Source organism: Hominimerdicola alba (assembly GCF_900112155.1).
Classification (GTDB): Bacteria; Bacillota; Clostridia; order Oscillospirales; family Ruminococcaceae; genus Hominimerdicola; species Hominimerdicola alba_D.
Map to the genome: position 1 here is coordinate 1 of NZ_FOKQ01000023.1, position 57671 is coordinate 57671.

The window sequence follows — 57671 nt, forward strand, 5'->3', positions numbered from 1 at the left end:
ATCCATAACTTGGTTCATTTCTTGAACATAACTTTATGAAATACTGAGATTTCGCGAGTATTTACGAGATTTTACAAGATATTTTGAGGAGGAAATAAAAATGACTTGTTTTGAAGAACTGAAAAGAAGAGGACTCATCGCACAGATGACCGATGAAAAGGAGCTGGAGGAGCTTATCAACAATGGTAAGGCTACTTTCTATATCGGATTCGACCCCACCGCTGACAGCCTTCATGTTGGTCACTTCATGGCACTTTGCCTGATGAAGAGACTTCAGATGGCAGGCAACAAGCCCATCGCACTGGTAGGCGGCGGCACCGGTATGATAGGTGACCCCTCCGGCAAGACCGATATGCGTAAGATGCTTACTCCCGAGACCATCCAGCACAACTGCGAGTGCTTCAAGAAGCAGATGAGCAGATTCATTGACTTCTCCGACGGCAAAGCACTGATGGTAAACAACGGTGACTGGCTTCTGAACCTCAACTATGTTGACGTTCTCCGTGAGGTAGGCGCTTGCTTCTCGGTAAACAAGATGCTGACTTTTGAGTGCTACAAGCAGAGAATGGAGAGAGGTCTGACCTTCCTGGAATTCAACTACATGATAATGCAGTCCTACGACTTCTATAGACTGTTCCAGGATTACGGCTGTAATATGCAGTTCGGCGGTGATGACCAGTGGGCTAATATGCTGGGCGGCACCGAGCTTATCAGAAAGAAGCTGGGTAAGGACGCTTACGCTATGACCATCACTCTGCTGCTCAACTCTGAGGGCAAGAAGATGGGTAAAACCGAAAAGGGTGCTGTTTGGCTGGATGCTGAAAAGACTTCTCCTTACGATTTCTACCAGTACTGGAGAAATGTTGATGACGCTGACGTTATCAAGTGCCTCAAGCTGCTGACTTTCGTTCCTATCGAGGAGATCGAAGAGATGGAGCAGCACATGGAGGGTGCAGAGTACAACAAGGCTAAGACTCTGCTTGCTTATGAGCTGACAAAGATGATCCACGGCGAAGAGGAAGCTAACAAGGCTGATGCTGCAGCTAAGGCAATCTTCGGCGGCGGTTCTGACAGTGCTGATATGCCTACCACAACTCTTACTAATGATGATCTTGACGAGAACGGTCAGATCGGTATTCTCAATCTGCTGGTAAAAGCAGGTCTCTGCCCTTCCAACGGTGAGGCAAGAAGACTTGTTCAGCAGAACGGTATTGCTGTTAACGGAGAGAAGTTCACCGACCCCAAGGGCATGGTTGATCTCTCCGAGCAGGTTATCATCAAGAAGGGCAAGAAGGTATTCCACAAGGTGGTAAAGGGCTGATGGACGGAAAGGCTGTTCTGAAAAAGATCGCATTCAATTCCGTTCTTTTGGCTGTTGTGGGTGTAATTCTGGTGCCTGTCGGAATTCTTATGTTTACGACTTCGGTTCTGGCAGCGATAGCACTTGTTATAGGCGGTGGACTTATGGCGTTTTTCGGGATACGAAATAAAATGGATCCCTTTAAATCCAGTCCGCTGAAAGAAAACCCTGATCTGCTCACAATGGCTGATGAGCTTGCGGCTACTACTGTTTACCAGGATAAGTTCATTTGTATGTCGGAAAAGATGATGCGCTCAAAGAAAGATCCTTTGCATATCACCTATTTCGAAGAGATATACTGTATGTATATCCGCAAGGAGACAACAAATTTTATCCCCACAGGTAAGGATATCATGCTGCTTACTCCAAGGGGTGATCTGCGTATCAGTATCTACGCTCAGAAAAAAGACGTAGCAGATAAGATCGCAAACACAATCTTACAGCGTGCGCCCTATTGCAGGGTCGGCTATACTAATGAGAACCTTAATTATGCTCGAAGCATGAAAGAAAACTGGAAAGCCGGCCGCAGTTCAGGCGGAAATAACACTAATATGTGAGGGTAAGTCTTTATCGGCTTATCACGATGATGCTCCCATGCACATATTTGATATGATCAATAATCACTTTCTGCCCGAGGGTCATGCTCTCGGGCAGTATGATTAGGAATAAATTGTAAACTCTTGAAAATTCTATTGCATTGAATGTATACTTATGCTATAATGACCCAAAGGTGATGAATATGTACATCTGTCCTGTATGTAAAAATAAACTAAATAAGACTGGAAATTCGTGGAAATGCGCTAAAGGTCACAGTTTTGATATAGCCCGCAAGGGTCATGTTAATCTGCTGACTACCGCGAAGCACAACCCGAAGACCGCAGGCGATAATGCTGAAATGGTCAAAGCGAGAACCGAATTTCTCGATAAGGGCTATTACAGACCTCTCGCTGAGAAAATAAGGGAGATAGCATCGGCTGAACTTCAGGATATAAAAAATCCGACCATTATTGACAGCGGATGCGGTGAGGGATTTTATACAACAGAGCTTTCCAATATCAAAAATGCCGGAATCTTTGGCATAGATATCTCAAAACACGCGGTGGCACACTGCATGACGAGGGTAAATCTAGCAGGGATAAAAAACTGCGAGTTTGCGGTGGCATCCTCCTTTGATCTGCCTTTTGCTGATAAAAGTGCTGATGCCGTGATAAGTGTTTTCGCTCCTGTTTGCAACGACGAATATCACCGTGTTCTGAAAAAAAGCGGAAAACTCATAGTTGTTTCGCCGTCGCCAAGGCATTTGTTCGAGCTGAAAGCGGCAGTCTATGATAAGCCCTATGAGAACAAACCCAACGACTACCATCTCGACAGATTTGTTAAGGAGAATGAGACAGTTTTTGAATACACAGCTGAGCTTTCTTCGCAGAAAGACATCTTCGATCTGTTCATGATGACACCATATTTTTATAAGACTTCCGAAGAGGGTATATCAAGGTTGAAAGCGCTTGAAAGCATAGAGGTCAACTGCGGATTTGTTATTCAGGTCTATCGTAGAAAATAGTTAAAATAAGCATATATGAAAAGAGGGGGATATATGGATAGAGAATTATTCTGCAAAGGCTATACATGGGGCTTTTTCAGCAGAGAAGGAGAGCTGTTTACCGATAACGCAGAACAGTCCATGAGACGGCTTGCATCAAATGGACTTGACTGGATATGTATAACTGTCAACGGCTGGCAGGAGACATTTTTCAGCACCACTGTATTCTCCTTTTATGGTATGACTCAGACCGATGCTGAAATTGAGCACGCAGTAAAGCTTGCAAAATCTCTCGGTTTGAAAGTTTGCCTGAAACCAATGGTCAACTGCCTTGACCGCTCGTGGCGGGCGAGGATAGATTTCCCCACTGAAGATGGCTGTGACTACTGGAAAAAGTGGTTCAGTTCCTATAACAGATTTATGCTGTACTACGCAAAAATGGCTGAAAATCTTGGCTGCGAGATGCTTTGCACAGGCTGTGAGATGGCTGGTATGGACAAGCAAAGCAGTTACTGCCGCGACATGATAAGCCGTGTGAGAAATGTCTACCACGGGATAATCATGCACAACATAAATCACGGCGATGAGTTCAGGTTTGATTGGCTTAGTGAGGTGGATGTTATCGGTATAAGCGGTTACTATCCCGTTACCGACGGTGAAAATACGGGTATAGAATTCATGCGAAATCGCTGGGCAGATGTAGTTTTGCGGCTGGAAAAATGTCATGAAAAGTACAGTAAGCCAATTATGTTTGCAGAAATTGGTGTCCGCAGTGAGCAAGGCTGTTCGGCTTATCCATGGGATTTCCATGACCGTCCCGAAAAGCCGACTGACGAACAGGAACAATCCGATTTTTATGAGAGCGCCATGGAAGCCACATGGGATAAACCTTGGTTCTGCGGATATTTCTGGTGGGACTGGAAAGCTGTCATTCCTCCCGAGGATAAAGCAAAGGAAAACCGCGATTTTACAGTATACGGAAAGCTTGCCGAGAAAACTCTCAAAAAATGGTATACATCTAAATAAAGTATGCTGTCCTGCTCTTTTTGACAGGACAGCTTTTTTTATAGGAATTAGAAAAAAAGAGCCGACCGCATTTAACGGTCAGCCCTTGAGAGACATTCTTATTTGCTCAGCTTGCTCTCTCTCATGATGATATCCTCTCTCTTAGGACCATTGGATACCATTGTGATGGGGAAGCCGATCTTTTCTTCAACGAACTCGATGTACTTGCGGCAGTTTTCAGGAAGATCTTCATACTTGCGTATACCGCCGATATCACTCTTCCAGCCGTCCAGTACTTCCAGAACCGGCTTAGCCTTTTCAAGCTTGCCCGTGGTGGGGAAGTCAGTTGTAACCTTGCCGTCTATCTCGTAACCAACGCATACAGGGATCTTATCAAGATAGCCCAGTGCATCGACAACGGTGAAAGCTACATCGGTTGTGCCCTGGATACGGCAGCCGTACTTGGAAGCTACGCAGTCAAACCAGCCCATTCTTCTGGGTCTGCCTGTTGTTGCGCCGTACTCGCCCTTGTCACCGCCGCGCTTTCTCAGCTCTTCAGCCTCGTCGCCGAATATCTCGGAAACAAATGCGCCTGCGCCAACTGCGGAGGAATAAGCCTTACATACTGTAACGATCTTCTTGATCTCATAAGGAGGGATACCTGCGCCAATCGCGCCGTAAGCCGCAAGAGTGGAAGAAGAAGTTACCATAGGATAGATGCCGTGGTCAGGGTCTTTCAGTGAACCAAGCTGACCTTCCAGCAGAATGTTCTTGCCTTCCTTGATAGCGTTCCACAGGTAAGCGGAAACATCGCATACATAAGGCTCTACCATCTTCTTGTATTCCATCAGTGTATTGAACAGCTCGTTCTCATCGATGGCGGGCTTGTTGTACATATATTTCAGCAGGATATTCTTCTGCTCCAGAACTCTATGGATCTTTTCCTTGAGAGCTTCCTCGTCGAACAGCTCCTGAACCTGGAAACCGATCTTTGCGTACTTATCGGAATAGAAAGGTGCAATACCTGATTTTGTAGAACCGAAGCTTGCCTTGCCCAGTCTTTCTTCCTCAAATTTATCGAAATCAACGTGGTAAGGCATGATCATCTGAACTCTGTCGGAGATCAGCAGCTTGGGCATAGGTACGCCCTGAGATGTAACCTCGTTCAGTTCCTTAAAGAACTTAGGTATATCGAATGCTACACCGTTGCCGATGATATTTGTGGTGTGATCGTAGAATATGCCTGACGGGAGAGTGTGAAGTGCAAACCTGCCATAGTGATTATGTATGGTATGACCTGCGTTTGCGCCGCCCTGAAATCTTATAACGATATCAGATTCCTGCGCCATCATGTCCGTGAGCTTGCCCTTGCCCTCGTCGCCCCAGTTTGCGCCAACAATTGCTCTTACCATTTGTAAATTTCCTCCTTGCTGTTAAGCGGGATCATGTAAATTAATGATTTAGCGTGCTGCTATGTGAAAATATCCCATACCAACACCAATATATTATAGCACATAATTCCTGCCTTGTAAACACTTGAAACGATTTTTAACATTTTCATAATAATTTTCGTGTGAGAGCCTGTTTTAGATAAAAAAATTTCAAAAAACCCTTGCAAAAATCCCGCTGTTATATTATAATAGTATTTAGCTAAAAAATGAACGGCAGATAAAGATATAGGCCGCACCATGCGATTCATGCAGTTAAGGCTGTGTGAAGCTGCATTTTTCATAAGGAGAGTATGAATGAGACCATACAGAATTTCAGCGCTTTTGATAGCAGGAGCGCTTTTGCTGCCGCTTGCCGGCTGTTCTAACAAAACAGGTGACAGCAGCGGCTCGGATAATGCCTCCTCCGCTAAAGAAACCAAGGCAGTGGCGGACAAGGTTGAACTTAAAGATTATAAATTTCCCGAGTTTCTTAAAGGTATAAAACAGCCCGATTCTCTCAGCAGTCCCGTTTATGTGAGCTTTGCTTTATCCGAATATTTAAGCGAAGTCACTGAACAGCCTTTTGAGGGATATGAATGTACCGGTAAGATAGGGAACATCTTTTATATTTTCTCCGAGGGCAAGTATAAAGGAATTATTGATAAAAACGGAAAAGTAGTTCTGAAAGCTGATAAATATACAACTATAAATCTGTGTACACCGAGTATGCTTATGCTTTCGATGGACAAAGAGCTGAATGCACCCGAGGAGTATATGTCATTCAATGTACTTGGCTATATCAACCCAGCAGAAGCTCCCGATTTTAAATCGGATCATATCAGCATTGAAGAAGAGACCAGAAACAGACCCTCATCAGATGATGAAGATGACGGAAATTATAAGGTCTATAATCTTGTACTTGATGATGGTCAAAAAGTCGGCGAGGGTTCTTCCTATGTTGACTGGGATAAGATCGAGAGCGTTTCAGCCCAGTCGATAAATACTTCCCGTCCCTATAATGCATATTACAGGGTACAAAAAGGGGAGGAGATATATTACATCTGCTTCGACCGTTTCTATAACTATACTATATATAACGGCGCTTACGGCTTTGTCAGAATGAAAGTCGGCGATGGATACGGCGGATGTTATATCCTTGACCACGAGGATTATTCCGAACTCAATAAGCTGATCGAAAGTTTCGGCGAATCGGGACCTGTTAAATCCCCAAGCAAGGATACTGGTCTTGATTATGTTCAGATAGAGACCGGATACGGCACTGATGATATTGTCACCATGACTATTTCAGCCGATGGCTACTGCTTCACAGACCATCTGGGCAGCGGTGATCAGCAGCCACAGAAGTATTTCACAATTCTCGATAAGGAAAGCTTTGTCAGCCTTGTAAAATGGGTAGATCAAGTGCTTTCGGAAGAATATGAAAAATGAGGACTGATTTTGCAGGAAAATGCAGTTTTTCCTGCAAAATTTTCTGTTTTGGGCGTGATAAGCATTGACAAGTACGTTTTGTTGTGCTATTATATTATGTGCAGGTTTTTTTGATGAAGGATAGATTCGGAAATTTCAGCATATGATAATATATGGTTTAATGCCTGCAAACAATCCAGCACATATCTGCGGCTGTTTGTATTAATTTAGAAAAAATCCGTGGAGACGGTATATATGGAGGACAAAATGAGTTTATTTGACGCGATAGTACAGGGTATAATTCAGGGTTTGACAGAATTTCTGCCGGTGTCCAGTTCGGGACATCTTTCGCTGTATCAGCATTTTACAGGCAATAGCGGCGAGGGTGCGCTTTTGTTTTCGGCAATACTCCATCTTGGTACCCTGGTCGCTGTGTTCATAGCTTTCAGAAAAGATATTCTGGAACTCATAAAAGAGTTGGGCAATATCTGTTCTGATATCTTTAATGGCAGTTTCACCCTTAAAGATATGAACCCTCAGCGTCGTATGATTTTTATGATAATAGTATCCTGTCTTTGCCTTGCGCCTTTTGCAATTTTCAAAGACTGGTTTGAATCTATCGGTGAGGACAGTTCTATATTTGCTGAGGGACTTTGCTTCCTTTATACAGCTGCTATACTGTTTATGTCTGACAGATGCACAAAAGGCAATAAAAAAGCAGGAGATATCACTGTAAAGGATTCTGTCACAGTCGGACTTTTTCAGGGCGTGGCACTTCTGCCCGGTGTATCAAGATCCGGTTCTACTATCTCTGCAGGACTATTTTCTGGATTCTCACGTGAAACTTCCGTAAAGTATTCCTTCATTCTCGGAATACCCGTTATACTTCTCAGTTGTCTTCTTGAAGTATTTAAGTATATCAAAAAGGTTATGGACACGAACGTTGAGGTTGAAAAAGTAGGCTTTGCTAACTGTGCTGTCGGATTTGTTGTTGCAGCTATAGTGGGTGTGCTTGCTATCAAGCTTGTCAGCTGGCTGGTGAAAAGCGATAAGTTCAAGGTGTTCTCCTACTACACCTTTATTCTCGGAACAGTGGTGCTCGTTGTCGCGTTCATCGAATTCTGCATGGGTCATCCCATCAGTTTCTGATAATTACATATTTGCGAAGAAGCTTGATATCGGGGGCTGATATTTCAGCACTTGTGATGATTCAGGCTTTTTGCAGTTTTTTGAAGTATAAGAAAAATCACTATATTTAATGAAAGGAAAGTGTTTAAATGGCAGCAAATGCCCCGGGTTCTAAAACAACCGGAAGACCGGCTCAGAAAAAACAGACGGCCCAGAGCTCACCGAAAGTAAGCAAGGCAGCACAGGATGCACTCAATGCTGCCAGAGAAAGAGAGTTCAGACGCTTCTGGTCATACATACTGTTCTTCACAGGCGTGCTGGAACTTTTCATTACGTTCATAAAGGGCGATGGCCTGTGGCGTGCACTGCATGACCTCAACCGCGGACTTTTCGGCGTGGCTGTGTTCCTGTTTGCCCCTATGATGATATATGTTGCGCTGATGATAGCGTCAAATACAAAGAAAAATACTGTTGTTGCCAAGTGTGTGGAGGGCGGTGTGCTCATGTTGCTTTCAAGCGGCATGGTGCAGATATTGCAGGTAGGTTCAGTTCAGGGCGGTAACTTTTTCAAGAAGCTGAAAGGTCTCTACGATGACGGCGTTGAACTTCGCGGTGGCGGACTTGCCAGCGCTGTGCTTGGCTGGCCTCTTCTTGCGGCATTCAAAAGGCTTGGAGCTTCCATTATTATCCTGCTGATAGCATTTACTTTTATACTTCTGCTCACCGACCTTACTCTGCCTCAGCTGTTCAAGCTTCTTTCAAGACCTTTTGTAGCCTCGGTAGAAGCAGTTCGTACTGACAGGGTGGAACGTGTAGTCGCAAGGCAGGAGAGGGAAGGTCAGTTAGGTAACGGCGATAATGAAATGAGACGCAGACCGGGACTTCCTGCACCTGCTGCTATGGACGAGCCTGTTCAGCGCGGCAAACAGCGTGTTGATTTTGCAAAATTCGTTACTGATGATGATACGGTTGCAGAACATGAAGTTGAAGAGATAATCGATAATGGCGAAACTATTGTCGACGATATCAAGCCTTCAAGAAAGAAGCGCGATCTTTCCAAGGCTGAGGAAGTTTCCGTTGAGATAATCGAGGAAGAAACTCCCGATGACAGCGAAGACCGAGAAGAACTCAAAAAGATCATTGAAGCGGCTGTAAACCGTAAGAATTCTCCTGCTTCGGATAACGAGGACAAGCCCGATCTTCCCAAGGTTGTAAATATAAACAGCAAGGGTCAGACTACGATGTTTGAAGAGGACGAAAAGATCCCTGTTTATGTGAACCCGCCTGTTGATGTGCTTAAATATCCAAAAAAGAAGATCGATAAGGCGATAATAGAAGCCGAGATACAGGAGAAATCCCGCAAACTGGTGGAAACTCTGGAAGTATACGGAGTAAAGACACGAATCACAGGCATTTTCAGAGGCCCTTCGGTAACACGTTATGAACTTCAGCCTGCAGCAGGTGTCAAAGTTGCGAAGATACTCAGCCTTGCTGACGATATCGCACTTAATCTTGCGGCGCTGAGCATACGTATCGAAGCTCCTGTTCCCGGAAAGCCATGTGTTGGTATCGAAGTTCCGAATGATGTGAGAGATCCTGTTTCTCTACGTGAGCTTATCGACAGTGATGAATACCGTAATGCCAAGGGTAAGCTAACTTTTGCCGTCGGCAAAGATATTGAGGGCAAGATAGTTGTGGGCAATATCGCGAAAATGCCCCACCTTCTTGTTGCCGGTACTACAGGTTCCGGTAAGTCGGTGTTCACCAACTCTATTATCATGAGTGTGCTGTATCATGCTTCACCCGAAGAAGTAAAGCTTATCCTTATCGACCCCAAAATGGTCGAATTCAAGCTTTATGACAGGATACCTCATCTGCTTATCCCTGTTGTGACCGACCCGCTTAAAGCCGCAGGTGCTCTCGGTTGGGCAGTTAACGAGATGAACAAGCGCTACAAGATGTTCGAGGCTAACAACGTCAAGAATCTTGAAGAATTTAACGAGATGCTTACAGCTGAACATTCTAAGCCTGTTGATGAGATTGATCCCATGTTTGCCAAAATGAAGCTCATGCCCCAGATTCTTATCGTTATCGATGAGTTTGCCGATCTTATGATGGCAGCAGGCAGTGAGGTCGAGGATTCTGTTATCAGGCTGGGACAGCTTGCCCGTGCTGCGGGTATACACATGGTAATCGCTACGCAGTCCCCGAGAAAGGACGTTATTACAGGTCTTATCAAGTCGAATATTCCCTCCCGAGTTTCCCTTAGCGTATCCAGTAACGTGGATTCACGAGTTATCATGGATCAGGGTGGTGCTGAGAAGCTTCTGGGTAACGGAGACCTGCTGTACAAGCCTGTTGGTGTCAAGACACCTATACGTATACAGTCGGGCTTTGCTGATACTCCCGAGATAAAATCTGTCGTAGAGTTCCTTAAAAGTGAACATTCAGCGGAATACAGCGCTGATATCATGGCAGAGGTCGAGGAGAATATGCCAAAGCCCAAGGAAGACAAGAAGAGCGGCGGAAACAGTGATTCCGAAGACGTTATTATCAATCCTGATGATGATCTGATCGATCAGGCCATAACCGTTATTGTTTCCACCGGTAATGCTTCAACATCATATTTACAACGTAAGCTGAAACTGGGCTTTTCTAGAGCTTCCAGAATTATGGATCAGATAGAGGAAATGGGCATAATCGGACCTCAGGAAGGCGCAAAGCCCCGAAAGATCAACCTTACCGAGGAAGAATGGCTTGAAATGCGTGCCAGAAGATAAGGTGCTTTACAATGGCTGATAAAAAAGGTAAAAAGAGCAGTCCGCCCCCGAAAAAGGTAAGTGGGCTTTCCATAAAGCAAAGAGTGCGGCTCATACTGCTGATACTAGTATTATTTGCCGCAGGAGTAGTCTGGATCTTACATTATTTTCAAATAATATCCGTTCAGGATATTATGGTGAAGCTTGGTCTTGCTGACCGACCAGCCACCCGCTCAGATCTTGAAGTCCACATCATTGATGTGGGTCAGGGCGACTGCATACTTGTGGCATCGCAGGGACAGATAATGCTGATTGACAGCGGCGAGCGAGATGAAAGCAATGCCGTCGAGGCTTATCTTCTGAGACACGGCATCCACCACATTGATAGACTTATAGCCACACACCCGCATTCAGACCATATAGGCGAAATGGCTGAGATAATATATACTTTCGATGTTGACAGCTTCATGATGCCACGTATCCCCGATGATTACGTACCTACTACCAAGTGCTACGAGAATATGCTGAAAGCTGTTGATGTAAGGAACGTCTCGGTGATGTCACCTGAGGATACGAGTTTTAAACTTGGGTGCTGTGATGTGCAGATATTTACCTCAGGCGTTGAGGATTCAGAAAATCTCAATAATTATTCCTTGATAGTCAAAGTCGTACACGACAAAAACAGTTTCCTGTTTACTGGTGACTGCGAGAATGAGGAAGAGAAAACTCTGCTGGATAAGGGCGTTGATCTTAAAGCGAAAGTCCTCAAAGCCGCTCATCATGGCAGCTCGACTTCTTCCTCAGCTGATTTTCTCGATGTTGTTGATCCCGAATACGCTGTTATTTCCTGTGGAAAAGCCAATGATTACGGGCACCCCCATAAAGAGACAGTAAGGCGGATTTCAAAATACGCTCGAAATACCTATATCACATCACGTGATGGCAGTGTAGTTTTCATTTCGGACGGCGAGGGACTTACCGTTGAATGTGAGAGGGATAAAAATTGAGATTTACGGTGGATAGAATAGAAGGTGCATTAGCAGTCTGTGAGGACAGCGAGGGCACTATGATAAATATTGATCTGAAAAAACTTCCCCCCGATGTGAAAAGCGGAGATGTGATGGCTTTCAGGGACGGACGTTTTACTAAGGATATAGCAGCAACATCCGAAAGACGTGCTGAGATCTCAGCATTGCAGAAAAAATTGTTGGGAAAGTCTACCGATTGAAATTGCATACGCTTATCTTAATTGATAACGCGGTATGCATTGAAATGGAGTGATATTTATGAACAGAGATCTGTTTTCGGTCATAAAGAATAAGCTTCCGAGCCTTTCAAAGGGTCACAAGCTCATCGCAAACTACATACTTTCGCAGTATGATAAGGCTGCGTTTATGACCGCGCAGAAACTGGGCAAAACAGTAGGTGTCAGCGAATCAACTGTGGTCAGATTTGCTTCCGAACTGGGTTATGACGGTTATCCCGAACTGCAAAGGCAGCTCCAGGATCTTATGCGCAACAAGCTGACTGCGGTTCAGCGTATCGAAGTTAGCTCTGAGCAAATGAACGGCGAGGACGTTCTCCAGCGAGTGCTTAACCAGGATATCGACCGTATCCGCGCAACGCTGAATGAGACCAACAAGAACGATTTCAATCATGCCGTTGATCTTATCACATCGGCTAATACAATATATATCATCGGCACAAGGAGCTCTGCGGCGCTGGCTTATTTTCTGAACTATTATCTGAACTTGCTTTTCCCCCACGTAAAGCTCGTTCCAAGCACCACAACATCTGAGCTTTTTGAGCGTATCATGCGCATCGACAAAGATGATGTCATGATAGGTATCTCATTTCCAAGATATTCTAATCAGACGGTGAAAGCGCTGAAATACTCAAAGACCAATGGTGCGAAAGTTATCGCCATAACAGATTCGACCAGCTCCCCGCTTACAGATTATGCGGACGCACTTCTGCTTGCCAAGAGTGATATGGCTTCCTTTGCCGATTCATTAGTTGCGCCGCTTAGTCTTGTAAATGCACTTATTGCCGCAATTTCTATCAGGAATGTGGACCTTGTGACACAGACTTTCGGCAAGCTGGAAAAGGTCTGGGAAGATTTTGACGTATACGCAAAAAACACTGAGAATACGGAGAATAACGATGCCAACGAAGAAGTATGATGCAGTTATAGTCGGCGGCGGTGCGGCAGGACTTTTCTGCGGTGCTCAGCTTGCAACACTTGGCAAAAGCACTGTTATTATCGAGAAAAACGAGCGTTTCGGAAGAAAGCTCCGTATCACTGGAAAAGGCAGATGTAATGTAACCAATAATTGTGATGTTGAAACCGTGATGAAGAATATCCCGCGCAATAATCGCTTTATGTATTCTTCACTCAGCAGATTCACCCCAGAGGAGGCTATGGCATTTTTCGAAGGAATTGGCGTTCCGCTGAAGACCGAGCGCGGCAACAGGGTATTTCCTGTAAGTGACAGCGCCCATGATATCGCCGATGCATTGGTCAAATTCTGTCTGGACTGCGGCGCTGAACTTGTCAGCGGGGAAGTGACTTCACTTATCATCGAGGACGGATGTGCTGTTGGTGTAAGGTGCGGCGATAAGGAATACCGCGGCGGCAGCGTGATAATCGCTACAGGCGGACGTTCCTACCCGAAAACTGGTTCGGATGGCTTTGGCTATAAGCTTGCAAAATCAGCAGGACATCATGTAACGCCGATAACGCCCTCACTATGTCCGATAGTCACCGAGGAAGCCGAAGAATGTGCGGAAATGATGGGTCTCAGCCTTAAAAACTGCACTCTTTCGCTTCGTGAAGATAACAGTACCAAACCTCTGTACGAGGAACTTGGCGAGATGCTTTTCACTCATTTCGGGCTTTCGGGACCACTTGTTCTTTCGGCAAGCGCACATATCCGCGATATCGAAAAACACAGCTATCATATCGATATCGACCTTAAACCCGCACTTTCTAACGAACAGCTAGACGCACGTATCCTCAGGGATTTTTCTGATTTTCCGAATCGCGAGTTTGGCAATTCTCTCGGGAAACTACTACCTGCAAAGATGATACCGATCATCGTTGCAAGAAGCGGAATACCCTCTGAAAAGCGCGTTAATCAGATAACCCGCGAGGAAAGGCGTTCTCTTGTGGAAGTCATCAAAAAGCTGACTTTTAAGGTCAAGCGGCTTCGTCCGATAGATGAAGCGATAATCACCCGCGGCGGTGTTGAGCTATCCGAGATCGATCCGAAAACTATGCAGTCAAAGCTGTGTAATAGCCTATACTTCATCGGTGAGATACTCGATCTTGATGCCTACACAGGCGGCTTCAATTTGCAGATAGCTTGGTCTACCGCTTATGCCTGTGCGCAGGCTGTTGAGTATACAGAGTAATAAATGAATTCATGTTTCGGCTTTATTGACAGCTGAATACTATATAAGGAGTTGTAAATATGGGAATTAATATCGCACTTGACGGACCCTCCGGCGCAGGAAAATCAACTATTGCAAAGGCAGTTGCCGCTAAAATGCAGTATGTCTATGTTGATACAGGCGCTATGTACCGTGCTGTTGCCTGCTATATGGTGACTAGCGGGATCGACCTCGATGACACTTCCGCTATCATTGCAAAGCTGAACGAAATATCCATCAAGCTTGAATACAGAGACGGTGCTCAGCACGTTATTCTTAACGGTGATGATGTTTCCGATAAGATAAGAACACCTGAGATATCCATGGCTGCTTCAAAGACTTCTGCTATTCCCGAAGTCAGGACATTTCTTTTCGACTTACAGCAGACCATGGCCAAGGAGAATGATATCATCATGGACGGCAGAGATATCGGCACGGTAGTTCTGCCTAATGCTGATGTTAAAGTATTCCTGACTGCTTCTGCCGAGGAAAGGGCGAAACGCCGTTTCAAGGAGCTTCAGGAGAAGGGTGATCCCTCTACTTATGAGGAGGTTCTTCGTGATATCGAACAGCGCGATTACAACGATACACACCGTGAGACCGCGCCTCTCAAAAAGGCTGATGATGCTATCGAGATTGATACAACAAAGCTTGATCTTCAGCAGTCAATAGACGAGATTTGCCGAGTTATCACTGAGAAGCTCGGTGAAAAAAAAAATGATACTTCCGTGACCGAGAAAAAGGAAAGGGCTCCCAAGGCGATAATGGAAGTCCGCCCCATAACCAAGACCAATAAGGTCAACCCACTTAGAGTCTTGGTTTACGGTCTGCTGCGATGGATAACCATTGGTATCTATCATCTTTATTATGATATTAAGTGGGAGGGCGTTGAGAACGTTCCGAAAGACGGAGGAAATATTTTCGCTTCCAACCACCGCAGTTATCAGGACCCTGTTTTTATTGCACTTCACGCCCGCGTACCTTTGTCATATATGGCTAAGGAGGAGCTTTTTCAGGGAAACAAGGCTTTTAAACATCTGATAACAGCTTTGGGTGCATTCCCTGTAAGTCGTGGTAAGGGCGATACAGGCGCCATCGATACTTCTATCGAAAAGCTCCAGATCGGCAGAAATCTTGCCATTTTCCCCGAGGGTACCCGCTCTCTTGACGGTAAGGTAGGCAAGGGAAAAACAGGTGTGGCGCTTATCGCTGCTGTTGCCCAGACAAAGATAATACCTGTTGGCATTACCTTTGAGGGTAAACTGAAATTCCGCAAAAAAGTCAGAGTACGTTACGGTAAGCCCATCATACCTGCCGAAATCGGTGCGGATAATACCGACAGCAAGTCGTTGAGGGTTCTGAAAAATAAAGTCATGGAAGATATTACTAGTCTGGTGCATGAATAATGTTAACTGAGTGTAAAATTTTTGTTGCTAAAAGCGCAGGATTCTGTTTTGGTGTAGACAGAGCGATAAAAATGGTGTATAATGAATTAGATAACCGAAATAATATTGTAACGTTAGGTCCGATCATTCACAATCAGAACGTCGTTGATGACCTTAAAGCAAGAGGGGTGTATCCCGTAGAACTTGATGAGGTCAGAAATGGTCAGACAGTCGTGATACGTTCCCACGGCGTAGGCAGTGAAGTCTATGATAAGCTCAAAGAGCTTGGCGCTGAGATCGTTGATGCGACTTGTCCCTTTGTTGCAAAGATACATAATATAGCCAGTGAGAAATCTGCCGAAGGTCATGTGATACTGATAGCAGGTGATGCCAGTCATCCTGAGGTGAAAGGGATCATGGGACACTGTCAGGGCGAATGTTATGTGTTTGAAAATTGTGGCGAATTTGAAAATTTGGTGAAAAATGAAGATTTTTTGTCAAAAAAGGTTGCAATTTTAGCTCAAACGACGTATAATAAGAATATGTGGAAAGAATGTGTACCGCTTTTCAAAAAATATCTTCCCCATGCGGAGATATGTGAAACGATATGCAATGCCACCAATATCCGCCAGAACGAAGCTGAAGAGCTTGCAAAGAAAGCGGATATAATGGTGATAGCGGGCGGCAGACACAGTTCTAATACCCACAAGCTTAAGGCTATCTGCGAACAGCACTGCAAATGTGTACTCGTGGAGAATGCCGATGATCTGCGAAAATGCGGTCTTGACCTGACCGGTGCAAAATTTATCGGGATCTCTGCCGGTGCTTCGACACCCGGCTATATTATAAAGGAGGTACAGGACACTATGAGTGAACTGCTGAACAATGTTGACAATACTGTTGACGAAGAATTTAATCTGGAGGCGATCGATAAGACCCTCAAAAAAATATATCCGGGAGCGAAGGTAGAAGGCACTGTCGAATCTGTGAACGAAACCGAAGTCATCGTTGACATCGGAACCAAGCACACAGGCTATGTAGCACTTAGCGAGCTTACAGATGACCCCGGCAAGAAGCCTGCAGATATCGTAAGCGTTGGCGATACCATCGAGCTGATCGTTATCAAGACCAGCGATACCGACGGTACAGTAATGCTCTCCAAGAAGAGAGTTGACGCTGACAAGAGCTTCCAGAAGATCAAGGATGCTGCTGAGAGCGGCGAGATCCTTGAGGGTATCGTTACCAACGTAGTTAAGGGCGGCGTACTTGTTTCCGCTGACGGCGTTAAGGTATTCGTTCCTGCTTCTCAGGCTGCTCCCAGAAGAGATTTCGATCTCAACGATCTGCTCAAGCAGACTGTTAAGTTCAAGATCCTTGAGGTAAATGATGTTAAGCAGAGAGCTGTTGGCTCTGTAAGAGCTGTAGCAAGAGAAGAGAAGGCTGCTGCACAGTCCAAGTTCTTCGATACTGCTTCTGTAGGCGCTGAGATGGAAGGCGTTGTTAAGTCTATTACAGATTACGGTGTATTCGTTGATCTGGGCGGCGTTGATGGTCTGGTTAGAAGAGCTGACCTCAGCTGGAACAGAATCAAGCATCCTTCCGATGTTGTTTCTATAGGCGACACTGTTACCGTTAAGATCAAGGACATCGATCCCGAGACCAAGAAGGTATCTCTTACATACAAGAAGGATTCCGAGAATCCTTGGGAGATCTTTGTTAACAACTACGAGGTAGGTCAGGACGTTAAGGCAACTATTGTTTCTATCACCTCTTTCGGTGCATTTGCACAGATCATTGATGGCATCGATGGTCTTATCCACATCTCTCAGATCGCTAATCAGAGAGTAAATAACGTTGCTGATATACTTGCTGTAGGCGATGTTGTTGACTGCCGCATCACTGAGATAGATGCTGATAAGAAGAGAATCAGCCTCTCCAGAAGAGCTCTGCTCGATGATGAGGAAACTGAGGAGACCGACGCTGAATAATCAGCATTAATTTAATGGGGACGGTCAACGTCCCCATTTTTTTGTGAAAAATATAGAGCTGAACCGTTTGTTAATGTGTTTTTGGCGTATGTAAACTAAGTATAATGTACGGTTTTTGTTAGTTTACCGCTCCATATTTTGTGAGCAAGAGTCTTGCATTATTCAATAAAATATGGTATAATATATATTGATATATAATGTTTGCGGTTAAACGCAGTCAGTATTGGAAGGTCTTATTTTATGGAACAAAAAAGAAGAAATAAAACAAAACATAGAAGACGAGGAACACATCCTGTAGTTCATGTACTGAAAGCTATGGGTACGCTTCTTCTGTCGATTTTTCTGATAATAATAATCACTCTGTCCATCTTCGGTACAGTGCTTACTATCTACGTTCTTAATTTTGCAGATACTACTACAGATATCATGCTCGAAAAGAGTGTTGAAAGTAATATCACCAGATTCCTTTATGATAATCCCGATTATGATGAGGAAACAGATGACCCGAAGGATAAGTATGTGCTGTATTATACCATGAGGAATGAGTATAGACATCAGCTTTGGGTCGATCTTGATCAGATACCTCAGGTAGTACAGGATGCTTTTGTTTATACCGAGGACGAGCGTTTTTACGCCCATGACGGTGTTGACTTCAAGAGTACTTTTGCCGCTTTTGTAAATGTTTTCCTGCCTAACCGTGCTTCACGAGGCGGTTCAACTATTACTCAGCAGACTATTAAGAACCTGACAGGTGATGATGCCAGATCAGGCGTTCAGGGTATCGAAAGAAAGATCCGTGAGGTTTTCCGTTCAATAAACGTTGAGAAGACCTATACTAAGGAAGATATCCTCGAGATATACCTGAACGTTGTTCCGCAGAATACTCAACACGATGATATAGTTGGTGTACAGTCTGCTGCAAATTTTTATTTCGGCAAAGATGTTTCTGAACTTGATCTTGCTGAGGCAGCTTGTCTTGCGGGAATGAATAACGCACCTGGATTAAATAACCCTATTGATAATATTGAGAATAATAATATAAGACGTCAGCACTGTCTTGAGCGTATGCTGATAAATGGTGCTATCTCATCTGAAGAGTATAATGAGGCTCTTAATGAACCTCTGGAACTTGCAGGAAATTTTGACTATTCCAGCGAAACTATTTATGATGGTGAGCTTGAAGATCAGGGAATTACCGACTGGTATCTCGATGCTGCTATCGAAGAAGCTGAAGAAAGAATAGCTGACGATAAAGGTATTGAAATAAAGGAAGCAAGAGAGCTTCTTTATAACGGTGGTTATACTGTATATACTAATGTAGATATCGATATGCAGCACAAAGTCGAAAAGAAAATGCAGGATGCCAGCAATTTCACTACATGGTATATGGATCCCGAGGACGATACGTTATGGTCTGGCTTTGTTTGCATGGACTATAACGGCAATGTTCAGTGTGTAGTCGGCGGGCGTAACGAAAAAACTGAGTCACGTAACCTTTATCTGGTAACACACGCTAAGCGTCAGCCCGGTTCATGTATGAAGCCTATTGGTTCTTATGCTCCTGCGTTAGATCAGGATCTTATGACTATGACTTCTTACTTTAACGATTCACCTATAGAGATCGAAGTTGAGGGAGGAAAGAAAGAGAAGTGGCCTGTAAACTACTCCGAATTTGATGCAAGTCAGGGTAACTGGTCATATAAGGATCTTTTCACTTATCAGATGCTTCTTAAATCTCTTAATACTATGCCTGCACAGCTTGTTAAGCAGATGACTCCTGCTTATTCTTATAATTTTATGAAGTCAAAGCTTGATGTTACATCTCTAAATGAGAACGACTGCGACTGGTCGGCAGTAACTGTTGGTGGTATGGACGAAGGTATCACCCTTGAAGAACTTGTCGGAGCTTATATGATATTCGGCAATGGCGGCAAAAAGTACGATGTAAGCTATATTTATAAGATCGAGGATGCCGCTGGTAAAGTTCTGTATGAGAAAACCGATGGTTATAAGCAGGCTATCGCTGACAGTACAGCTTATATCATGAACCGTATGATGCAGTACGTTATCAATGATAAGGAAGGTACAGGTAGATACGCTAAGCTTAAAAAGACGGATCTTGTCGGTAAGACTGGTACTTCGTCATCCTGGAACGACCTTAACTTTGTAGGTTGTACTCCCGATTACGTTTCGGGTATATGGATAGGCTATGAAAATCCTGAGACTATTCCTACAAACGATTATCAGAATATTGGTGAGATTTGGAAGAATATCTTCGGTGATATCGCTGATTCGGAAGAACACAAGAGTTTCGATGATACATTCCCAATGCCCGATACTGTTGTAAAGCTTAACTTCTGTACAACATCCGGTCTCATAGCAACCGATCGCTGCGGAAGTCAGCAGGTAGGTTACTTTAAGGCATCAAACGTTCCCGGTTATTGTTACCACTAAAGCTATTTACCGTTAAGTTGATGGTATTGACCTCCGTACCATAAAGTACGGAGGTCTTATTTTGAAAGGTCAAATATGAATAATTTAAGACTATGTATCCCATGTCACTTCGGTCTTGAAAAGACATTAAAATTTGAGATCGAAAGGATAGGAGGGGAGAACCTTACCGTCACTGACGGAAAGGTCACATTCAGCGGCGATTTTAATACCGTCGCAAAAGCAAATCTGTGGGTCTCCACAGGAGAGAGAGTTCTTATTGAGCTAGCTTCTTTTACTGCACGCAGTTTTGAAGAGCTCTTTCAGGGGGTCATGAATATCCCGTTGGAAGACTTTATCGGAAAGTATGACGCTTTTCCTGTAAAAGGTCATTCACTGGATTCACAGCTCCATTCCGTGCCCGATTGTCAGAAGATAATAAAAAAAGCTTGCGTAAAGCGGCTTGAAAAGGTCTATGGCATCTCCTATTTTGAGGAAACAGGTGCTAAACATCAGCTGCAATTTTCGCTGATGAAAGATAATTTCACCCTTTATCTTGATACCACAGGTGAGGGTCTGCATAAGCGCGGATACCGCAGAAATTCCAATGCCGCACCTATCAAGGAAACTCTTGCCGCAGGTATTATCGACTTAGGAAGAGTGCGAGCTGATTCCATCGTATGCGACCCCATGTGCGGTTCAGGAACTTTTCTTATCGAAGCGGCTTACAAGGCGTTGAAAGTCGCTCCCGGTATACGCAGAAATTTTGCTGCACAGAAATGGGATCAGATTCCCGAAAAGGTCTGGCAGAATGCCCGTTCTGAGGCTATGGATATGATCGACAAGCAGGGAAGTTTCAAGGCTTTCGGTTTTGATATCGATGATATCGCGGTAGAGCTTACAAGAGATAATGCCAAAAAGGCTGGTGTAGGTTCTAAGCTTACAGTTAAGCAACAGGATATCAGCAAATTTGTTCAGCCTGAACAGTGCATCACTTTCTGCAATCCCCCCTACGGCGAAAGATTGCTGGAGATTCGCGATGCAGAAGAGCTTTACAAGCGTCTCGGTGAAAGATTGCAGCCGTCAAGGGAAAGACCTTGCTATATAATCTCGCCCCATGAGGAGTTTGAAAAATTCTTTGGCAAAAAGGCTGATAAAAAGCGCAAGCTGTATAACGGCATGATCAAGTGCGATCTGTATATGTATTTTAAATGATGGATATAGAAACTGCAAAGCAGATACTTTCTGATAACTTTAATGCCAAGGAGAATACCTTTACATTTATCATGTATGAGAGATCACGTTTTCCGAAAGAGGAATTCTGGATGGTCTATGATAGTATTGAATGTCTTGTTAAGAACAAGGTGTTCAGCCGTGAACTCGCAGAACAGGTAAGCTATTGTTATGAGCGTTTCTTGAAAGAACTGATTTATCATTGTGATGGTGGTGATTCTCACGGGTTAGCTTATCTTCCCGAAAATTCTGATGTTTATATAGATCGGTTGGATTATATAGTAACAGCTTTTTACCGCGTTTATGATAAATTGTTGGATGACAGTTTCTTTGAACTTGAAAGATATGGGTAAGGAGAAAAATGTATACATTAAAAAATATTGACGGTATCGTATTCGATATGGACGGTGTCATTTTCGATACCGAAGCAGTTTGTATGAAGTGCTGGCTGAAAGTCGGTGAAAGACACGGACTAGAAAACGTTGAGTACTATGTGCGTCTTTGCACAGGCAGAAATGACAAAGATACCGAACGTATCGTCAATGAGGCTTACGGCGACAAGCATGATATTAAAAAGCTTCGTGCAGAAGTAAATGAGGAAGTTCAGGCGACTTTGAGAAAGGGCGTACCACTCAAAAATGGTGCTAAAGAAGTTCTTGAATGGCTTCACGAAAGCGGAGTCAAGATCGGTCTTGCATCTTCTACACGTTACGATGTAATAGTTAGAGAAATGACCGAAGTTGGTCTACTGCACTGCTTTGATGCGATAATCGGCGGTGATATGGTTGAGAGATCAAAGCCTGAACCTGATATCTACCTTATCGCTTGCGAGAAACTTGGTTTTGATCCCAAGAATACTTTTGCTGTTGAGGATTCCAGAAACGGAATAATCTCTGCAAGCGCCGCAGGTATGATGCCTATACTTATCCCCGATCTTATCGAACCGGATGAGGTCATGCTTGAAAAGGCATACGTCAAGCTGGACAGCTTGATGGAATTTAAAGATAAAATGTTGAGTACAGGTTTATAAACCTGACAAATAAAGGAGGTACAAAAAAATGCGTTACGAAATCCAAGGTGAGCCGATGCCCGTTGTCATCTGTTATCTGAACAACGGCGAGGCGATCAAATGTCAGCAGGGAGCTATGAGCTGGATGAGCCCCAACATGAATATGTCCACCAATGCAGGCGGTGGAATAGGAAAGGCACTTTCACGTGCTTTTTCGGGTGAGTCCATGTTCCAGAATGTTTACACCGCTACAAATGGTGACGGCATGATCGCTATGGCATCAAATTTCCCCGGTACTATCAAGCCCATGGACGTTTCTCAGATGCCTATAGTTGCTCAGAAGTCAGCTTTCCTGGCAAGCGAGATGGGAGTTAATATGGAGATATTCTTCCAGAAGAGATTTGGTGCAGGCTTCTTCGGTGGTGAGGGCTTCATCATGCAGAAGTTCTCGGGTCAGGGTACTGTTTTCCTTGAGCTTGACGGTTCTATCGTTGAGTATCAGCTGGCTCAGGGTCAGTCCATGCTGGTTGACACCGGTTGTCTTGCAGCTATGGAAGCTTCCTGTTCCATCGATATCGAACAGGTTGCAGGCTTAAAGAACAAGCTGTTCGGCGGCGAGGGCTTCTTCAATACCAGAATTACCGGTCCCGGTCATGTTTGGCTCCAGACAATGCCTGTCAGCAATCTTGCAGGCGCTATCAGACCTTACATTCCTACCGGTGCCTGATAACTACATATTTGTATACAAAAAAGGGCGGAAAGATCAAGTCTTTCCGCCTTGTTTTTTACTGTCTTTCGCTCATCGCCATTAGTCCCGCGATCATCAGGTCATGATCGGTTGTTATCTTGAAATTCATGGGTTCTCCCTTTACGATATGTATGGGGTAGCCGCACTCCGTAAGTATGCCACAGGTATCCGTCAGTGTGCCAAGCTTTTCGTCCCCAAGCTTTCGTATGCAGTCGCATAAAGTGGATATCTCAAATGTCTGAGGAGTCTGCGCTCGCATAAGCTGCTTGCGGGGGAGATTTTCCGTCACTGTCTCACCGTCCGTTGTCCTTATGATAGTGTCATCGGAGGGTATATAAGTCCCGCAGGCGGCCGAATTAATTGCTGTTTCAATATTCTCACGAATTATTTCCTCGCTGACAAAGGGGCGAACAGCGTCATGAGTTATGAGAACATCTCCCTTATTTACACCGAACAAAGCTGTGACTTCACGCAGTATATTCATAACAGTTCCATTTCTGTCCTTGCCCCCCGTGACAAGCCTGACACGCTTTGTGCTGATACCAAATTCCTCCAGAAGCTTGTCGGCATAGTCGTACCAATCGGGATTGATACCAACGTAGATACGTTCAATTTCGCCGATCTCTTCAAATGCTCTTATTGTTCTGATGAGTATAGGCACGCCGCCTATTTCGATGAACTGCTTGGGCTTGTCGGCATTTTTGATGCGTGTGCCGCTTCCGCCTGCCACTATTCCTGCAAAGATCATACTATCCCTCCTTCGGTATATAATAGGTATCGTCACCGCAGAAGACCATTTTGCTGCCTGCGGGTATTTTTCTTATCATGTAATAAACATTGTACGCATCGGGATAAGGGCTTATCATTCCGATCATGGAAAGTATGAACAGAATGCTGTTCAGTGCTGCGTTATCGGCAGGCACCAGCTGAAACAATATCAGCGGAACAAGACCCAGCAGAAACGGCAGAAGTGACATAAGCGCGAATCTGCCTCTTTTCAGCGGATAAAAAGCAAGTGCTACCGCTGCGAACTGCTTTAGTATGCCAATGCTTACGGTCGCTTTCTTTGGGTATACTATGGCATGAAGAAATTCGTGTAGTATCAGATAAACGGGTGCGATAAGAAGTCCTGCAAACGTCCATGGCATACTGATGACATTCATTTTCGCCGCCGAACATTTCATGACCATGGATATCATGCATATCATAAATGAACCTATCGCAAAGGGAGCTGCTTTAAGCATCATTTCACCCATAGAGTTCGGTAGATCTGTTTTAACAGCATTATCAGGCAGCGGTGCGGTCTGATATTTTTTTATGTCTTTCTGATCTATAACTCCGATCCACTTTATCTTCGGCATGATTCTGCTCCCTTCTTAATGATTTGTCAAATTTGATATGCAGTATAGCTTCTTGCATATACAACAAACGGGCGAGTTACCGCCCGTTCAATTAAACTAGATTAGTTGCCCTTCTTGATATCGTACTTGTCCAGCAGAGCAGTTATCTTCTTGTGAGGGTCAATTACCTCAGAGATAGAAGCATCGTGATTGAGGGCAGCGATATAGTAAGCGATATACTTAGCAACATCAACTTCGTGGAACCACTTTCTTTCCAGCAGTTCGGGAGTTCTGTAAGTCAGGTTTGTGCCGAATACGCCGTCGATAACGCCTTCATCATAAGCCTTGTCAAAGCTTGCAAGACCGTTTGTGAATATAGCGTAGGTAGCATAGCAGTAGATCTTGCTTGCGTTGCGCTTCTTCAGTTCAGCAGCAACTTCCAGCATGGATTCGCCGGATGAAATGATATCGTCGGCAATGAATACGTCCTTGCCCTTAACATCGTTGCCCATGTACTCGTGCGCTACGATGGGGTTTCTGCCGTTTACAACAGTGGAGTAGTCACGTCTCTTGTAGAACATACCCATGTCAACGCCCAGTACGGAAGCATAGTACATATTTCTGTTGATAGCGCCCTCATCGGGAGATACGATCATGAAATGAGCCTTGTCGGGCTTGAAATCGTCCAGACTTCTGAACATGGATTTCAGAACCTGATAGGAGGGGATAATGTTGTCAAAGCCCATCAGAGGAACTGCGTTCTGAACTCTTGGGTCGTGTGCATCAAAAGTCAGCACGTTTGATACGCCCATAGCCTGGAGTTCCTGCAGTGCAACAGCACAGTCAAGAGATTCACGATAGTTTCTGCGATGCTGTCTGCCGCCGTAAAGGGAAGGCATGATTACATTTATACGATGAGCCTTGCCGCTTGCAGCCTGAATGATACGCTTGAGATCCTGATAGTGGTCGTCAGGCGACATATAATTCTCGTGGCCGAAGTAATTGTACTTTACGCTGTAATTACCCATATCACAGAGAATGAAAAGGTCATTACCTCTTACGGTCTGTTTGATAAGACCCTTGCCGTCACCGGATGAAAATCTGGGACACTCAGCATCAACGAGGAATGTCTCCTTAAAGAAATTGTCCTCATTAGCCCACTTTACCAGATAAGCGTTGACTTTTTCTCCCAGTTCCTTTGCGCCCTCCATAGGGATAAGTCCCAGAGGAGCCACTCTGGAATCGTTGTCAAATAAGATCTTGTCAGCACTGCCCATTATCTTACATACCTCCATATTATATAGCGAAATTTGTCCGCCTTATTCCAATTAACATTATAACTTATAATCTGTTCTTTTACAAGGGGTTTTTCAGAAATTTAACAGTTTTTCATCTTTTGACCAAAATTATACTTTTTTACAAAAACAATTTTTGCAGTTAGTTATAACAAAAATCTAATACCCGCTAAAATACTATGTGTATTTGGAGATAGAGTATATTTTTGCATGATTGGTAATCAAAAAATGCAAAAATCCTCTTTACATTTTAATAAATATGTTGTATAATTAGATTCGGAAATTTAAGATATTATGGAGGAATTTAAAATGATAGTTACTTGTCTTGACCTTGAGGGTGTTCTGGTTCCCGAAATTTGGATAGCTTTTGCAGAAGCAAGCGGTATCCCCGAGCTGAAGAAGACCACCAGAGATGAACCCGATTACGATAAGCTGATGCAGTATCGTCTTGCAATACTGAAAGAGCACGGACTTGGTCTGAAGGAGATCCAGGATACTATTGCAAAGATCGATCCTATGCCCGGCGCTAAGGAGTTCCTTGATGAACTGAGAGACTGCTGCCAGGTACTTATCCTCAGCGATACTTTTACACAGTTCGCAAAGCCCCTTATGAAGAAGCTTGGTATGCCTACCATTTTCTGTAATGAACTGGTAGTTGCTGACAACGGCGAGATCACAGGCTACAAGATGCGTTGTGAGAAGTCCAAGCTCACTACTGTTAAAGCACTTCAGTCCTGTGGTTTTGAGACTATAGCAAGTGGTGACAGCTACAACGATCTCGGTATGATACTGAACAGCCGTGCAGGCTACCTGTTCAGAAGTACCGATCAGATCAAGGCTGATTATCCTCAGCTTCCTGCATTCGAGACTTATGATGAACTTCTCTCTGCAATCAAGGCTGAGATAGCTAAATAAGATAAATCGACATCACGGACATCGACATTTTTCATGTCGGTGTCCTTTTATGCCGTTATGACCAATTCTTGGAAGTTATATGAACTTTTATTTTATATACAAATACTTGACATATATTGGTTTAATATGTTATAATATGTTAAAATGGAGAAAATAGGGGGGAGCTTTATTATGGCAGACGAGTCCGAAATAGTAAAAAAGGTAAAGCTCAGATCAAAAAAGAGGTTTGAGCATTGGCAGATTATTTCAATATACCTGTTTTTGTACGATATCATCGTAAGTACAGGCAGTTATTTTGCCGGTCTTTGGCTGAGATATGACCTGAGTTTTACGAAGATACCGCGGGATTATCTTAATGCGTATATGTATTTTATGCCCATATATGTGGTTGCAGTTTTCCTGGTTCATGGTTATAATAAGCTTTATAGAAGTATATGGAGATTCGCCAGTTATTCCGAATTAAAGCGTGTGACCTTTGCTTCTGCTGAACTTGCGCTGATCCATACGGTACTGATAACTGTTATATTCAGACGTATGCCCATATCTTACTATATCGTCGGTCCCATGCTGCAGTTCTGTTTCATCATCGGTATAAGGTTCTGCTACAGGTTTATTCTTCTTGAACGTGAACGTGTCTCAGATCATGGAAAGGACAACGACAGAAGATGCAAGCGTGTCATGCTGATCGGTGCGGGTAACGCAGGTCAGATGATAATGAGAGATATCGAGCAGTCCACTACACTGCGTGAAAAAGTCGTTTGTATCATCGACGATAACCCAAATAAATGGGATAGATACATAGACGGTGTTAAGATAGTCGGCGGACGTGATGACATACTTCTATCGGTGCAGAAGTATAATGTAAATGCCATCTACGTTGCTATTCCAAGTGCTTCACCCGAAGACAGACGTGAGGTGCTGAATATCTGCAAGGAAACAGGCTGTGAGCTGAAAAACCTTCCCGGTATATATCAGCTTGTTACAGGCGATGTTTCCGTTGCTAAGATGAAAGACGTTGCTATAGAAGATCTGCTGGGCAGAAAACCCATTGAGATGGATATGTCCGAGGTCTATGACAGTATTCAGGGCAAGGTCGTTCTGGTTACAGGCGGCGGCGGATCCATAGGCAGTGAGCTTTGCCGTCAGGTAGCAAAGCACAATCCTAAACAGCTTATAATCTTCGATGTTTATGAGAATAACGCCTATGAGATACAGATGGAACTTCGACGCAATATGCCCGATCTCAACCTTGTTGTACTTATAGGTTCTGTCCGCGATAATAAGCGTATAAATGAAGTTTTTGAAAAGTATCACGTTGATATAGTTTACCACGCAGCTGCACACAAGCACGTTCCCCTTATGGAGGACAGCCCCTGTGAGGCTATAAAGAACAACGCTATCGGCACCTATAAGACCGCCTATGCAGCAATGCGCAGCGGATGTCAGAGATTTGTTCTCATATCCACCGATAAGGCTGTTAACCCTACAAATATCATGAGAGCCAGCAAGCGTCTGTGTGAAATGATTATCCAGACCTTTGACTATATGGTCAAAAACGGCAGATGCAGCGAACTGCCAAGACTTCACGCACATATGACAGGGGAGGACTGGGAGGCTGATGAAGCTCTTGAAAATTTTACACCACATACTCAGTTCTGCGCTGTACGTTTCGGAAACGTGCTGGGAAGCAACGGCTCAGTAATCCCGCTGTTCAAAAAGCAGATAGCAGAAGGTGGTCCTGTTACTGTAGTTGACAAGAACATCAACCGTTTCTTTATGAGTATTCCCGAGGCTGTATCGCTGGTACTGCAGGCAAGTATCCTGGGCAACGGCTCAGAGATATATGTGCTCGATATGGGCGAGCCTATAAAAATCGATACTCTGGCACGTAACCTTATCAAACTCTCAGGTCATAAGCCTGATGTTGATATCAAGATCGTCTATACAGGTCTTCGTCCCGGTGAGAAGCTTTATGAAGAAAAGCTGATGTCAGAGGAAGGTCTTAAACGTACCAAGAACCAGAAGATCCATATTGGACAACCAATACCCTTTAAGTATGATAAGTTCATAAGAGATATCAAGGAACTTATGGACGTTGCCTACACCGAGGACGAGTATGGTGTTTACGAAAAGGTCTGTGAAGTTGTTACGACTTTCCATCCGACCTCTGCACCTGTAAAACCCAAGCTGTCTTCTTCAAATGTAAAACAGGCGGTCAATGTCTGATTCTGTCAGATTGAGGAAATTCACGAAAATACTTCCGGTACTTCTGCATCATCAATGCAGAAGTACCATTTTGTCTTAGTTTATTAAAATTTTAATGAAAAAAAGTATTGACAAAAGGGGATATATCTGATAAAATATCCTATGCTGATATCGATATGGTGTTTGATATCATGTCATGTGGTTTGGAGGAAGTAAGATGAAAAATGAAGTTATCATGCTTCGTGAGGGCTTTTCTGCCTGCCCTGTTCCCGATGATGTAAAGGAACGCATCAAGGGCGTGACCTACAAGGAAAACAGTGAGATACATATGGATGATCTTTCGTACCTGAATATCAGGTATCTTGATTTTTCTCACAATATAGCCGACGGTGAGATGATAGTGCATAAGTCTCTGGCTAAAGAGGTCCTTGAGATATTTGAGATGCTGTTTGAAGCCGAATACGAGATCGAGAAGATTCGTCTTTGTGATGAATATGACGGCGATGACGAGCGTTCTATGGCTGATAATAATTCATCTGCTTTCAATTTCAGGAACGTTGCAGGCACTCAGGAGCTTTCGCTTCATGCCCTTGGCAGAGCGATTGATATAAACCCCCTGTACAATCCCTATATCGTAGGTGAAAAGATCAGCCCTGCAAATTCAGCTAAGTTCGTTGACAGGGGAGCCGATTTCCCCCATAAGATAAACCATCATGATCTTGCTTTTAAAGTCTTTGCGAGCAAAGGCTGGCAATGGGGCGGTGACTGGACGAATTCCAAGGATTACCAGCATTTCTACAAGAACAAGGAAAATCTGGTAAAATCCGCAGTTGATAAGATCAAGAAACTTGTAACAGAATAAAATAAAACGTACCAATGAAGCGGTCCACTCATTGGTACGTTTTTCATTATTTCAGCTTTTCCCAATCGGCTTCTTTAAAACCCACAAACACGGTGTTATCGCTGACGAGGATAGGTCTTTTGACAAGCATACCGTCCGTTGCCAGCAGTTTGAGCTGTTCGTCCTCACTCATTGTTGGGAGCTTGTCTTTGAGCTCCATGGATTTGTACAGCAGTCCACTGGTATTGAAAAACTTTTTCAGTGGCAGACCGCTTTTAGAATGCCAGTTTTTCAGTTCATCATAAGTCGGGTTGTTCTCCTTGATATCGCGAAGCTCGTACTTCAAGCCGTTATCATCAAGCCACTTCTGCGCCTTTTTGCAGGTGGTACATCTGGGGTAGCATATGAATATCATTCGTGTTCCTCCTTATATGTATTTTTTTCCTTAACTTTTGAAATCATCAAATCTGAATCTGCCTTTGAATTCATGTACTTTGCAAGTCCTGAACCGATATTTCCTGACAATATCATTTTCGTAACATTCGGTATAAATGATACTTCCGTCACCGAGTTTTACACCGTAGATATATTTATAGCCCATAATACTTTTTCCTCTAATACTTTTGAATGGTACCTCCGAAGTGCTGACGATCTCGCCATCTTTAATCTCGCCTTTTGAAAGCACAATATTCTTTTTGATACAGCGGATAATATATTTGACAGTATCAAAGATGATATAAAGTACTATAAGCGCTAACAAGTATAATGACGGGTTAAGCACCTTGATACTGAAAAGATCAGAGACCGGACTTCCGTGTTGTATGCACAATATTACTCCTACAATAATAATTATCGCAAGAAGTATCAGCGTGGATATTATTCCAAAGGGGAATTTGTCTTTTTCAGGCAGAAGTTCATGTTTGTCAGTCATACCGTCACATCCTTTATATGCTTCTACTTATCGGTATTGCGTATGTCAGCTTCTATCTGAGGTATACATGGCGACAGCTTATTATCACTTACTTTGGAGCAAGTACCATGCTTGAATACAAATACCTGAAATTCATTACAATTATTTTTGTCCTCGTCGTCGCGGAGATAGATCACGCCATAGCTTCCGTCTGCAGCTTTTGATATCTCAGTGAATACACTTATGATCTCATCAGCTTCGGGCGTACGGTGATTGCTGCAATGAAGCACATCAAGAAAACTCCCGCCATTTACGTAACGATGCGTAATACCACAGTCATGGTTGTTGAGGATCTTTGGGATATTATCGTTCACTGCATTAAGTATGCTTTCGGACATGTCGTCTTCATTTCCGTAGCATTCATGTATCGTGAGCCAACCATGTAATTCAAGAATATCTGTCACCCTCTTTATACAATTAAAGCTCCGCAGGATATGCGGAGCTTTAAATTATAGTCTAAATAGATATTAGAGCTTAGGACCAGCAGCAACCAGAGCCTTACCAGCCTCGTTGCCCTCGTACTTGGAGAAGTTCTTGATGAATCTGTTAGCCAGATCCTTTGCCTTCTCTTCCCACTCAGAAGCATTTGCGTATGTATCTCTGGGATCCAGGATACCAGAGTCAACGCCGGGCAGCTCGGTAGGAACTTCAAAATCAAAGAAGGGGATCTTCTTGGTAGGAGCCTTCAGAACATCGCCGTTCAGAATAGCGTCGATGATACCACGGGTATCCTTGATGGAGATTCTCTTGCCTGTGCCGTTCCAGCCTGTGTTAACCAGGTATGCCTTAGCACCGCTCTTTTCCATCTTCTTAACGAGCTCTTCAGCATACTTTGTAGGATGCAGCTCGAGGAATGCCTGACCGAAGCAAGCGGAGAATGTAGGAGTAGGCTCAGTGATGCCACGCTCAGTACCAGCCAGCTTTGCAGTGAATCCGGACAGGAAGTAGTACTTGGTCTGCTCAGCAGTCAGGATAGAAACAGGAGGCAGTACGCCGAAAGCATCAGCGGAGAGGAAGATCACGTTTTCAGCAGCAGGACCTGCAGAAACGCCGTTAACCTTAGAAGCGATGTTGTTGATGTGATCGATAGGATAAGAAACACGAGTGTTCTCAGTTACAGACTTGTCGTCGAAGTCGATCTTGCCGTTAGCATCAACAGTTACGTTCTCTAGCAGAGCATCTCTCTTGATAGCGTTGTAGATGTCAGGCTCAGACTCCTTATCAAGGCCGATAACCTTAGCATAGCAGCCGCCCTCAAAGTTGAATACGCCGTTGTCGTCCCAACCGTGCTCGTCGTCGCCGATGAGTCTTCTCTTAGGATCGGTAGACAGAGTTGTCTTACCAGTACCGGAAAGACCGAAGAATATAGCAGTGTGCTTGCCGTCCATATCGCAGTTAGCGGAGCAGTGCATGGAAGCGATGCCCTTGAGAGGCAGATAGTAGTTCATCATGGAGAACATACCCTTCTTCATCTCTCCGCCGTACCATGTGTTGATGATAACCTGCTCACGGCTTGTGATGTTGAATACAACAGCTGTCTCAGAGTTCAGACCCAGCTCCTTGTAGTTCTCAACCTTAGCCTTGGAAGCGTTGTATACAACGAAATCAGGCTCAAAGTTCTCAAGCTCTTCAGCTGTGGGCTTGATGAACATATTCTCGATAAAGTGTGCCTGCCATGCCACCTCAACGATGAAACGAACAGCCATTCTTGTGTCCTTGTTAGCACCGCAGAAAGCATCAACTACGAACAGCTTCTTGTTGCAGAGCTCTTCAACAGCGATCTTCTTAACAGCGTCCCAAGTCTCCTGAGAAGCAGCGTGGTTGTCGTTCTTGTACTCGTCAGTTGTCCACCAAACGGTGTCCTTGGAGTTCTCGTCCATAACGATGAACTTATCCTTAGGTGAACGACCGGTGTAGATACCTGTCATAACGTTTACAGCGCCCAGTTCGGTCTCCTGTCCAACCTCGAAACCTTCAAGACCTTCCTTGGTCTCCTCCTTGAAGAGCTCTTCATAGGAAGGGTTGCGGATGATCTCAACTGAACCGGTGATGCCATACTTTGTAAGATCAAGATTTGCCATTTTATTTTCCTCCTTAAAATAATTAACTGGATAATTGAGCACGAAAACTGTTGTACTAACAACAATATATTGTGGCACTCATTATTTCTATTATACCATATTTTCAGCCTTTGTCAAGCATTTTGAAAACATAAGACAAAAATTTAACATTATGACAATTTACCATATAAAATCAAGACCATGTTATTTGCATTTTGCAAGTATATTCAGATTTATATGCAAAATTTAAGACTGTTAAACATATGCTTATTATGCAGTAAATAGTCGCTAAAACTCAGTTTTTAAGATAAAAAGTTTATTTTGTGAAACTTTTGAAACAGTACATCTTTGAATTTGTATTATATCAATCCTGCAATACCGTTATACGTTATAAGCATACCGTATCGCAAAAAATGGTATAACAATCCTTAGGTTCGGGTTCTTCATTTTTTAGATATGCGAAAAATCCGTCAATCTTTTCTGCTTGAATTGATTCTATATCTTCGGGGAGATATTTTTGTCCTTCGTCCCGATATTTCGCACGTATTATACACATGGATACCGAAAGAAAAGCCTGCCGGAAATCTTCTTCATCTTTATTGGTTGCACTTTCCGCTAATGTGTAAATACCATCTTCCTCAGTGACAAAGCTGTAAAGGTCATTAGCTGTGTATTTTTTACTGACGATCTTTTCGATCAACGACAGGCAATAGTCTGCACATTGCGACCCCATCATATCACTGTTTCTTTTGGTGATTTTCAGCAGATATTCTGCCGCATATTCAATCATAATGTCCTTTTCTCTCCGTCCTTGGATATCAGCACATTCGGGAACAGCTTTTTCAGCTCTTTTTCAAAGTTCTCCGGGTGCTTTTCGGCAGGACTGTAATGCGTCAACCATAATTCCTTGACATTTGCTTCTGCCGCAAGACGGCAGGCGTCTTGCATAAGCATATGACCTTTTTCGTTCATGCTCTGCTTTTTATCTGCATCACCATACATACCCTCACAGATGAATAAATCGGAGCCCTCGGCAAATGGGATTATCTCCTTTATAGGAAGAGTATCTGTCACGTAAGTTACCTTTACAGGTTGTCGTTTTTCTCCGGTAACGTCTTCAGGCTGGATAATTCTTCCGTCATCGAGTGTCACAGTCTCGCCCGAGTGGAGAACTCTCCACATTTTTACAGGTATTCCCAGCTCCTGTGCTTTCTCGGGCTGGAAAACAGGTTTCTTTTCCAGCAGCAGGCTGTATCCCAGACATTTTACGCTGTGCCTGAGGGGCAAAACGGATATAGTCAGCATTTGGTCTATTTTGTCTGCGATAAAGCTTGATGGTGATTTTTCGGAAAGAAAATGAAGTCTCAGATCAAAGGGAAGTCTGCCGCATACAGATATCAGATTTCGTATAACACGCTCGGCACTCTCGGGTAAATATATGTCCAGAGGTTCTTCCCTGGAACAGTTTCCCATGGAAAGCAGCAGTCCAGGAAGACCTGTCACATGGTCTGCGTGATTGTGGGTAATAAGTATCATCTCAATACGGCTTATCTTTATATCAGCTGCTGCAAGCGCCACCTGCATACCCTCGCCGCAGTCAATAAGTATGGCTTTGCCGCTGTATTCAATAAAACACCCTGTCAGAAACCTGTTTTTCAGCGGAAGCATTCCGCCTGTTCCTGCAAGACAAATATCGGGCATTTTCATCTCCTCCTGTTCTTAAAATTATCTCATACTCTGTTATTATACCATAGCCTGCTTCAGAAATCAATACTGCTAAAAACTTTTTAGTATAAAAAAATCCCCGCAAAGTCGGGGTACTTTGCGGGTGAAAGGGGAGGAAATTTATGATTTATCAGAGGTAATTTATAAGTTCGTCGATAACGCCTGACATTCTTTCATCAGAAAGACCGAAGTCCTTTTCTTTGTAGTTCCATGCGGCTCTGCCGATGCCGTACTTTTTGAATGCTGCGTTGATCTCTTTGTACCATTTAAGTATTTCCTTTGGATCAGCTCTGTCAATAACACCGTATTCGCCGCAGTACATTGCAACGTCTCTTTCTTTGCAGACACTTATACCGTATGCGAAACGTTTTTCAAAGTAGCTGGGGTCGAAACCGCTGTCGGGAACGTCCAGATAATCCTGTATCCTTGTGAGACCTGTAGCTTTTGCGGATTCACGATAATCCTTGATATCACCGGGGTAGCCGATGCGGAAATCCTGAGGCATCTCATCTACCCAGTAAGCACCCTGATGGGTGAACATGAACGGATCATAGCAGTGGAAATTATATATGATATTATCGTCATAAGGCTTATCCAGATCTGCCAGCGCATCGATGGAATTGTTCCAGTAGCTGCCCAGAACTATCTTTACATCGGGCGAATCCTTGCGGATGACCTTGATAGCTTTTTCTGCTATCTTGTTCCATTTGGGGCTCAGCTCTTTGTCATTTACTTCGTTCAGAAGTTCAAAAGCAACTCTGTCAGAAAGCTTGCCGTAGCGCTTGGAAAGTCTTTCCCACCACTTGTAGAATCTCTCCTGCAGGTCTTCGTTATCGAAAAAGCCCTCCTGACCATCGCCGGAATAGAAAGAATAACCGTAAACCTTGTGAACGTCTATCAGTACATTCAGTTTGTATTCCTTGCACCATTCCAGAGCCTTGTCAAGGTACTCAAAACCGTCATTCTTGAGTTCGCCTTCATCGGTCTCAAATATATTGTAATCTATCGGAAGTCTCACATGGTCGCAGCCCCAGCTTGCTATCTTTTCAATATCTTTTTTTGTGATGAATGTATCAAGATGTTCTCTGTCATAGCTGCCCTGTGAGAGCCAGCCTCCCAGGTCTACGCCCTTCTGGTATCCTTCAAATATTTTCATATAAGCCCTCCGTCCTAATGTTATTTAGTTTTACCCTAATCATTTTGTTAATGTTAGGATAACATATTTTCCTTTTTTATCATACCACATTTATAACATTTATGTCAATACTTTAATTGTATTGGTTATATTATTTTGATAAGATTTTTATCTATCTTTACATATCGATTTGATTCCAAAGCTTGATTTTGATTTGGTTTATTATAACAATTGACCTTGACAAATGAGTCTGAATTTAGTATAATGTCAATAATGATAATTTTCATATACTATATTAGAAGGAGCTGTATATTATGAAAGTTGATGTTGAAAAGAGTTTTGTTACTCCGCTGCCTGTTTTTATTATCGCTACCTATAGTCCCGAGGGCATTCCAAATGCCATGAATGCGGCTTGGGTCGGTCAGGTGGGCAGAGATATGATATCTATTAGTCTCGGCAATCACCCAAGCACTGAAAATATCAAGCGCAACCGTGCTTTCACGGTAAGCTATGCCACCAAGAAATACACTGCTGAATGTGATTATGTGGGTATAGTATCTTTCAATAAAGAGCCCGAAAAGCTGAAAAAGGCTGGATTTACCGTTACACCTTCAAAAAAGGTCAATGCACCCATCATCGACCAGCTTCCTGTAGCTATCGAATGTGAAGTCGTTGACATTATGCAGGAGTATGGTGAGACCAGAGTTACCGCGAAGATAGTCGGCATGGTGGCAGATGATTCCGTGCTGACGGTAGGTAAAGTTGATCTTACCAAGCTTCAGCCGATAATGTATGATTCCTCTGCCAAAACATACAGACTCATCGGCGATAATGTCGGCGGCGCATGGAACGCAGGTAAGAAATTCATGTAATGATCTTTACTGCGGCAGATTATTTTCTGCCGCAGTTTTATTGTATAAAGAACTCTTTTTTCTTCTGCTAAAATAAGCTGGTCAACGGTTGAATTTATTCCTTGACGGTGGTATAATTATAGGGAGGTCGATACTATGAAAGAACGCATAAGAAGCTATACAGATATCGTCAGTTTCGATGACGACGGTATAACTTTTTCTTCTGGTGAAAGGATCGTTTACTCTGAGTGCGGGGAGGACAGCTGTGTAGCTGAGCGAGATATCTGCGCAAAACCGCCATATTTTGAGTTTTATACCTCGGACAGGCACACAAAGGTCGTCTTTGACAGAACGGGTCTGCTGAGCAAAACAGTCAATGAGCGTGAGTTTGTAAAACTTCAGTCTATCATCAGCGATGCAGGTTATAAGAGCTATGATCTCAGCTGATATCCCATAAAAAATGCATAAGAAAGTGTGACATAAATGGACAAAAAATACTTACAGCTCCTGTCCAAGGAGTTTCCGAATATAGACAGTGCCGCAAGTGAGATAGTTAATCTTTCGGCGATACGAAGTCTGCCCAAGGGCACTGAATACTTTTTCAGCGATATGCACGGTGAGTACGAAGCTTTTTTGCATATGCTGAAAAGTGCCTCGGGTATGATTAAGATAAAAATTGATCTTACTCTCGGAAAGACAGTTTCTTCAGCCGAAAGGGAAGCACTTGCCGCCCTTATCTACTATCCCGACAAAGAGCAGAAGCGTCTCAGAAAAGCAGGGCTTCTCACCGATGAATGGCGCAGTCTTACTATCTATCGCCTTATAATCGTTCTTGAAGCTGTTTCCGCAAAGTATACACGTTCCCGCGTAAGGAACAGTATCCCCCAGGACATGGTCTATATTCTTGATGAACTTCTCAATGTTACCGACGATATCGTAAAGGATTATTATTACGATGAGATAATCACCACAATTCTCGATACAGGCATAGCTGACCATTTTATCAAGGAACTCTGCAAGGTGATACAGTCCCTTGCGATAGACAGTCTGCACATTATCGGCGATATCTTCGACAGAGGACCACGCGCAGATATCATCGTTGATGAACTGATGAAGATGCACGATGTTGATATACAGTGGGGCAATCACGATATTTCATGGATGGGTGCGGCTTCGGGCAACAGAGCGCTGATAGCCAATGTTATCCGTATTTCCATGAGGTATAACAACTTTGATATCCTTGAAGATGGCTACGGTCTGAATCTCCGTGCCCTTGCGGTTTTTGCAGGCGAAGTCTACAAGGACGACCCCTGCACCATCTTTATGCCGCATACTCTCGATGATAATATCTATGACCCTGTTGATACAAATCTTGTTGCAAAAATGCATAAGGCAATAACTGTTATACAGCTGAAGCTTGAAAGTCAGCTGATTAAGCGTCATCCCGAATGGGAAATGGATGACCGTGAATTATTCAGCAATATTGACCCGGAAAATGGCACTTTCAAGCTTAACGGAAAGACCTATGAGCTTCTCGATAAGAATTTTCCCACAGTGGATAAGGCTGATCCTCTTGCGTTGACTGACGAAGAAAACGAGCTTATGACCGTGCTCGCGAATTCCTTTATGCACAGCGAAAAGCTTGCCGACCATATGCGTTTTCTCTATAACAATGGTTCAATGTACAAGACCATAAATGGCAATCTGCTTTTCCATGGCTGTATACCTCTTGATGAAAATGGCGAACTTCTCTCTGTAAAGATAGAGGGCGAAGATCATTCGGGAAAGGCACTTCTGGATAAGCTGGACGAAGTTGCTAATAAAGCATATTTTCTCCGTAGCGGTGAAGAAAAGGAAAACTCCGCCGACTTGTTATGGTATCTGTGGTGCGGACCTCGTTCTCCCCTTTACGGAAAGGACAAGATGGCATTCTTTGAAAGATATTTTATAGATGACAAGTCACTTCATACCGAAAATTATAACCCTTATTATCAGTTCTCCGAGAACGCGGAAGTATGCATGAGGATACTTGAAATGTTCGGTCTTGACCCCGAAAGGGGACATATCATCAACGGTCATGTGCCTGTTAAGATCAAGAACGGTGAAAGTCCAGTTAAGGCTGGCGGAAAGCTTTTTGTAATTGATGGCGGTATCTCAAAGGCTTATCAGAAAGCCACAGGCATCGCGGGCTACACACTTATATGTGACAGCCACAGCCTCAACCTCGCCGAGCACAAACCCTTTATAGCAGGGGAGAGTGAACACACTCCTACTCTTCATCTTGTAGAGCGTTTTGATCATCGCGCGAACATATGCGATACCGACAGGGGCGAGGAACTCCTTGCCAAGATAAATGATCTCCGCGAACTGTTGAAAGCGTACCGTTCGGGTATCATCAAGCAGAAAAAGGATATCGACAGAAGAACATTGTGAAGTATACTATTATAATAGTATAGAGTTATAAGCACAAAATTAATACATCAAACCGACTTCGTAACTTGCGGGGTCGGTTTGATGTTATGTGTTGAATTTTGTAAAAAAATGTGTTATAATATGTTTCGGCGGTATTGTCTAAAAATGGCATGACCGCATATTTTCATAATAAGGCGGGGAGGTCTTAAAATGGAAGAGCTGATAAAGCAGTTTCTTGAAGACGAGGTCACCGATCTGACCTATAACGAATTGTGGCATTTTGTCAAGTCTAATTCCATACTTCGCGGCACATTTGAGGGTCAGAACCATATCGTGATGAAGATAGCCTCGGGTCAGTTTATTATATACCACGTGAATATCGGCGTGGAAAATACCAAGTATCAGCCTGCGGTAATGGTGGCGAGGAATTATCTGCTGAAAAAGATAAACAGCCGCGCCTATGAGCTGAAACTGCCTGATATACAGAACGTTTTTGATTAGGAGAATGAATAATGAGTATACCACTGGCGGAAAGAATAAGACCCAAAACGCTTGATGAAATAGTTGGTCAGTCCCATCTTATGGGGGAGGGCAAGCCGCTGAGACGAATAATCGAGAGCGGTACTATACCCAATCTGATATTCTACGGACCTTCGGGTGTAGGCAAGACAACGATAGCTCGGTTTATCGCTGAAAATGCCAACATGACCATGTATAAGCTCAACGGTACATCTGCATCTGTGGCTGATATCAAGCAGATAATCGCTGAGACCGAGATGATCGGCGGTATTAACGGAATCCTGCTGTATCTCGACGAGATACAGTATCTGAATAAAAAGCAGCAACAGTCACTGCTTGAATACATTGAGAACGGCAAGATAACGCTGATATCTTCGACTACGGAAAATCCATATTTTTATGTATATAACGCTATAATCAGCCGATCGACAGTATTCGAGTTCAAACCTGTTACTCCTGAGCAGATAAGTCCTGCCATAAAACGGGCTTTTGATCTTATGGCGCAGGATATGGGCACTGAAGTCGTTCTTGAAGATGGTGTTATAGAGCATATCGCCAGGGGTTGCGGCGGTGATGTGAGAAAGTCCATCAACACAGTGGAGCTTTGCGTGCTTTCAGCTGAAAACGGCTCAAAGGGCGAACTTCATGTGAAGATGGATACTGTCCGCGAACTTACCCAGCGCAGCAATATGCGTTACGACAGGGAAGGCGACGAGCATTACGATATCCTTTCGGCACTGCAAAAATCTATACGCGGTTCTGACGAGAATGCCGCAATACATTATGCTGCAAGACTCATCGAAGCAGGAGATATCATATCTCTCTGCCGTAGACTTCTTGTTATTGCCAGTGAGGACGTTGGTCTTGCATACCCCATGGCAGCGGTGATTACCAAATCATGCGTTGATTCAGCACTTCAGCTTGGTTTGCCAGAGGCGCGTATACCTCTTGCAGAGGCAGTAATAATGCTTGCGACCGCGCCAAAATCAAACAGCGCTTACATGGCTATCAATACAGCGCTTGAAGATGTCAAAAACAGCGGTCCGCTGGATTTCCCACGTCATTTGCAAAACAAGCATTTTGACGGCGCAGAAGCAAAGGTGAAAGGACAGCATTATCTCTACCCACACAATTACCCCGAGCACTGGGTGAAACAGCAGTATCTCCCCGATGCACTTAAAGACCGTGTGTACTATAATTATGGTGAAAACAAGGCAGAACAGGCTGCAAAGCTTTACTGGCAGAAGATCAAGGAGAAATAATGAAATCGAAAAAGAATAAAAAGAATAATCTGCTCATGATGGTAATAGGCGCGCTGATTGGTGCGGCTGCGGGTTTTATCATGTCATCGGGCGGCGGCAAAAAGCTTGGTGGACGCTATATGCTGTTATTTGTAGCGGCTCTCATCGTATGGTATTTTATCAGTATAATTATCCATGAGAGCGGTCATCTTGTGATGGGTCTGCTGACAGGCTACAAATTTGTATCTTTCAGGATCGGGAGTTTTACCATTTTAAGGCAGAACGGAAAGTTTGTTGTAAGAAAATATTCAATCCCGGGAACAGCAGGACAATGTCTGCTTACACACGATGTGGTAGAAAAAGATGAGGACATACCATACTTTTGGTATCACGCAGGTGGAGGACTATTTAATTTATTCACTGCAGGACTTTACAGTTTAATATTTCTGAACACGACAAGTATAATACTTTATACAATTTTTAAAGCGGCAACAGCGATCTCGTTTTTTGTGGGAGTTTTAAATCTTATCCCTCTGAAAGCGGTAGGGCTTCCAAACGATGGTTCTCATATCATGGAACAGATTCGTTCTCTCACGGTTCGCCGATTGACCCTGAATACCCTTATAATTAACGGCAGGCAATATCAAGGCGAAACACTTGACTCAATGCCCGACAGCCTGTTCGAGGGCGGCGACCCCAATGGATCTATCATCGCTTCCGGTATCGAAGCTGTTAACGCTACAAGAGATATGGAACGAAGAGACTTTGAATCGGCAAAATCCCGATTTAAGGCTATTTTAGATAATGAAAAGACGGTAAATCTCATAAGGCTTGAGAGTTCCTGTGACCTGCTTTGCTGTCTGATACTGACCGGTGCTTCTCCCAAGGAGATAGATGAACTGTATGCCGATGATCTGAAAAAATACATCGACGTTACCTGTAATACAATGATAGGCAGACACCGTCTTATGTACGTATACTATTATATATATAAGAAGGATAAGATCAACGCTGACAAGGAATACAACTTGGCAGATGTTATGAGCAAGGATTATCTCAATCCCGGTGAAGCTAAAGCCGAAATGGCTCTTATCGAGTATATCAAGGAAAATTACTGACATTACTAATGCGGAGAAAAAATTATTTCTCCGCATTTCTTTTGGTGTTCAGAAAACCGAAACTAATTTTCTGCCACTTTCCTTAGTTGAATATTCCCATTTTTTAAGATGTCCAGAATTGATAAAATAATTGATTTTGCTTGGAAAACATAGGTTTTCAAAAACATCTACTATTATCAGTTTGACTTTCATTTTTTCGGGTATCAAGGCTTTTATATATACACTCGCTGCCTGTCCTGCGGTGACACCATCCTTGGGTTCTGCAAGCCCTGCAAGGTTTGGCGCAAGCTCGATGAAAATGCCGTAATCCTCTACCGAGCGTATAACTCCCCCTACTGTCTCACCCGCTGAAAACATCTGAGCGTTCTGCTGCCACGTACCAAGGAGTTCCTTGTGGGTCAGGCATATCCTGTCTCCTGAGATATTCTTTACTGCCGCATAGATATCCTGTCCGTTGAAAAATCTGTCATTAGGGTGAGATATACGTGATACGGATATAGCGTCTATGGGTATCAGCGATGGTATCCCACAGCCTATGTCCACAAAAGCCCCAAAGGGTTCAAGATGTGTGATCTTTGCAGGGATAACGTCGCCGCATTGAAGTTTTGATATGTAATTTTCCAGACATTCTTCCTGCGCTGCACGTCGGGATAGGACAGCGGTTACGCCGTTTTCATCTGTCACAATGTCGATCACTTTAAAGCAAACGGTCTTGTTTACCCTTGAAAGCAAGGCGATATCTCTCGTAGTTCCATCGGCAATTCCGAGAGCGCCTTCTGTACGGGGAATAATGCCTTTTCCGAATGGAAGTTCCACCACAAGATCGTGTTCTGTTGTACACATTACAGCGTGTCCCTCCAGTATCAGTCCACGTGTCATTGCCTCAGCCATGTTTTCAGCACTTTGAAGATAAAACTTGTTTTCCGGTGAGTTGAACATCCTGCCCTCGGGGAAGTATTTAGTCATTTATTTGCACCTCTTTCTCTTGTGACTTTTTTTCGGTCACTATCTGTTGATGTCTTTATCAGTCTGTTATACAAAATCTTGATTTGCTGTAATATACTATGCAAATTCTCCTAAATCAATCACAATTCTTTTTGAGATGTTTGTGCAAAATCATGGTATTTTTTGTCGAGCGCTTGACAAATTTCAGACGATGTGTTACACTAGGTGCATTGTTTGTAATCGAATCGTAATCTTTGGTGTAAAATGCGGTGTTTGCGATTACAAATCGTTACAGAAAATCAGATATTTCAGACAGCTTTATTTTATGGGTTTTCTTTGGGACAACAAACGATCGATTTACTCGCGTAAGCTGGACTAAAATAACGAAAGGGTGTGAAACGGCAGGTTTTCCGACGGGATAAAGATAATACCGCGGTAAGCCGTGTCAGATTTGGAAATGAGTATTATTAACAGAAATAAGTTCATGGTGAATTTGAAGAAAATAGCAGTTATTGTGATGACGCTTGCTATCGTGTTCGTTATGACGGATATGTCAGGTTTCAAGGCTTCGGCTTTGACATCATCTAAGGCGGCAGTTCCGAAGTTTGCAGCTGAAAAGACTTACGAGTCTTCCTATACTCATCCATACAACAAGCAGATAGATACCATAACTCTCCATTGGGGCAAGACCAAGGGTGCAAACAGATATCAGGTATATATCAAGGGTGGAAACTACAAGAGCTGGACAAGATACTGCACTACCACCAATAACGTTGTATCTGTTAAAAAACTCTCCCGCGCCACTGAGTATAAATTCAAAGTAAGGGCGATATATTCCGGCAACACTTATTCCTCTTTCTCGCCTGTACAGACCATCCGCACAGCTCGTATGAATTACGACAAGGCAGGCTGGGAGGCTATGTGCCGTATAGTTTACCACGAGGTAGGCAGAATAAACGACAGTATGTGGGATAAGCCCATCGTTTATGTTTCCGACTGCGTCGTTAACCGTTTCGTTTCGGCTAAGTACTGTAATGACCCCCTGTGGACTCCTTTCTACAAGAATTACAGCAATATCCAGTCCATCATCTACCAGAGCGGCGGATTTATGTCCGACTATGGTCTTACAAGAGATGGATGCAAGTACAGCAACGTAGCTGACAAGTGCAAGGTAGCTGTCTGGGGCGCTGTTTATGGAACCACTTCCTACAAGGGAATAAAGAACGATTACAGTGTTTACTACTGGTGCAATAGAAGCTATTACACCAACAGCAGCAAGATAGCTTACTCTTTCAAGATCCCGTGGGGTTATTTCTCCATCTGGAGAACCTACTGGGGCTAATATGAATACCCGCGTTCCCGTTTATCGGGAACGTTTTTTGTTACATAAAAAATCCCGCGGATAAGCTGTATCCGCGGGATTAGTGTTTATTCAAGTAAAATAAATTCTTTGATCTCCGAGAGCATATCCTTGCTGATGCCATTTACATACAAAAGCTGGAGAGCGTTTTCGTATTTTCCGCCCAGCTGTTGGCGTATTTCAATTATGCCATCTGCAAGATCTTCATTTATCAGCAGACATTCCATCAGTTCTTCTTTATCTGCTTCGTTGATGTTTACCGGCTTGAGCTCATCGTCAGGTGCTGATTCGACGGAAGATGTGGTATCTACCGTAGATTCGCTATCATTCGTCTCAGGTGGGTGAGTTTCAGGTGGGACTGTTGTGTGTACTTCGGTAACTGTTTCGGGCGGCGGTGAATTGTCTGCATCGTCAACATAAAGATACTCAGAAAGCATCGACAGCTTGTTGCCGCCGATACCCGAGATCTCAAGCAGCTGTTCCATGTAGGTTATCAAACCGAGCCTGTCTCTCAGATCAAGTATCGCATAAGCTGTGCTTTCGCCTATGCCGTTTATCGCCATCAGTTCATCGAATGTCACAAGGTTGATATCGATAGGGAAGTTTATATCTGCTCTTTTTTCAGTGGTTTCTTTTCTTGTTTTTGAAGTGCTGACCTTGGTCGTTTTTGAAGTCTTGGAAGTAGTCTGCTTTGCGGTTTTTGCTTCCGTCACTTTGGAAGTCTTTTTCGTGGTGACTTTTTTTGCTCTTCTCGGATTTTGCCTTGCTGCTGTCATTTTCTGCGATAATGTTTTCGGTTTCCGAGGTGCTGTAAATGATAACTCTCTTGCTGTCTTTTTTATCGATAACTGCGGAAACAGCAGCAAATATCAGCAGTGCTGCCGCCAGCACTGCATAGATACCGTATTTCTTTGCCTTTTCCCGCAGATCGTTATTCATTGTTTACTCCTCCAGCATTGCATTCAGCTTGTCAAGCATATCCTTAAGCCAAACTCTATTTATCTCGGGTCTGCTGTCGTTTGTGATTATTTCTCTCAGAGGTGCTTCTCTTATCATCGCCATAGCCATGTCCATTCCGATACCGCTTACAGCAGTATCGAACATACTGCGGCAGATCTTTTCTATAAATCCGCCGAATACCTCGCGTCCTTCGCTGCAGGAAAGAACATCGCCCACCGTGCTGTTGAATGTGAACTGAACAGGCAGCTTGGCTTCGCTGTTGACGTATACCGAGCCCGAAAGCCTGATATCCCTTGATGAAGAACCTATCATTATCTCGAATTCTCCGTACTCAACGAACCAGTCATTGATCGCGGTCTCATAATAAGCGAAAGCTCTCTTGTCAAGGCTGAAAAATACTTTCTTTGTCTCGCCTGGTCTCAGGCTGACTTTTTCAAAGCCTTTGAGTTCTTTTACAGGTCTTGCTACCGAAGATTCCTTGTCGCCCACATAAAGCTGAACAACTTCCATGCCCGCTCTGGTGCCTGTGTTAGTGACATTACAGCTGACAGTCAGGGTCTGATCATCACTGATCTCGTTTTCTGAGATAACAAGATCGCTGTACTCGAATTGTGTGTATGAAAGTCCGTAACCAAAGGGGAAGCGAACGGACATATTCTTCTTGTCATAGTATCTGTATCCAACGAATATTCCCTCGCGGTAATTTATCTCATCACCCACACCGGGGAAATTCAGGTATGAGGGATTATCTTCCAGCTTCATGCACCAGCTTTCAGCCAGCTTGCCGCTTGGTACTGCCTCACCGAAAAGCAGGTCGCAGGTGGCTTTGCCGATGGCCTGCCCGCCAAGATACACTTCCAGCAAACCTTTAATGTCATCGAAGAAAGGCAGTTCAACAGGAGAACCGTTGTGCAGCACAACAATGATATTTTTGTTTACCTTGCTGACTTCTCTTATCAGTTCTAGCTGACACTCAGGCATTCTCATGTGCGACCTGTCAAAGCCTTCTGATTCAAAGCTTTCGGGCAGCCCCGCAAAGATGACAACCTTGTCGTTGTACTTTGCACATTCCACAGCCTGCTCAAGTAGTTTCGCGTCGGTCTTATCCTCCGTGGTGATATAACCCTGGGCGTATTCTACCTTGCAGAATTCCTTTGCGGCTTCAAGCGCGGATGTCACCTTGAAAGAATTTATGTGCGAACTTCCTCCGCCCTGATACCTTGGCTTGTCGGCAAACTCGCCGATGAAGCATATCTTGTCTTCTTGGTTGAGGGGAAGAATATCATCTTCGTTTTTGAGAAGGACCGCGCACTGTTCCGCTATCTTTGCAGCAAGTTCGTGATGTGATTCCATGTCCCATTCACATGGAGTGCGGCTTTCTTCGGCTTTATCTACCAGTTTCAGAACACGTTCAACACATTTGTCCAAAGCTTTCATGCTGAGTTTTCCGCTGTTTACTGCATCAACAATCAGCTTGTCGTTTTTGCCAAAGCTTGCAGGCATTTCAAGGTCAAGACCTGCTTTGATGCCCTCAACTCTGTCATCAACAGCGCCCCAGTCGCTCATAACCAGACCATCATAGCCCCAATCGTTTCTAAGCACATCTGTCAGAAGCCACTTGTTCTGCGAGGAATGATATCCGTTTATCCTGTTGTATGAACACATGACCGTCCATGGCGAAGCCTGCTTGACAGCGCCCTCAAAAGCGGCAAGGTATATCTCACGGAGAGTTCTTTCGTCTATCCTCTCGTTTACGGTCATTCTGCGGGTCTCCTGATTGTTCGCTGCGAAATGTTTCAGTGATGTACCCACGCCTTTACTCTGAACACCTTTTATCTGCGCCGCCGCCATTTCGGAAGCGAGATACGGGTCTTCGGAAAAATACTCGAAATTTCTGCCGCACAGCGGTGAACGCTTGATGTTGCAGCCGGGACCAAGTATAACTGAAACTTTTTCAGCCTGACACTCTTCGCCAAGTGCCTTGCCCATAGCTGTCATCAGATTTCTGTCAAATGAACAAGCAAGAGCGCTTGCTGTGGGGAAGCATACTGCTTTTATGGCTTCCTGCGGGTTGGCTGAATTTTCAGCATTTTTTCTCAGTCCATGAGGACCGTCCGAGACCATTATCTGCGGTATCGCAAGCCTTTCCACAGCCTTTGTGTGCCAGAAATCAGCTCCCGAGCAAAGACTTGCTTTCTCTTCAAGTGTAAGTTCTTTCAGTATTTTCTTGATGTTCATTTTCATGACCTCCGTTTCCTTAGCATAGAGTATTATAAAAATCTTCAAGTGCTTTTATCGTATCAAAATATTTTTTCGATGGTATCTCAAGTTCGTCATGATAAATTAACTGTTCGTCTTTCCATTCTCCCGACATAAGCTTGATATTATCGCCGTCCGATATTATAAAAACGCTCCATCTGTCATCGTTTATCTCGTGAAAGGGTATCTGAAACGTACCGTCATACCAAGCATCACGTTCTTTTCCATAAGTTTTGTCTGCCATTATTTCAAAAAGCTTTTCACTTTCCGTGTGATAAAGCTTTTTATTGACAACAGGATTTCTCATAGCCGAGTTTTCGGATAGTACATCGGGAAGTTCCGAATTGAAAGTAGTGGTCCTGACATTTTTGGGATAAAGTTCGTCGTTCATCATCATAAACATCAGACCGTTCTTGAAACTGCTGTCGCTCCATTCGGGGATATACTCTACCATAAATCCGAAATTGCAGGGATATTTTACATCACCTATGAACATTTGCCTATGCGTCCTTTCCGTTTACGTCTGCGATAAGCTTTTCAAGTGCTGCCGCGAAATCCTTGTCATTGTCAGCACTTCGCTTTGCGGGACCTTTCAGATGTTTTCCGCTTCGTTTAAGTTTTTTGGCGATATGTCTTGACATCAGCAGAGAGTCGATATTATCGCTGTCATAGACAAGTCCGTTCTGATTTATAGCATACGCCCTCTTCGCAAGGCACATGGCAGCAAGACCGTAATCCTGCGTAACGGCGATATCGTTCTTTGCCATGAAGTTCACAAGTGCGAAGTCTGCGCTGTCAGCACCTTTGCTGACGGTTATTACTTCTGCACCACGCCCTGAAAATTCATGAGCGGTATCGCAAACTATCGTTACGGGGATTTCGTGCCTTTTAGCGATATCCAGTGTCAGCTTCACTACGGGACAGCCGTCCGCATCGATGAAGATACACATCAGTTGTTTTCCTCGCCCTCTATGTAGAAAGTCGCTTCCATATCAGCGATATGTGTTGCCACTGCAAGAGGGTACATCCCCAGCGCCTGACCGATGGTGTTTACGTTTTCTTCGCCGGAAAAGCCCATGTGCCAGCGTATCGCCATTGCTTCCTCGCGGGTAAGTCTCATGTAACTGCTGACGATATATACGGATTTTTCACCGTGGCCGTAGGGCAGCGTGTCGTGATACTCATAGTAGGGAACTTTCTCCCACTGACCTGTAACATCGTTTTTCTTGTTGCGGGTGCTGACCCTGTAAAGGTTGACTTTGCAGATATCGTGCAGCAGTGCCACTATCGCAATGCTTTCCTCAGGAAAGTCCATGCCGTAAACGTCTTTGACTCTTGTCCTTTCAAGATAATTTTTCAGGCAGTCGTAAACATTCAGGCTGTGTTCGCAGAGACCGCCTTCATAGGCGCTGTGATATCTGGTCGATGCAGGTGCAGTGAAAAAGTCGCTGTTCTCGCTTAGAAGATAGGTCAGCAGCTTATCTGCGCCCTTTCTTGTGATGTTTGCGTTGTATATCTCAACAAATCTTGCCTTGTTTTCTTCTGGATTTGTCATAGTTAAACCTCCGTTGTGAAAAATCTACAATTTACTGTTTCTATTATATCACATTTTTATACTCTTGAAAAGACTTTTTGCAAATTTTTTCACAAGTGATGATGTATTTTTTATCGATATGTGTTATGATATGATAAGTGTTGTTATGTCCGTTTTCAGAAAGCGGATTATACGGCAGTTAATCTGAAAGAGGTGCTGAGATGAAAGATTATAAGGCTTACATTTTCGACTTTGACCTTACCCTGGCAGATTCTTCTAAGGGCATACTCGAATGTTTCAGGCATACGCTGAAATATTTTGGCTATGAAGTTCCGGATGACAGAGCGATATACAATACCATCGGGCTTACTTTGCAGGACGCTTTCGATATCCTTACCGATACGCCTATGAATCCTAAGCGTGATGAAATGAGAAAAGTCTATGTGGAAAAGGCAAATGATGTTATGTCGGCACATACATATTTCTACGAGGATACTTTACCGATACTTGAAAAACTTCGCGCTAACGATATCAAGACTGCAATTGTCTCCACCAAGATGCGTTACAGGATAGTCGAATCTTTTGAAGTTCAGCTTGGTGTTCATCCATATGATGTTATAGTTGGTCTGGAAGATGTATCTGCCCCCAAGCCCGACCCTCAGGGTATCATGAAAGCCATGGAGCTTCTTGGGGTGACGAAAGACGAAGTCCTCTATGTCGGTGACAGTTATATCGATGCCGAAACAGCAGTGAATGCAGGTGTTGATTTTGCCGCCGTGACAACAGGTCCCACCGATAAGGTGACCTTTATGCGCTACCCGAATATAGCTATCGGCAGCTCTCTTTCCGAAGCACTCCCTAAAATGTGAATCTGATGTAAAAATAATCATAAAATATTGTTAAAAAACCTTGCTTATTTGGGCGGAAAATGATATAATATAATTTGATATTAAGCTTTGAAATAATTCACGTTTACGGAAAGGAAAGCTGATAATGGTAAAAAGTATGACAGGCTTCGGCAGAGAACATATTGTTGCCGAGGGCAGAGAGATCATTGTTGAGATTCGTTCGGTAAATCACAGATACTATGAGTTTACCTCCAGAACTCCCCGCGCTTACGGATATCTTGACGAAAAGCTCAAGGCTTTTCTGAAAAGCGGTATATCCAGGGGTAAAGTGGAGGTCTCTGTGTCTATTTACAATCAGGAAGGCACAGATGCTGAGATCGAACTGAACAAGTCAGTGGCTAAGGGGTATCTCGATGCACTGAGAGGTGCAGCTGATGAACTCAACCTCAGCGATGACCTTACTCTTGCTAACATCATGAAGCTGCCCGATATTTTCACCGTGGTCAAAAAGACCGAGGATGAGGAAGTTATCTGGGCACAGGTAAAGGGTGTGGCTCAGACAGCTCTTGACAGATTTGTTGAGATGCGCGAGACCGAGGGCAAAAAGATGTATGAAGATGTAAGCTCCCGTCTTGATTATATCGAAAAGACAGTGGGCGAAATCGAAGAGCATCAGCCATCGGTAGCACAGAGCTACAGCGAAAGGCTTTATGAGAAGATCAAGGATACCCTCAAAGGCACAGGTGCTGACAATATCGATGAGCAGAGAATACTCACAGAGGTCGCTATATTCGCTGACAAGGTAGCCATCGATGAGGAGACTGTAAGACTGAGGAGCCATATCTCCCAGTTCAGGGATCTGATCGCTTCCGATGAACCTGTGGGCAGAAAGCTGGATTTCCTTGTTCAGGAAGTCAACAGGGAAGTCAACACCATCGGTTCTAAGGCAAACGATCTGACTATCACAAAGAAAGTCGTCGATCTCAAAGCCGAGATCGAAAAGATCAGGGAGCAGATACAGAATATCGAATAAGTTGGTGATCTCATGCAGCTGATAAACATAGGTTATGGGAATATGGTCTCAGCATCAAGGGTAATTGCAATCGTAGCGCCTGATTCCGCGCCGATAAAAAGGCTGATACAGGAATCACGCGACAAGGGCACCCTGATAGATGCGACCTACGGCAGAAAAACACGTGCTGTCGTAATTATGGACAGCGACCATGTGGTGCTGTCGGCAGTATCCCCCGAAACAGTATGCGGCAGGGCTGCCGAAGAGGAGGTTGAAGAAGATGGATAAGATGGAAAAAAGAGAACCCAAGCTGATAATAGTTTCAGCTCCCTCGGGCTGCGGCAAGGGTACGATAATGGAGAAGGCTTTCAAGAAAAACGAAGTTTTCTACTCCGTTTCCTGTACAACGAGAGGTCCCAGACCCGGAGAAGTACCGGGAGAGAGTTATCATTACATCACCACTGAAGAGTTTGAGAAGATGATAGCTGAGGATAATTTTCTTGAATATGCAAAATATAATCAGACCTATTACGGAACACCCAGAAAGCCTGTTGAGGAAAATCTTGCAGCAGGCAAGGACGTTATCCTTGAGATAGAAACTCAGGGTGCTTTTAAGGTAAAGGCCATAAGACCTGAGGTTTCTTCGCTGTTTATCCTGCCGCCGTCTATAAGTGAACTCAGAAGAAGACTTCACAAGAGGGCGACAGAGGATGAAGAAACTATCGAAAAGCGCGTTGCACAGGCAGCGGGCGAGATAGAGAAGTCCGACAAATATGATTATGTGATAATGAATGACGACCTAGAAGCTGCACTTGAAGATTTCAAGGCTGTCATTGATGGTATAAGGGGCGAGAAAGAACCCGCTGTAAGGTTCAGTCCCAAAAATGAAGAGATTAAAAATATGATACGAGAGGTGCTTGAAAATGCTTAGACCGGCAGTATGTCAGATACTTAAAAACAATGAGAGCTATTATTCACTGGTGATAGCTGTTGCAAAACGTGCAAGAGAGATCACAGATGAGGCTAGCAAGAACGAGAAAATTCTTGAAGAGAAGCCTGTAAAGACCGCAGTTGATGAACTCGCGGCTGCTGAATACAAGATAATCGAGGACGCATCACTGAAAAACTGATAGCGGAGGTCTGTTGAAATGGGAGAAAGGGAGACTGTTGCGTATGTGGCGATGAACCATGCGGCTTACAGCTTTGACAGCGAATACAGTTATTTCGTTCCCGAAAGATACAGACAGGTACTCAAAGCGGGAATGAGGGTGCTGGTATCCTTCGGCCGCGGCAATAACAGGGTGATAGGTCTTGTTACAAGACTTGGTCATAACGATGATAACAGACATAAGCTGAAGCCTGTTATCTCGGTCATAGATAAGGAGAGCCTTGTTACCGATGAGATGATGAAGATCATTTTCTGGCTGAAAGAGAATACTTTCTGCACCTATTATGACGCTTTCAAAAGTGCTGTACCTACTGGGTTCTCGTACAAGGTCGATATGCATTTCGCACTTGTGAATACTTATATCGACACAGAGAGCCTTAGTGCAGAGGAAGCCGAAATTGTCGGTTTCCTTGAAAGCTGTGACGATGCTGCTGAAATCGACAAGTATTTTGACTTGAAAGCCAATCCTCAGCGTAAAAAGCCTTTGGATAGTCTGATAGACAAGGGCTATGTAGAGGAAGTTCCGAGCTTCAAGAGGAAAGTCGGTGATGATAGCGTTAAAATGGCTGTTCTCAACGATGGTTATGAAGATGCCGACCTCACCCCTAAGCAGAAAAAAGTTGTGGAGCTTCTTGAAGAAAGCGGCTCGGCATCGGTAAAAGAGCTTTGCTATATGACGGGCTGTACAGCTACCATCATCAAAAGGCTTTGCGATAAGGAAGTCCTGCGGATCTATGAGCAGGAAGTCATGCGCAATGCAGTTGGTGAACTGGGTGACAGAGAAAGCCCCGAGGATATTATCCTTAATGATGAACAAATGATGGCGTATAACGGCATAATGTCCCTTATACGTGCAGGAAAGCCCGCAGGTGCACTGCTTTACGGTGTTACCGGCAGCGGCAAGACTTCTGTTTTCATAAGGGTGATCGATAGTGTTGTAAAAATGGGAAAAACGGCGATAATGCTCGTTCCCGAGATCTCCCTTACTCCTCAGATGCTTGCAAGGTTCAAGGTTCTTTTCGGTGAGAATATCGCACTGTTACATTCGTCACTGTCGCTGGGACAGCGCATGGACGAATTCAAGCGCATAAAGCGCGGTGAAGCAAGGATAATCATCGGTACAAGGAGCGCAGTTTTCGCTCCTGCCGATAATATCGGTGTTATAATAATGGACGAAGAGGGTGAGCAGTCCTATAAATCGGACTCCAATCCTCGTTATCATGCCAGAGATGTGGCTATTCAGCGTTGTGGACATAACGGTGCGCTTCTGTTGATGGCTTCGGCGACACCATCGCTGGAAACTTTTTATCACGCGCAAAAGGGAAGATTCCATCTTTTCACCCTTGCCCACAGGTACAGCGATGCTGCACTCCCAAAGGTCGAGATAATCGATATGCAGACAGAATCAGCTGAGGGCAACGACAGCCTTGTAAGCCGAAAGCTAGCTGATAAGCTGACAGAAACTCTGCAAAGGGACGAACAGGCGATACTTCTCCTGAACAGACGAGGTTTCACTACTTACGTCAGCTGTGCAAGCTGTCGACAGCCTGTAGTGTGCCCCAAGTGCAATATTCCACTGACTTACCACAAAAAGAATGACAGGTTTATGTGCCATTACTGCGGTTACACTATGGATAATCTTGCGGTATGTCCTTCCTGCGGTTCAGATAAGCTGAAGTCAAGCGGAGTGGGTACTCAGAGGGTGGAGGACGAACTTGCCAGGATATATCCTGATGCAAGGATTCTGCGTATGGATGCGGATACAACATCATCGCGATACGCCTATGAGGAAAAATTCAAGGCATTTGAGAACCACGAGTATGATATCATGCTTGGTACGCAGATGATAGCTAAGGGTCTTAACTTCCCGAACGTTACGCTGGTGGGTGTTATATCCCTTGATAAAGCTCTGTTTACGGGGGATTTCAGAAGCTATGAGAGGACATTCTCACTGCTTACTCAGGTGGCTGGAAGAAGCGGGCGAGGCAGCAAGCCGGGGTCTGCTTATATTCAGACTTTTGTGCCCGATCATTATGTACTTAATCTTGCGGCGGAGCAGAATTATGATGAGTTTTATGCCGAAGAGATAGCCCTGAGACAATCGCTGATCTATCCGCCATGCTGTGATATCTGTGTTATAGGATTTTCTGCTGTTATGGAAAGCAGAGCGATAGCCGCAGCTGATCATGTGGCTGCGTTCATAGGTCAATATCTCAAGGTAAATAAGGTGGATTTTCCGTTGCGTGCGATTGGCCCTGCACCCTGTACCCTTGAAGTTATAAATGGCAGGTTCAGGTACAGGCTGATACTTAAATCTAAAAATACCAGGTGTTTCAGGCAGATGATAGCAGCTGTGCTGAAAGACTTCAACGATAACAAGGACTTCAGAGAAGTCCGCATTTATGCCGATATCAACGGTGATATCGGCCTTTAGAAAGGAAAGTGTGAAATGGCTGTCAGGAATATACTGAACAAAAGCGATGAAACTCTGCATAAGGTCTGCCGACCTGTAGAGAAATTCGATGAAAAGCTGTGGACATGGCTGGACGATATGAAGGAGACCCTCGCTAAGGCGAACGGTGTCGGTCTTGCTGCACCGCAGGTCGCTATCCTCAGACGCTTCTGCATAATCGATGTTGGCGACGGCAATGTTTATGAGCTGATAAACCCCGAGATAATCTGGAAGTCCGAGGAAACACAGAGAGTACTTGAGGGCTGTCTGTCCTGTCCCGGTGAGTGGGGCTATGTTACCAGACCTATGAGCGTTAAATTCAAGGCACAGGATAGGAACGGCGAATGGTATGAAATGGAAGTCAGCGAGCTTTTTGCTCAGGCTGTATGCCATGAGACCGCACATCTTGACGGTCACCTGTTTACCGAAGTTGTTGAAGAATTTGTTGAGGTAGATGAGAAATGAAAATAGTTTTCATGGGTACGCCTGATTTTGCAGTGCCTTCTATGAAAGCGCTGTATGAAGCGGGTCACGAGGTGCAGGCGGTTTTCTGTCAGCCCGACAAGCCCAAGGGCAGAGGTATGAAGCTAGTTGCTCCCCCGGTCAAGGAGTTTGCGGTTGAAAAAAATATCCCAGTGTATCAGCCTAACAGCCTTAAAAACGGCGGCGAGGAATTTATCAAGATACTGGAAGACCTTGCACCCGAATGTATAGTTGTTGCGGCATACGGAAAGATACTGCCGAAATCGGTGCTTGATATACCGAAGTTCGGCTGTGTTAACGTTCACGGATCGCTTCTGCCGAAATACCGCGGTGCTGGTCCGATACAGTGGGCGGTGCTGAATGATGAAAAGACTACGGGCATAACAACGATGCTGATGGGCGAGGGTCTTGATACAGGCGATATGCTGTTGAAATGCGAGACCGAGATCGGCGAAAACGAAACTGCAGCCGAGCTTTTTGACAGGCTGGCAGATATGGGTGCCGATCTGATAGTTGAGACTCTTGAAAAGCTTGAAAAGGGAGAGATTACACCTGTTCCTCAGAATGAGGAAGAAGCTACATATGCGCCTATGCTGACTAAGGAGCTTTCTCCCATTGATTTCACTAAGACTGCAAGAGAAGTCCACAAGCAGATCTGCGGACTTTCTGACTGGCCTTGTGCGACTACCCTTATAAGCGGTAAAAGACTTAAAGTTTATCATTCCGAGATAGTAGAGGGAAATTCCGATAAACCCGCAGGAACCGTTGTAAAGGCTAAAGACTTGACGATTGCTTGCGGCGAAGGTTTGATTAGATTTACCGAGATACAGGCAGAAGGCTCAAAGAGAATGGCAACAGCTGATTACCTCAGAGGTAAGCCTATAGCCGAAGGAACTGTACTTGGAATATGACAAGTGATATAACTTGTCGGTTGGAGGATATATAATTTGGGAAATACTAGGTGGTATACAGTCAGGCTCCTTACAAAGCTTGATGAGAACAATTCATACTCCAATATCCTGCTGGACGAATCATTAAGCAGAAGCGATTTTGATAAGCGGGACAAAAAATTCATAGCTGCATTGTTTTACGGTGTACTTGAAAGACGTCTGACACTTGATGCCATCATTGCAGATCTTTCAAAGAATCCTAAGAATAAGCTGAATTTCACACTCAGGAATATCCTTCGCTGTGGACTTTATCAGCTGAAATACATGGATTCAGTTCCTGATAACGCAGCTGTGGATGAATCTGTTGAACTGGCTAAAAAGTGCAGAAATCCTGCATCTGCGGGCTTTACAAACGGTCTGCTTAGAGAATTCATCAGACGCGAAAAGGCTCTGCCTAAGACCGATAACGAGATCGATAGACTATCTCTGGAGTATTCCTGCCCGAGATGGCTGGTGGGAAAATGGATGACTGAATATGGCAAGGGTAAGTGCTTGTCACTTCTGGAAACCTCGCTTGGGCAGGCTCCTACTACCGTAAGGCTAAATAACTTGTCAGGTTACATCGATGAAACTCTGGATATGCTGCTTGCAGATGACATCACTTTTGAGCGTTCCAAAATGCTTGAATATGCTGTGAATGTAGCTAATGCAGGAGCAATCGAAAAGACTGAGGCTTATAAACAGGGAAGATTTCATGTTCAGGATCTTGCAAGTCAGCTTTGCTGTAAAACTCTTGATCCTCAACCCGGGGATACTATTCTTGATCTGTGTTCCGCACCGGGCGGTAAGACTTTCACCATCGCTGAGATGATGAATAATGAGGGCAGAGTACTTGCTTTCGATCTCCACCCAAACAGAGTAAAGCTTATCCGTTCGGGCGCTGAAAGACTTGGTCTTTCGTGTGTTACTGCCGAGGTCAATAATGCAAAGGTATTCAATCCCGATCTGCCAATGGCTGACAGAGTGCTTGTTGATGCTCCCTGTTCAGGTCTTGGTGTTATAAGGCGAAAGCCAGAGATCAAGTACAAAGATCCTTCCGAATTTGAAAGACTTCCTATCATTCAAGCAGAGATACTTGACACAGCTTCAAAATACGTAAAGGAGAATGGATTTCTGGTTTATTCCACCTGCACGGTATCAAGAGCTGAAAATGATGAAGTCGTGAAGCAGTTCCTTGCTTCACATCAAAATTTCGAACCTGCCGAGGATTGTGATGCATTTATGCAGACCATCACTCCCGATATGTATGGTTCTGATGGATTTTTCATCGCTAAATTAAGGCGTCGGAGGTGAATGTATGGTCGCTTACGACGAAAATGGAAAGATAGATATTTTAGGTCTGCTTCCTGATGAACTCGAAGAGCAGATCCTTCTTGCGGGAGAAAAGAAATTCCGCGCAAAACAGATATTTGAATGGCTTCACGTCAAAAGGGTGGATAGTTTTGTTAAAATGACTAATCTATCTGTACAATTGAGAGAAAAGCTAGAAAAAATATTTTGTTTAAAATCACTATTTATCGTAAAAAGACTTGAAAGTAATACCGATAATACTGTAAAATATCTTTATAGGCTTCCTGACGGCAACCATGTTGAGACTGTTATCATGGAGTATAACTACGGCAATACTGTCTGCGTTTCTACACAGGTAGGCTGTAAGATGGGGTGCAGGTTCTGCGCTTCGACTATTGCGGGGTACAAGAGAGATCTCTCGTCCTCGGAGATACTGCTTCAGATATATGAAGCGGCAAGGGATAGCGGCAGGAAGATAACGGGTGCAGTACTCATGGGTATCGGCGAGCCGATGGATAATTTCGATAATGTCGTGAATTTCCTTAAGGTGCTCTCCTGTGAGCAGGGTACGAATATGTCGCTTAGACACGTTTCGGTTTCTACCTGCGGGATAGTGCCGAGGATATACGAACTTGCCGAGATGAAACTTGGTATAACGCTGTCGATCTCCCTCCATGCTTCAAACAATAAAAGCAGAAGTGAAATAATGCCCGTTAACAATAAGTATGATATAAACGAACTTCTGACTGCCTGCAGATATTATTTCAAGGTCACAGGCAGAAGGATATCTTTTGAATATGCGCTTATTGACGGCCACAATGATAAGCAGTCCGATGCTGAAGAACTCGCCGCGCTGCTTAAAAACTTTGTGTGCCATGTGAATATCATTCCCGTTAATAAGATCAAGG

General features: G+C 44.0%; 56 protein-coding genes (1 of these 56 running past the window's edge). 38 read left to right on the forward strand and 18 right to left on the reverse strand.

Features of this window, described 5'->3' with window-relative positions; translation table 11 throughout:
• Positions 1–100 precede the first annotated feature (100 nt).
• From tyrS to BM265_RS12515, 4 genes are all read left to right on the forward strand, one after another.
• Positions 101–1321 (forward strand): tyrosine--tRNA ligase, encoded by a 1221-nt coding sequence (gene tyrS, locus BM265_RS12500; protein WP_074962151.1) that lies wholly within the window; start codon positions 101–103, stop codon positions 1319–1321.
• The gene (locus tag BM265_RS12505; protein WP_074962152.1) at positions 1321–1917 is read left to right on the forward strand and encodes a hypothetical protein; all 597 of its coding nucleotides are present in this window, start codon (positions 1321–1323) and stop codon (positions 1915–1917) included. The genes tyrS and BM265_RS12505 overlap by 1 nt, the downstream gene beginning before the upstream one ends.
• A 176-nt stretch (positions 1918–2093) precedes the next feature.
• Complete coding sequence (locus BM265_RS12510) at positions 2094–2921, forward strand: methyltransferase domain-containing protein (protein ID WP_242940847.1); 828 nt, start codon at positions 2094–2096, stop codon at positions 2919–2921.
• A gap of 33 nt (positions 2922–2954) precedes the next feature.
• Positions 2955–3926 carry a glycoside hydrolase family 113 gene (locus tag BM265_RS12515; protein ID WP_074962153.1) on the forward strand — a complete coding sequence of 324 codons (972 nt, stop codon included), beginning with the start codon at positions 2955–2957 and terminating at the stop codon, positions 3924–3926.
• A 98-nt stretch (positions 3927–4024) separates the two neighbouring features.
• Here the strand turns inward: BM265_RS12515 and BM265_RS12520 are convergent, their stop codons facing one another.
• The gene (locus BM265_RS12520) at positions 4025–5317 is read right to left on the reverse strand and encodes an adenylosuccinate synthase (RefSeq protein ID WP_074962154.1); all 1293 of its coding nucleotides are present in this window, start codon (positions 5315–5317) and stop codon (positions 4025–4027) included.
• Between the two features lie 333 nt (positions 5318–5650).
• Here BM265_RS12520 and BM265_RS12525 point away from each other — a divergent pair, with 333 nt between their 5' ends.
• From BM265_RS12525 to BM265_RS12590, 14 genes are all read left to right on the forward strand, one after another.
• A complete protein-coding gene (locus BM265_RS12525; protein ID WP_074962155.1) occupies positions 5651–6784 on the forward strand; it encodes a hypothetical protein in 1134 nt (377 codons plus the stop codon).
• 246 nt (positions 6785–7030) lie between these two features.
• Positions 7031–7912, forward strand: coding sequence for an undecaprenyl-diphosphate phosphatase (locus BM265_RS12530; protein ID WP_074962205.1), 882 nt, complete (start codon positions 7031–7033; stop codon positions 7910–7912).
• 128 nt (positions 7913–8040) lie between these two features.
• Positions 8041–10671, forward strand: coding sequence for a DNA translocase FtsK (locus tag BM265_RS12535; RefSeq protein ID WP_074962156.1), 2631 nt, complete (start codon positions 8041–8043; stop codon positions 10669–10671).
• Positions 10672–10682: 11 nt separating this feature from the next.
• Entirely contained in the window at positions 10683–11657 is a 975-nt protein-coding gene (locus BM265_RS12540; RefSeq protein ID WP_074962157.1) for a ComEC/Rec2 family competence protein, read from the forward strand.
• An 8-nt stretch (positions 11658–11665) separates the two neighbouring features.
• Entirely contained in the window at positions 11666–11878 is a 213-nt protein-coding gene (locus BM265_RS12545) for a DUF3006 domain-containing protein (protein WP_242940848.1), read from the forward strand.
• A gap of 58 nt (positions 11879–11936) precedes the next feature.
• On the forward strand, positions 11937–12833 hold the full coding sequence (locus BM265_RS12550) for a MurR/RpiR family transcriptional regulator (protein ID WP_074962159.1): 897 nt from the start codon (positions 11937–11939) through the stop codon (positions 12831–12833).
• Positions 12814–14064 carry a BaiN/RdsA family NAD(P)/FAD-dependent oxidoreductase gene (locus tag BM265_RS12555; protein WP_074962160.1) on the forward strand — a complete coding sequence of 417 codons (1251 nt, stop codon included), beginning with the start codon at positions 12814–12816 and terminating at the stop codon, positions 14062–14064. Before BM265_RS12550 ends, BM265_RS12555 begins: the two co-directional genes overlap by 20 nt.
• A 59-nt stretch (positions 14065–14123) precedes the next feature.
• The gene (cmk, locus tag BM265_RS21015; RefSeq protein ID WP_074962161.1) at positions 14124–15488 is read left to right on the forward strand and encodes a (d)CMP kinase; all 1365 of its coding nucleotides are present in this window, start codon (positions 14124–14126) and stop codon (positions 15486–15488) included.
• On the forward strand, positions 15488–17455 hold the full coding sequence (locus BM265_RS12565; RefSeq protein ID WP_074962162.1) for a bifunctional 4-hydroxy-3-methylbut-2-enyl diphosphate reductase/30S ribosomal protein S1: 1968 nt from the start codon (positions 15488–15490) through the stop codon (positions 17453–17455). The genes cmk and BM265_RS12565 overlap by 1 nt, the downstream gene beginning before the upstream one ends.
• Positions 17456–17695: 240 nt before the next feature.
• Positions 17696–19909: a transglycosylase domain-containing protein gene (locus tag BM265_RS12570; protein WP_074962163.1), complete on the forward strand. Its 2214-nt coding sequence runs from the start codon at positions 17696–17698 to the stop codon at positions 19907–19909.
• Positions 19910–19984: 75 nt separating this feature from the next.
• Entirely contained in the window at positions 19985–21100 is a 1116-nt protein-coding gene (locus tag BM265_RS12575) for a THUMP domain-containing class I SAM-dependent RNA methyltransferase (protein WP_074962164.1), read from the forward strand.
• The gene (locus tag BM265_RS12580; protein WP_074962165.1) at positions 21100–21471 is read left to right on the forward strand and encodes a hypothetical protein; all 372 of its coding nucleotides are present in this window, start codon (positions 21100–21102) and stop codon (positions 21469–21471) included. The genes BM265_RS12575 and BM265_RS12580 overlap by 1 nt, the downstream gene beginning before the upstream one ends.
• A gap of 8 nt (positions 21472–21479) precedes the next feature.
• Positions 21480–22148 (forward strand): HAD family hydrolase, encoded by a 669-nt coding sequence (locus tag BM265_RS12585; protein WP_074962166.1) that lies wholly within the window; start codon positions 21480–21482, stop codon positions 22146–22148.
• A gap of 28 nt (positions 22149–22176) precedes the next feature.
• The gene (locus BM265_RS12590) at positions 22177–22854 is read left to right on the forward strand and encodes a TIGR00266 family protein (protein ID WP_074827872.1); all 678 of its coding nucleotides are present in this window, start codon (positions 22177–22179) and stop codon (positions 22852–22854) included.
• Between the two features lie 58 nt (positions 22855–22912).
• On the opposite strand, the gene BM265_RS12595 is transcribed toward BM265_RS12590, so the two are convergent.
• The 3 genes from BM265_RS12595 to BM265_RS12605 all read right to left on the reverse strand — a co-directional run bounded on the left by BM265_RS12595 (position 22913) and on the right by BM265_RS12605 (position 25492).
• Positions 22913–23623 carry an IspD/TarI family cytidylyltransferase gene (locus tag BM265_RS12595; RefSeq protein ID WP_074962167.1) on the reverse strand — a complete coding sequence of 237 codons (711 nt, stop codon included), beginning with the start codon at positions 23621–23623 and terminating at the stop codon, positions 22913–22915.
• A gap of 1 nt (position 23624) precedes the next feature.
• Complete coding sequence (locus BM265_RS12600) at positions 23625–24236, reverse strand: DUF3267 domain-containing protein (protein ID WP_074962168.1); 612 nt, start codon at positions 24234–24236, stop codon at positions 23625–23627.
• A gap of 101 nt (positions 24237–24337) precedes the next feature.
• On the reverse strand, positions 24338–25492 hold the full coding sequence (locus tag BM265_RS12605) for a ribose-phosphate pyrophosphokinase (protein WP_074962169.1): 1155 nt from the start codon (positions 25490–25492) through the stop codon (positions 24338–24340).
• Positions 25493–25819: 327 nt separating this feature from the next.
• On the opposite strand from BM265_RS12605, the gene thrH reads away from it, so the two are divergent.
• From thrH to BM265_RS12620, 3 genes are all read left to right on the forward strand, one after another.
• Positions 25820–26425 carry a bifunctional phosphoserine phosphatase/homoserine phosphotransferase ThrH gene (gene thrH, locus BM265_RS12610; protein WP_024856498.1) on the forward strand — a complete coding sequence of 202 codons (606 nt, stop codon included), beginning with the start codon at positions 25820–25822 and terminating at the stop codon, positions 26423–26425.
• A gap of 171 nt (positions 26426–26596) precedes the next feature.
• Positions 26597–28651, forward strand: coding sequence for a polysaccharide biosynthesis protein (locus tag BM265_RS12615; RefSeq protein ID WP_074962170.1), 2055 nt, complete (start codon positions 26597–26599; stop codon positions 28649–28651).
• A gap of 196 nt (positions 28652–28847) precedes the next feature.
• Entirely contained in the window at positions 28848–29492 is a 645-nt protein-coding gene (locus BM265_RS12620) for a M15 family metallopeptidase (protein ID WP_074962171.1), read from the forward strand.
• A 46-nt stretch (positions 29493–29538) separates the two neighbouring features.
• On the opposite strand, the gene BM265_RS12625 is transcribed toward BM265_RS12620, so the two are convergent.
• The 7 genes from BM265_RS12625 to BM265_RS12655 form a co-directional block, all read right to left on the reverse strand.
• Complete coding sequence (locus BM265_RS12625; protein WP_074962172.1) at positions 29539–29886, reverse strand: arsenate reductase family protein; 348 nt, start codon at positions 29884–29886, stop codon at positions 29539–29541.
• A 30-nt stretch (positions 29887–29916) separates the two neighbouring features.
• Positions 29917–30402: a hypothetical protein gene (locus tag BM265_RS12630; protein ID WP_074962173.1), complete on the reverse strand. Its 486-nt coding sequence runs from the start codon at positions 30400–30402 to the stop codon at positions 29917–29919.
• Between the two features lie 23 nt (positions 30403–30425).
• The gene (locus tag BM265_RS12635; RefSeq protein WP_278287700.1) at positions 30426–30845 is read right to left on the reverse strand and encodes an Imm7 family immunity protein; all 420 of its coding nucleotides are present in this window, start codon (positions 30843–30845) and stop codon (positions 30426–30428) included.
• Between the two features lie 63 nt (positions 30846–30908).
• Entirely contained in the window at positions 30909–32522 is a 1614-nt protein-coding gene (pckA, locus tag BM265_RS12640; RefSeq protein ID WP_074962174.1) for a phosphoenolpyruvate carboxykinase (ATP), read from the reverse strand.
• Positions 32523–32889: 367 nt separating this feature from the next.
• Positions 32890–33291, reverse strand: coding sequence for an Imm6 family immunity protein (locus BM265_RS12645; RefSeq protein ID WP_074962175.1), 402 nt, complete (start codon positions 33289–33291; stop codon positions 32890–32892).
• Positions 33288–34202, reverse strand: coding sequence for a ribonuclease Z (locus BM265_RS12650; protein ID WP_074962176.1), 915 nt, complete (start codon positions 34200–34202; stop codon positions 33288–33290). The genes BM265_RS12645 and BM265_RS12650 overlap by 4 nt, the downstream gene beginning before the upstream one ends.
• A gap of 154 nt (positions 34203–34356) precedes the next feature.
• On the reverse strand, positions 34357–35382 hold the full coding sequence (locus BM265_RS12655; RefSeq protein WP_074962177.1) for a glycoside hydrolase family 5 protein: 1026 nt from the start codon (positions 35380–35382) through the stop codon (positions 34357–34359).
• Between the two features lie 293 nt (positions 35383–35675).
• On the opposite strand from BM265_RS12655, the gene BM265_RS12660 reads away from it, so the two are divergent.
• From BM265_RS12660 to BM265_RS12685, 6 genes are all read left to right on the forward strand, one after another.
• Entirely contained in the window at positions 35676–36233 is a 558-nt protein-coding gene (locus tag BM265_RS12660; protein WP_074962178.1) for a flavin reductase family protein, read from the forward strand.
• 135 nt (positions 36234–36368) lie between these two features.
• Positions 36369–36659 carry a hypothetical protein gene (locus tag BM265_RS12665; RefSeq protein ID WP_074962179.1) on the forward strand — a complete coding sequence of 97 codons (291 nt, stop codon included), beginning with the start codon at positions 36369–36371 and terminating at the stop codon, positions 36657–36659.
• Positions 36660–36695: 36 nt separating this feature from the next.
• A complete protein-coding gene (locus tag BM265_RS12670; protein ID WP_074962180.1) occupies positions 36696–38645 on the forward strand; it encodes a fructose-1,6-bisphosphatase in 1950 nt (649 codons plus the stop codon).
• Positions 38646–38834: 189 nt separating this feature from the next.
• Positions 38835–39125: a hypothetical protein gene (locus BM265_RS12675; RefSeq protein WP_074962181.1), complete on the forward strand. Its 291-nt coding sequence runs from the start codon at positions 38835–38837 to the stop codon at positions 39123–39125.
• A gap of 11 nt (positions 39126–39136) precedes the next feature.
• Complete coding sequence (locus BM265_RS12680) at positions 39137–40405, forward strand: replication-associated recombination protein A (protein WP_177219593.1); 1269 nt, start codon at positions 39137–39139, stop codon at positions 40403–40405.
• Complete coding sequence (locus tag BM265_RS12685) at positions 40405–41502, forward strand: zinc metalloprotease (RefSeq protein WP_074962182.1); 1098 nt, start codon at positions 40405–40407, stop codon at positions 41500–41502. The genes BM265_RS12680 and BM265_RS12685 overlap by 1 nt, the downstream gene beginning before the upstream one ends.
• 48 nt (positions 41503–41550) lie before the next feature.
• Here BM265_RS12685 and BM265_RS12690 read toward each other — a convergent pair whose 3' ends face one another.
• Entirely contained in the window at positions 41551–42468 is a 918-nt protein-coding gene (locus BM265_RS12690) for a S1 RNA-binding domain-containing protein (RefSeq protein WP_074962183.1), read from the reverse strand.
• 436 nt (positions 42469–42904) lie between these two features.
• On the opposite strand from BM265_RS12690, the gene BM265_RS12695 reads away from it, so the two are divergent.
• Positions 42905–43789, forward strand: a complete 885-nt coding sequence (locus tag BM265_RS12695) for a fibronectin type III domain-containing protein (RefSeq protein WP_074962184.1) — start codon at positions 42905–42907, stop codon at positions 43787–43789.
• Between the two features lie 86 nt (positions 43790–43875).
• On the opposite strand, the gene BM265_RS12700 is transcribed toward BM265_RS12695, so the two are convergent.
• Genes BM265_RS12700 through BM265_RS12725 form a run of 6 tightly spaced genes read right to left on the reverse strand, consistent with a single transcriptional unit; the run spans position 43876 to position 48581 of the window.
• On the reverse strand, positions 43876–44520 hold the full coding sequence (locus tag BM265_RS12700; protein ID WP_074962185.1) for a ComEA family DNA-binding protein: 645 nt from the start codon (positions 44518–44520) through the stop codon (positions 43876–43878).
• A complete protein-coding gene (locus BM265_RS20130) occupies positions 44429–44746 on the reverse strand; it encodes a hypothetical protein (protein WP_074962186.1) in 318 nt (105 codons plus the stop codon). Before BM265_RS20130 ends, BM265_RS12700 begins: the two co-directional genes overlap by 92 nt.
• Before the next feature lie 3 nt (positions 44747–44749).
• Positions 44750–47011 (reverse strand): glycoside hydrolase family 3 C-terminal domain-containing protein, encoded by a 2262-nt coding sequence (locus tag BM265_RS12710; protein WP_143098726.1) that lies wholly within the window; start codon positions 47009–47011, stop codon positions 44750–44752.
• A 13-nt stretch (positions 47012–47024) separates the two neighbouring features.
• Positions 47025–47522 (reverse strand): immunity 42 family protein, encoded by a 498-nt coding sequence (locus BM265_RS12715; protein ID WP_074962188.1) that lies wholly within the window; start codon positions 47520–47522, stop codon positions 47025–47027.
• A 4-nt stretch (positions 47523–47526) separates the two neighbouring features.
• Entirely contained in the window at positions 47527–47976 is a 450-nt protein-coding gene (locus BM265_RS12720; protein ID WP_074962189.1) for a YaiI/YqxD family protein, read from the reverse strand.
• Positions 47976–48581, reverse strand: coding sequence for an HD domain-containing protein (locus tag BM265_RS12725; protein ID WP_074962190.1), 606 nt, complete (start codon positions 48579–48581; stop codon positions 47976–47978). The genes BM265_RS12720 and BM265_RS12725 overlap by 1 nt, the downstream gene beginning before the upstream one ends.
• A 200-nt stretch (positions 48582–48781) precedes the next feature.
• On the opposite strand from BM265_RS12725, the gene BM265_RS12730 reads away from it, so the two are divergent.
• The 10 genes from BM265_RS12730 to rlmN form a co-directional block, all read left to right on the forward strand.
• Positions 48782–49429 (forward strand): HAD family hydrolase, encoded by a 648-nt coding sequence (locus BM265_RS12730; protein WP_074962191.1) that lies wholly within the window; start codon positions 48782–48784, stop codon positions 49427–49429.
• A 124-nt stretch (positions 49430–49553) separates the two neighbouring features.
• The gene (locus BM265_RS12735) at positions 49554–50441 is read left to right on the forward strand and encodes a YicC/YloC family endoribonuclease (protein ID WP_074962192.1); all 888 of its coding nucleotides are present in this window, start codon (positions 49554–49556) and stop codon (positions 50439–50441) included.
• Between the two features lie 12 nt (positions 50442–50453).
• The gene (locus tag BM265_RS12740) at positions 50454–50708 is read left to right on the forward strand and encodes a DUF370 domain-containing protein (RefSeq protein ID WP_074827958.1); all 255 of its coding nucleotides are present in this window, start codon (positions 50454–50456) and stop codon (positions 50706–50708) included.
• A complete protein-coding gene (gene gmk / locus BM265_RS12745; protein ID WP_143098727.1) occupies positions 50701–51351 on the forward strand; it encodes a guanylate kinase in 651 nt (216 codons plus the stop codon). The genes BM265_RS12740 and gmk overlap by 8 nt, the downstream gene beginning before the upstream one ends.
• On the forward strand, positions 51344–51550 hold the full coding sequence (rpoZ, locus tag BM265_RS12750; RefSeq protein WP_074827962.1) for a DNA-directed RNA polymerase subunit omega: 207 nt from the start codon (positions 51344–51346) through the stop codon (positions 51548–51550). The genes gmk and rpoZ overlap by 8 nt, the downstream gene beginning before the upstream one ends.
• 18 nt (positions 51551–51568) lie before the next feature.
• Entirely contained in the window at positions 51569–54022 is a 2454-nt protein-coding gene (gene priA / locus BM265_RS12755; RefSeq protein ID WP_074962193.1) for a replication restart helicase PriA, read from the forward strand.
• 15 nt (positions 54023–54037) lie between these two features.
• Entirely contained in the window at positions 54038–54505 is a 468-nt protein-coding gene (gene def, locus BM265_RS12760) for a peptide deformylase (RefSeq protein WP_074962194.1), read from the forward strand.
• Positions 54502–55434, forward strand: coding sequence for a methionyl-tRNA formyltransferase (gene fmt, locus BM265_RS12765; protein WP_074962195.1), 933 nt, complete (start codon positions 54502–54504; stop codon positions 55432–55434). The genes def and fmt overlap by 4 nt, the downstream gene beginning before the upstream one ends.
• A gap of 36 nt (positions 55435–55470) precedes the next feature.
• Entirely contained in the window at positions 55471–56766 is a 1296-nt protein-coding gene (gene rsmB, locus BM265_RS12770; protein WP_074962196.1) for a 16S rRNA (cytosine(967)-C(5))-methyltransferase RsmB, read from the forward strand.
• A 4-nt stretch (positions 56767–56770) separates the two neighbouring features.
• Positions 56771–57671, forward strand: partial view of a dual-specificity RNA methyltransferase RlmN gene (gene rlmN, locus BM265_RS12775; RefSeq protein ID WP_074962197.1) — the 5' portion only. 146 nt of this gene lie beyond the right edge of the window; 901 of the gene's 1047 nt are visible here — the first part of the coding sequence; its start codon is at positions 56771–56773; the stop codon falls past the right edge of the window.

What these genes read in the sequence shown, in the direction of transcription:
- tyrS (WP_074962151.1), top strand. Translation starts at nt 101, where the DNA reads ATGACTTGTTTTGAAGAACTGAAAAGAAGAGGACTCATCGCACAGATG.
- BM265_RS12505 (WP_074962152.1), top strand. Translation starts at nt 1,321, where the DNA reads ATGGACGGAAAGGCTGTTCTGAAAAAGATCGCATTCAATTCCGTTCTT.
- BM265_RS12510 (WP_242940847.1), top strand. Translation starts at nt 2,094, where the DNA reads ATGAATATGTACATCTGTCCTGTATGTAAAAATAAACTAAATAAGACT.
- BM265_RS12515 (WP_074962153.1), top strand. Translation starts at nt 2,955, where the DNA reads ATGGATAGAGAATTATTCTGCAAAGGCTATACATGGGGCTTTTTCAGC.
- BM265_RS12520 (WP_074962154.1), bottom strand. Translation starts at nt 5,317, where the DNA reads ATGGTAAGAGCAATTGTTGGCGCAAACTGGGGCGACGAGGGCAAGGGC.
- BM265_RS12525 (WP_074962155.1), top strand. Translation starts at nt 5,651, where the DNA reads ATGAGACCATACAGAATTTCAGCGCTTTTGATAGCAGGAGCGCTTTTG.
- BM265_RS12530 (WP_074962205.1), top strand. Translation starts at nt 7,031, where the DNA reads ATGAGTTTATTTGACGCGATAGTACAGGGTATAATTCAGGGTTTGACA.
- BM265_RS12535 (WP_074962156.1), top strand. Translation starts at nt 8,041, where the DNA reads ATGGCAGCAAATGCCCCGGGTTCTAAAACAACCGGAAGACCGGCTCAG.
- BM265_RS12540 (WP_074962157.1), top strand. Translation starts at nt 10,683, where the DNA reads ATGGCTGATAAAAAAGGTAAAAAGAGCAGTCCGCCCCCGAAAAAGGTA.
- BM265_RS12550 (WP_074962159.1), top strand. Translation starts at nt 11,937, where the DNA reads ATGAACAGAGATCTGTTTTCGGTCATAAAGAATAAGCTTCCGAGCCTT.
- BM265_RS12555 (WP_074962160.1), top strand. Translation starts at nt 12,814, where the DNA reads ATGCCAACGAAGAAGTATGATGCAGTTATAGTCGGCGGCGGTGCGGCA.
- cmk (WP_074962161.1), top strand. Translation starts at nt 14,124, where the DNA reads ATGGGAATTAATATCGCACTTGACGGACCCTCCGGCGCAGGAAAATCA.
- BM265_RS12565 (WP_074962162.1), top strand. Translation starts at nt 15,488, where the DNA reads ATGTTAACTGAGTGTAAAATTTTTGTTGCTAAAAGCGCAGGATTCTGT.
- BM265_RS12570 (WP_074962163.1), top strand. Translation starts at nt 17,696, where the DNA reads ATGGAACAAAAAAGAAGAAATAAAACAAAACATAGAAGACGAGGAACA.
- BM265_RS12575 (WP_074962164.1), top strand. Translation starts at nt 19,985, where the DNA reads ATGAATAATTTAAGACTATGTATCCCATGTCACTTCGGTCTTGAAAAG.
- BM265_RS12580 (WP_074962165.1), top strand. Translation starts at nt 21,100, where the DNA reads ATGGATATAGAAACTGCAAAGCAGATACTTTCTGATAACTTTAATGCC.
- BM265_RS12585 (WP_074962166.1), top strand. Translation starts at nt 21,480, where the DNA reads ATGTATACATTAAAAAATATTGACGGTATCGTATTCGATATGGACGGT.
- BM265_RS12590 (WP_074827872.1), top strand. Translation starts at nt 22,177, where the DNA reads ATGCGTTACGAAATCCAAGGTGAGCCGATGCCCGTTGTCATCTGTTAT.
- BM265_RS12595 (WP_074962167.1), bottom strand. Translation starts at nt 23,623, where the DNA reads ATGATCTTTGCAGGAATAGTGGCAGGCGGAAGCGGCACACGCATCAAA.
- BM265_RS12600 (WP_074962168.1), bottom strand. Translation starts at nt 24,236, where the DNA reads ATGCCGAAGATAAAGTGGATCGGAGTTATAGATCAGAAAGACATAAAA.
- BM265_RS12605 (WP_074962169.1), bottom strand. Translation starts at nt 25,492, where the DNA reads ATGGGCAGTGCTGACAAGATCTTATTTGACAACGATTCCAGAGTGGCT.
- thrH (WP_024856498.1), top strand. Translation starts at nt 25,820, where the DNA reads ATGATAGTTACTTGTCTTGACCTTGAGGGTGTTCTGGTTCCCGAAATT.
- BM265_RS12615 (WP_074962170.1), top strand. Translation starts at nt 26,597, where the DNA reads ATGGCAGACGAGTCCGAAATAGTAAAAAAGGTAAAGCTCAGATCAAAA.
- BM265_RS12620 (WP_074962171.1), top strand. Translation starts at nt 28,848, where the DNA reads ATGAAAAATGAAGTTATCATGCTTCGTGAGGGCTTTTCTGCCTGCCCT.
- BM265_RS12625 (WP_074962172.1), bottom strand. Translation starts at nt 29,886, where the DNA reads ATGATATTCATATGCTACCCCAGATGTACCACCTGCAAAAAGGCGCAG.
- BM265_RS12630 (WP_074962173.1), bottom strand. Translation starts at nt 30,402, where the DNA reads ATGACTGACAAACATGAACTTCTGCCTGAAAAAGACAAATTCCCCTTT.
- pckA (WP_074962174.1), bottom strand. Translation starts at nt 32,522, where the DNA reads ATGGCAAATCTTGATCTTACAAAGTATGGCATCACCGGTTCAGTTGAG.
- BM265_RS12645 (WP_074962175.1), bottom strand. Translation starts at nt 33,291, where the DNA reads ATGATTGAATATGCGGCAGAATATCTGCTGAAAATCACCAAAAGAAAC.
- BM265_RS12650 (WP_074962176.1), bottom strand. Translation starts at nt 34,202, where the DNA reads ATGCCCGATATTTGTCTTGCAGGAACAGGCGGAATGCTTCCGCTGAAA.
- BM265_RS12655 (WP_074962177.1), bottom strand. Translation starts at nt 35,382, where the DNA reads ATGAAAATATTTGAAGGATACCAGAAGGGCGTAGACCTGGGAGGCTGG.
- BM265_RS12660 (WP_074962178.1), top strand. Translation starts at nt 35,676, where the DNA reads ATGAAAGTTGATGTTGAAAAGAGTTTTGTTACTCCGCTGCCTGTTTTT.
- BM265_RS12665 (WP_074962179.1), top strand. Translation starts at nt 36,369, where the DNA reads ATGAAAGAACGCATAAGAAGCTATACAGATATCGTCAGTTTCGATGAC.
- BM265_RS12670 (WP_074962180.1), top strand. Translation starts at nt 36,696, where the DNA reads ATGGACAAAAAATACTTACAGCTCCTGTCCAAGGAGTTTCCGAATATA.
- BM265_RS12675 (WP_074962181.1), top strand. Translation starts at nt 38,835, where the DNA reads ATGGAAGAGCTGATAAAGCAGTTTCTTGAAGACGAGGTCACCGATCTG.
- BM265_RS12680 (WP_177219593.1), top strand. Translation starts at nt 39,137, where the DNA reads ATGAGTATACCACTGGCGGAAAGAATAAGACCCAAAACGCTTGATGAA.
- BM265_RS12685 (WP_074962182.1), top strand. Translation starts at nt 40,405, where the DNA reads ATGAAATCGAAAAAGAATAAAAAGAATAATCTGCTCATGATGGTAATA.
- BM265_RS12690 (WP_074962183.1), bottom strand. Translation starts at nt 42,468, where the DNA reads ATGACTAAATACTTCCCCGAGGGCAGGATGTTCAACTCACCGGAAAAC.
- BM265_RS12695 (WP_074962184.1), top strand. Translation starts at nt 42,905, where the DNA reads ATGAGTATTATTAACAGAAATAAGTTCATGGTGAATTTGAAGAAAATA.
- BM265_RS20130 (WP_074962186.1), bottom strand. Translation starts at nt 44,746, where the DNA reads ATGAATAACGATCTGCGGGAAAAGGCAAAGAAATACGGTATCTATGCA.
- BM265_RS12710 (WP_143098726.1), bottom strand. Translation starts at nt 47,011, where the DNA reads ATGAAAATGAACATCAAGAAAATACTGAAAGAACTTACACTTGAAGAG.
- BM265_RS12715 (WP_074962188.1), bottom strand. Translation starts at nt 47,522, where the DNA reads ATGTTCATAGGTGATGTAAAATATCCCTGCAATTTCGGATTTATGGTA.
- BM265_RS12720 (WP_074962189.1), bottom strand. Translation starts at nt 47,976, where the DNA reads ATGTGTATCTTCATCGATGCGGACGGCTGTCCCGTAGTGAAGCTGACA.
- BM265_RS12725 (WP_074962190.1), bottom strand. Translation starts at nt 48,581, where the DNA reads ATGACAAATCCAGAAGAAAACAAGGCAAGATTTGTTGAGATATACAAC.
- BM265_RS12730 (WP_074962191.1), top strand. Translation starts at nt 48,782, where the DNA reads ATGAAAGATTATAAGGCTTACATTTTCGACTTTGACCTTACCCTGGCA.
- BM265_RS12735 (WP_074962192.1), top strand. Translation starts at nt 49,554, where the DNA reads ATGGTAAAAAGTATGACAGGCTTCGGCAGAGAACATATTGTTGCCGAG.
- BM265_RS12740 (WP_074827958.1), top strand. Translation starts at nt 50,454, where the DNA reads ATGCAGCTGATAAACATAGGTTATGGGAATATGGTCTCAGCATCAAGG.
- gmk (WP_143098727.1), top strand. Translation starts at nt 50,701, where the DNA reads ATGGATAAGATGGAAAAAAGAGAACCCAAGCTGATAATAGTTTCAGCT.
- rpoZ (WP_074827962.1), top strand. Translation starts at nt 51,344, where the DNA reads ATGCTTAGACCGGCAGTATGTCAGATACTTAAAAACAATGAGAGCTAT.
- priA (WP_074962193.1), top strand. Translation starts at nt 51,569, where the DNA reads ATGGGAGAAAGGGAGACTGTTGCGTATGTGGCGATGAACCATGCGGCT.
- def (WP_074962194.1), top strand. Translation starts at nt 54,038, where the DNA reads ATGGCTGTCAGGAATATACTGAACAAAAGCGATGAAACTCTGCATAAG.
- fmt (WP_074962195.1), top strand. Translation starts at nt 54,502, where the DNA reads ATGAAAATAGTTTTCATGGGTACGCCTGATTTTGCAGTGCCTTCTATG.